This window comes from Acinetobacter sp. LT1, assembly GCF_059800965.1.
The window spans coordinates 57672-98196 of record NZ_JBBAXE010000015.1 but is presented as its reverse complement, the minus strand read 5'-3'; the positions used below and the strand labels follow the sequence as shown (position 1 = coordinate 98196).

Here is a 40525-nt window from a genome sequence, read left to right as displayed (position 1 = left end):
TGCCGGAAAAATTGAACACAGTGGCACAATCAGTTCGACCAGTAAAACCCAAGGTTTAGTGAACATACAAACAACGGGTACGGGTGCAGCTGCCGATATCAACTCATCAGGGAGTATTAACAGTAATAGCATGTTAAATATCGATTCAGGTAATAACCTGAATGTAAATGCTAAAGAAATTATTATTAATGTCGGTAGCCTGGCTTCCTCTCCTTTAATTGTTAATGCCAAAGGTAATATCAATCTGGCTGCTGATACCCGCATTATGGATGATGCACAAGGTGGAGATGTCTATATTGATGCAGCGAATATCAATCTGGCAGCGGGCTCGGAACTTAAAAGTAACCGTGGTACAGCAACCATACAGGTACAAAAAGACTTGGTGGCAGCAAAAGGCGCAAAACTGATTGCTGCCAAAGATTTAAATGTTTTAAGTAACGGTAAGTTATCACTTACAGAGAACCATATACAGGCGTCATTAGGTTCAATCAACCTACAAGCAAATTCGGCTAATATTCAAAACCTGATTGATCTTCAAGGTGGGACGATCTATGCGGGTAAAGATCTCAACCTGTATAGTTCAGGAGATCTAAACCTAAAGAATCTTGGTTTTTCACTTGAAAACGCTGCAACCAGAGTTAAAAACATTAAAGCCTACAGTGGACGTGATCTGGTCTGGAATAATGCTGACAAGGCACTTCCGCTTATTACAGGTCTGGTTCAGTTGGATGCAGCCAATAATTTAACTGTTACAGCAAAAGAAATTTCCAACAAAGACAGCATTCAACTACATGCCAATCAAATAGCACTCAATAGTGCACTGACTTCACAAAAAAATATTGATGTGAGTTCTGAAATTGCTGACCTTGTTTTAAGTCAGGCACTCAAGGCTCAAGGTGATATTAATCTAACCGCACTTGCTGGTGGAGTTACTGCAAATAGCTTAAAGGCCACATCTTCTGCTGGAAAGATTTCTATACTCGCGAATAAAAATATAAATTTAAACTCGACCCAGACAACCAAGGCGATGCCTTCAGCTGATAAAGATGAATTAACAACTGATCAATCCGTTATTAGTGGTTTAAAAGGTGTAACACTTGGCTCGATTGGTGATGGCACCGTTAACTTACAGTCAGTACAAGTTAATGCGAATCAGGGCGATATATTAGTTTCGAGTAATAATGGAATCAATCTAAAGGCTAATAGTGATGTAGTTGTTACTGGGGATACGGGCCGATTTAAAACGGTAAATAATGTTCTAAAGGGACAAACTGTTTCGATAGAAAATAGCAAATCTGATATTAAAATCCAAAATACAGACCTCAGCTCAACGGTTGGTAAACTTGCGATCAATAGTAGAGCAGGCATGAGTACAATTATCGACAGCGTATTAACGTCAAAAGGTAATACTGAACTCTATGCAAAAGATTTACTGACTTTACAGGGGGTGAATGCTACTTCAGACCAGCATCTGGCGGTAAGCTCTGGTCGTACGGTTTATAGCAATGCTGAGTATACGCCAGCGACCAAATGGATTGCGGATAAAGTAACAAACTTAACGTCTAAAGGGGTAACCTCTGTAACGGCTACAGGAAACCAAGTATTACAAAATACAAATTTAACCGGTGGAGCTGTTTTATTAGAGGCGGGTGGTTTTATTTTAGGTCAGACTGGATTGAACTTAAATGCAGTCGGAAGTGATTTACTCAAGAATGATACAAAGTTAAATAGTTTAAATGGTGACCTAACAATTCAAACCAATTCTAACTTAACGATTGATCCAAAAGTTTATAGTCTAAAGGCGGTAGGTGATATTGAACTCGTTTCTAAAAATGGCACTTTAACTTTAAAAGGCTATGGTGGAACTGCGGGGAATGGATCGGAACAAGTTGTTAAGTTGGATACAGCAAATGGTGGTATCAATTTAGAGGGTGCTAAAGTTGATATTCAAGGTTCACAGTTAATAGCACAAAAAGATATTAAGATCGTTTCAAGTAAAGATGATGCGCTAATTGATGGAGTTAAAAATAATTTTTCTAGTTTACAAAAATTAAATTTAGCAAAAGATTATACTTTAAAAATAGAAGAAATGAATAAGGAACGTTTAAAGCTACAGTCACAAGATTATTTTAATGATTACTCTAATTTGGTGAAAAAATATCGCAATTATAATGATATGTTTCTTAAATATTGGGATTATGAACTTTTAGATCAAACCAAAAATAAAAATTCAGAAATATGGGTTAATGCATATAAAGAATATGAAAGAGATTTTAATGTATTTAAAGATAAGTATCCAATAAAAATAAATTATCCAGTTCCTGGGCAGCTTCCGTTCTTGCTTGGTGGAAATAATACTCCACTTGCTGTAGATTATGTTTTTGGTTTTAAATATGATAATGATTATATTAATGATGTCGAAAAAAATGAACTATTCTATAAGGAGAGTCTAAACGGATCTGAGCATGCTGAAACTAAGTTAACTTCAAAATCAGGAAATATAAATATTACTTCTGCTAAAGGTTTATCTATAAGTGGAGGAAATATTTCTGCTCAATTAGGACAAGTTAATTTAGAAGCAAGTGGTGTTTTAGCCGAACAGTATAAATCTTCAATTAGTAGTGGGGTTAATCAACCACCAAAATCATTAAATGCAAGTATTATTGTTGATGGTCATACAGATTTTTATGAGAAAGGTACTGAAAGTGAAGGGAATTATAGCTTCAGAACACTAGTCAGCCCTACCATTATTAATGGTGATAAAGGGGTTAACATAAGAACGGTGGGTAAAACCAAAGATGATAACTTGGTTTTACAAGCTACTGGTATTACTTCAAAAAATGGTGACGTAAAAATAGAATCAAATAAAAGTATTTTATTTGATGCAGCTATTGAGCAAAGCTATGATCTGACTACGACTACTGAAAAGAAAAAATCATGGGGTGGTTTAAAGAAAAAGTACATTACGACTGTTTCTGAAAATAATGACACAAATGCAGCTTCAGTTGATATTTCTGCAAAGAATATTTCTATTGAGACAAAGAAATTAGATCCATCTGTAGATGCTAAGACACCAGATAATAATATTGATATTTACTCTGGGCGCTTTACTGCCGAGGGCGGAACAATTTCGATTAAATCTGGCGGGAATCTTAACTTTTACACTGTGGAAGAATCTTCTAGCAGTACAGTAGATGTTACAAAGAAAACCTCATATTCTAAACTTATCTCACTTTTGGGCTCATCAAAAACTACTACTAATACAACACGAACACAGATTAGCGAATTACCTGCAAATTTAAAAGCAGATTATATTAATACGCAAGCGGTTGATAAGACGAAGCTTGTTGGAACAGAGTTTGAATATTTAAAAGGTGCAACGATTGAAACTGGAGGAACACTTGAATTAATAGCCGCTAAGACATCTATTACAGAGCTCTTAAAAAAAGAAAAAAGCTCATTAGCTTGGCAAGCGATGCAGGATAAAGGCTCAATTACTGAAACTGCTCAATTACCGAGTTTTAATGGACCAGTTTTACCTACCTTTAAAGCTGCAGGTGGTTTGAGTGTACAAGTTCCAATAAGTGAAAAAGACGTTAATAAGGTGGAGCTACGTGATGCGATTCTTGATTTATCTAAAAAACCAGGAAATGAATATTTAAAAGAATTAGTGAATCGAAAAGATGTAGATTGGCAAAAAGTTTTACTAACTCAAAAAGACTGGGACTATAAACAGCAAGGTCTTACAGCTGCTGGCGCTGCAATTATTGTGATTATTATAACGATTGTAACCATGGGTACAGGAACTGCTGCAGCGGCAGGAGCGGCTGGAGGAACAGCAGCAAGTGGGACTACAGTTGGTTTGGGCGCAAGTATGATTGGTTCAGCAGGCGTTACAACAGCAACAGTGGGAGGTGTAACCACAATTACAGGTGTTTCAACACTTGGTGCTATGGCAAATGCTGCTATTACAAGTTTAGCAACTCAAGCAGGTGTTAGCTTAATTAATAATGGCGGAGATATCGGTAAGACGCTTAAAGATTTAGGAAGTAAAGATTCAATTAAGAGTTTAGCAACATCTGTTGTTACAGCAGGAGTTTTAAGTAAAATTGCATCAATTGATCAGATGAAAGCTTTGCAGGAAACTACTAAGTCTGGAGAATTCTTTACAAATTTATCAGGTAGAGTGGGACAAGCTTTAGTTAATTCTACTGTTAGTGCTAGTGTTGATACGGCAGTTAATGGAGGTAGTCTAAGTGAAAAATTAAGTGCAAGTCTTGTGGCAGGATTGAGTGTAGCATTACAAGGTTCTTTAGCTGGAGAAATTGGTGAAAATCTTGATCTTGGTAGTAAAGAACTTTCTGACCAAATTTTGCATAAACTAGCTCATGCTGCAGCTGGTTGTATTGCTAGTTCATTACAAGAAAAATGCGAAGCTGGAGCGATTGGGGCGGTAGTTGGGGAAATGGTTGCTGGATCGTTTGATATGGAACCTGAAAATGACGGAGATTATAGTCAAGCTCAGCTAAATAAAGTTAGAAATGTTGGCCAATTGATTTCGGGTGTAGTTGCTGCTTCAGCAGGATATGATGTAACTGTTGCTTCGCAATCCGCATCAACTGCTATAGAAAACAATTGGGGTAAAGTACTTTCATCTACTGGTAAAGCTGCCTATAAGATTTTTAAAAAAGCTACTGAATTACAAAAAGCTGGCAAGAACTTAAATGATACCAATGTTTGGAAGGATATTTTAAAAGATACTGCTACAGGTGAATATCAAGATATGTTGAATTCTTTTAAAACAGCATTTAGTGCTGGTTCAACTCCTCTTGAAAGAACTTGGGCATTAATTGATCTTGCAACTGGAATTGATAAAAAAGATGTCAAGATTGTTCAGGATCTTCTTAAAGATAGGAATACTATTGCGAAGCGTTTACCAAATATTAAAAACGGTCAATTTTTTGATGATAAAAAAATAGAGGAACTTGTAAATCGGGGGGATGTTAAAAAAATTCATCAAATAGATGTGGGAGCAAAAGGTGGCTGGGCTAAGCAAGCCAATGGGAAGCTTGAAGCAAATTCAGCTTATTTGTTACCTAATGGTGCTGCATACGTTACCGATAATAGCGGGAATGTTAAAGAGGTTACTGCCAATTTAAGAAATATTTTAATGGATCGAAATAATTATCAACAAAGTATTGCTGGTAAAAGTGGTATTTCAGGAGATCAAGGAGGGCATTTAATAGCTGCATCTCTTGGTGGTTCAGGGGATCGTATTAATTTAGTTCCTATGGCCAAAACATTAAATAACGGTAGTTGGAAAGCTATGGAAAGTGAGTTAGCAAATGCGGTTAAACTAGGCAAGGATGTAAATATGAAAGTTGCAGTAGGTTATCCCACTGGCAGTAGTAGACCTAATAAATTTATAGTAACTGCTACTATTAATGGAAAATCCACTAATTATCAATTTTCACAGTAATAGGGATTAAATGAATGTACAAATTATTAAGTTCCGATATAGAATTATTTAAAAAGCAATCTTTAATTTTTGTTAAAAATAGGCCATGGGATTCAATTGTTACAAAAATTGGCATGTTTATTCACTCTTCTAAGTTTGAGCAATTTATTGTTTTTGATGGAAATATAGATGAAACAGGGGATATATATGCAGATGGAGAAGATCCCTTTAATAGTATTTCTAGTAGTTTGTGTGATAGGGCTATTGAAATTCAGAAAGAGAATTATATAAGAACAAAAGAAATAATTTGGGGTATTACTTTTACTTTGCATTTTGATGGAGAAATAAAAGTTGAGTATAATCCAAGAATACCTGAATGGTATGAGGGTAATCCTACGATTGACCTTGAAGAAGAAATTAAAAAAGAAACCTTAACAGATAGTAATACTCAGTCGAATACATATCAAGATGGTGTCAAAAGCTTAAATATTCAATCTATTTATCTAGCATGTCGTAAAGAGTTAGAGCTAAAGACTTTAAAAGCATCAAATGATTGGGGTATGAATATTGTAGATGAGTGGGATATTGATCTTGTTATAGGGGGCATAACATTTAATATTGGTGATCGACAAGAGTTTTTTGAAATTAATGTGATAGGAACTTATGATGAGAGAAACCAAACATTTATGTGGGCATGGGAACATCCTTCTATTCCACAGGATCTGCAAGAAGTGGCTTTAATTGTTAAAAAGTACGGAGAACAATATGAAATTGCTGAGTTACAACAACAATTAGTTTATTGTAGTGAAGAAGAAGCATGGAACTTTACTGCTTTAGCAGCACATTTGGCAAAAGCTGATGGAGCATATCGAGGTAAAGTGAATGGTAATTGGATTTATATTGTTTTTAAAAATGACAGTCAATAAACTTTGATGATTAGTTGTAGACAATTATTTATTTAAATATAGATATTTTATTAGTATTAAAAAAAGCTTGGTAATCCAAGCTTTTTTTAATTATGTACCATTTTATTGACTACTGTAATAGGAACAGTATAGCTATTACTCATACTAGGTTTTGGTACTAAAAATTCTGAATTGGTCTATAAGTAATTGGGATATAACTCTATTGCATTAATCAATTCTATAATTAACCAAAAAGCCTCATTACGAGGCTTTCTTTTATATTCTTTATTTAATACTTGGATCGCCTTTTTTCAAGAAAAAGCGAATCGCTAATTTTTGAAGGAATGTTCCATAAGGAGGGTGGAAAAGCTGAGTCGGGAAAAACCGATGGCGAATAAATACAGTTTTTGCATGTGAAAGTTCGCGGAAACCTTCCTCCCCATGATATGACCCCATACCTGAGTTGCCGATACCACCGAAAGGAGCATCATGGTTAACTACATGCCAACCCCAATCATTGATGGTCACACCGCCCGAATGAGTTTCACGTAAAATACGATCACGCTCTACCGAGCTATGTGTAAAGAAATAGAGCGCTAAAGGTCGTTCGTCCGATTTCACATAGGTAATCGCATCATCTAAAGAATCATAAGCCACCACAGGTAAAATAGGGCCAAAGAGTTCTTCTTTCATAATGCGCATGTCTGGTGTGCAATTCAGCATGATCTGTACAGGCATTCTACGGCCTTGTTGGTCGAAGCTATACGTGTCGCAAGGAATAATACGGGCACCTTTTTCTTGTGCATCGGTTAAGATATCTTGAATACGTTTTAAATGGCGGTCGTTCACAATGGATGTGTAATTCTCATTGTTTGTGATGTTTTGACCAAACATTTTTATAAAGCTTGATTTTGCAGCATCTACAAACTCATCAATACTTTCTTTTGGAACCAACGCATAGTCAGGTGCTACGCAGATTTGACCACTGTTTGTTGCTTTACCATGCGTAATACGTTTTGCCGCATCGGCAAGCGGGTAGTTGCGGCTTACAATTGCAGGAGATTTACCACCTAACTCAAGTGTAACAGGTGTTAAGTTTTCAGCTGCTGCTCGCATGACGACTTTGCCAATTGCAGGAGAACCCGTAAAGACAATATGATTAAATGGCAAAGAGGTAAATCTTGCTGGGTCTGTAATTTCTTCACCAAACACGGCCACTTCATCTTCATTAAAGACTTCGGCAAGCATGCGTCTTAGCATGGCATTAGTATTCGGTGTAATTTCAGGGAGTTTAATCATGACTCGATTGCCCGCAGCCAAAGCGGCAATGAGGGGGCCAAGTGCTAAATAAACGGGGAAGTTCCAAGGCACAATCACACCAACCACACCTTTAGGTTGGTATTGCACACTTAAACGGTTTGATAAAAATAAAAGCTCGGTACGGCGTTTGCTTGGGCGCATCCAGCGGCGTAAATGATGAATCGCATGATCGGCTTCCAACACAGAGCCAAGCAAATCTAGTAGTTTAGATTCATCAAGTGATCTAGAACTAAAATCGGAATTAATCGCAGCAGCTAAAGCATCTTGATAACGGATAATTTGTTTTTTAAGTTGATGCAGTTTTGTGCGACGTGCTTCAAGACTTGGATAGGGATCTACCTCAAAATTGGCACGTTGTTTGGAAAAAATAAGTTCCATATGTTCAGTGGCAGAGCCGCTATATTTTTTTAAGGTGGAGCTTTCCATTATTGTTCCTTCCATACTTTTGCTTATCATACTTTATGCTTGAAGCGTCGTATGGTCGATGTTAAATTGAGACAGCAAGAGGTAGTTTAGTGCCATTATGCACGTCACTCTAGGGATGGTGTGAATTAAATGCCTAATAATGTTTATAAAAATGCGAATAGTGTTATCGAAGGAAATTATGATAATACATCTCTGGGTTCGAATACATATTTGCTAGGTTTGACCAGTTTATTTGATGAAATGGGTTTGCAAGGCCATTCAATATTAGATGTTCTATCTGGCACAAATATTTCGCCAGATGCGATGAATCAATCCTCTTTATATATTTCTCAAGTTCAAAAAATTCAGCTATTTCAAAATATTCAAAAGCTATCACATGATCCACTCATTGGTCTGCGCGCAGGGCAAAAGCAGCGGTTGTCTGATTTTGGGGTATATGGCTATGCGTTATATTCCTCACGTAATTTTAGACAAGCGGTAGAGCTTGGTATCCGACACATTAAGCTTGCAGGGCCTATTTTAAAGAAGTCATTTTATATTCGAGATGACGTTGCCATTTTTGAAGGGCAGGACATTATTGCACTTGGTAAGCTTCTGCCTTTGGTATGCGAGTTTTGGTTTAGCTCAATGCAAACTTTAATTGAACGGGTACTTGAAGGACCATTTCAAGCGAAGAAGCTTTTATTACCATACCCAGCGCCTGACTATGCAGAAGAATATGAAAAAGTGTTTCATTGTCCCGTTCAGTTTAATGCTGGGGTGATGCAATGGCACTTTGAATTAAAGTGGCTCGATGTACTTTGCCCAAATGCCAACCCGATTACTGCGGACATGTGTAAGTCCTTTTGTGAGCGGATGCTAGGTGCTGCTGAACTTGAAGAGCCTGAGTTGGTGAAAACAATCCGTTTAATATTATTGGATGGAACAGGGCTTTTTCCATCAGCTCAAGAAATGGCTGAACGGTTACATATGTCAAAGCGTACCTTACATCGGCGTTTGGCAAGTTTTGATTTAACTTATCAGGAGTTATTAGATGAGACTCGGCGCCGTCTTGCGGATGAATATTTGCGAGAAACAACTTTAACCGTAGATGAAATTGCTGAGAGAATTGGCTTTTCAGATACTTCTAATTTTAGAAAAGCCTATCGTCACTGGACAGGCATTTCACCAAATGAGTATCGAATACAGTACATAAATTAGATTAAGGTTTGTTTGTTATTTAAATCGAGAAAGTAACTTTTTCTGCAAAACTGGATTACAGAGCAAAATCGCAAATAAAATAATAAATATGCCGATAATGCTGAATAGATCAGGTAATTCATGCCAAAAAACAAATCCCCAAATTCCTGCAAAAATAATGGCAATGTAGTTCATTGGGCCAATTTGGCCAGCTGGGGCTAGGCTATAAGCATAAGACATAAAAAGTTGGCTTATATTTGCTAAAAGTCCTGCGGCAATGAGTAATGCTAGTTCATGCCAAGTGAAAATACGCCAATGCCAAAACATTGGAATAGAGGAAATTAAACTACCGAAAACACAGAAGTAAAAAACGATACGCTCAGGCGGCTCTGTATTGGTTAAAGCTCTTACGGTGACAAAGGCCATTGCTGATAAAAAGCATGCACCCAAGCCAATAAAAGATAATGCGTTAAATAGACCTTGATCGGGTTTAGCGACAAATAAAACTCCAATGAGCCCAATCACAGCGGCAAAAATCATCGATTTGGTAATTTTTTCTTTTAAGAAAAGCCATGCAATCAGTGGAATAAAGATAGGAGATGAATAACTAAAAACCATGGCATTTGAGAGTTTTAAGTTCGCAATGGCATAGAAAAAACCATACATGGCGGCTAGCCCGACAATACTTCGCCAAGTATGCATCCAGAGTTTATCGGTTTTAATAAAGTCTAAACCTTGTTTAAAGAGCATCGGAATGAAAATAAATAAACCTACTGCATTTCTAAAAAACACGACGGTCGCATTGTCTACCGTTTCTGAAGCAAAACGAATGCATACTCCCATAATGGAAAATAATAATGCCGATGTCATAAGACAAAGCAGCGCTTTTCCAAGTTGAGTTGAGGGGAGATTTGAAGCAGTCTGATTTTGCATAGAGAAATAGAGTTCTTAATTTTCGATGTTATTTTAGCAGCGATGTTAAGTTTTAGTGAAATGTGTCGTAATTAAGATGGGAAATGTGAAAAGATGAGGTGATATGCCTCATCTTTTAAACCTTATTAGGTCACGGGTGCAGGGTTAAATACAGCGAGTGAGTTATGAATACCCCAACGGTCCGACCACGTTTGTTTTTCGCCACTAGCCACTTGTAAAATCAGTTCAAAAAGTTCCCAGCCCACTTCTTCAATAGTTTTCTTTCCAATCGCAATATCGCCAGCACTGATATCAATCAGGTCATACCAACGGTTTGCAATATTGTTTCGGCTTGCCATTTTAATGACAGGTACGGCTGCCAGCCCGTAGGGTGTACCACGACCTGTGGTAAAGACTTGAACAGTAATACCAGATGCCATTTGCTGCGTACCACAGATAAAGTCACTCGAAGGGGTGGCCGCAAAAATTAACCCCTTTTTTGTCGGTCTTTGGCCCGGTGCGAGAACTTCTACAATCGGTGAGCGGCCTGATTTTGCAATTGATCCCATCGCTTTTTCTACAATGTTATTCAGTCCACCTTTTTTATTACCCGGTGTGGTATTGGCACTTCGGTCTACTTGGCCTGCTGCTAAATAGTCATCGTACCATTTCATTTCCCGAATTAGATCTTTGGCAACTTGTTCATTTGCTGCACGTGGAGTAAGTAGGTGAATACCATCGCGGACTTCCGTAACTTCAGAGAACATGACTGTACCGCCACATTGCACAATCAAGTCAGCTGCGAAACCAACGGCAGGGTTAGAGGTAACTCCCGAAAATGCATCACTCCCACCACATTGCATGCCTACAACTAAATTAGAAACTGGAACTTCTTCTCGAGTACGTTGATTAAGCTTTTCAAGGTGTTGTTCTGCCACGGTTAAAATATGATTCACCATACTTTCAAAACCGTTGTGGCGTTCATCTTGTAACTGAATAATATCTTCGTTTGCTAGGGGAATATATTTGTTTTCTTTAGGAATATTTAAAAGTCGTTCGGGTTGCATTTTTTCGCAGCCCAGACTCACCACCATAATTTCTCCACCAAAATTAGGGTTGAGTGCAAGGTTATGTATGGTACGAATAGGAACAATTGCAGCGGGTGCATCAATTGCCACACCACAGCCATATAAGTGATTTAATCCAACTACTCCATCTACATTTGAATATTTAGGAAGTAAATCACGTTCAATAATCTTAACGACATAATCGACAATACCCTCTACACAGTTAACACTGGTCGTGATACCTAAAATATTTTTTGTGCCGACGCTGCCATCCTTATTTTTATAACCTTTAAATGTATATCCGGTCAGTGGAGGAAGCTTGGGGGCGGGGCGAGTTGCTAACTCAAGATCATCTAGCTCAGGCGCCTCTGGCATTTGGGTAACAGCTTCATTCACCCAAGAACCTGCGGGTAAATCTTTGTTGGCATAGCCAATGATTTCGCCATAACGAACAATTGCTTCACCTTGCTTTAACGGCTCCAATAAAACCTTATGTCCTTGTGGTACTTCATCAACCAAGATGAGTTGGTATTCTTCAATATATGTCGAGGATGGTAAGCCACCGTCATTGACCACAATGGCTACATTATCGAGAGGACTGATTCTTATTAGGAGAGGCTTCAGCATGATCGTTCCTTGTATACATTTGAAGAGAGGCCATAACGCTTAATGTGTTTAAGCGTTATGGTGTAAAGGTTTAAGAAGTAGGTTTTAATTCGAAGCGCTGAATTTTACCGACAATAACGGTATAGCAAATGACAGCTGCGATGGCATGTATACCGACATAAGTTAATGCAAGGTTGAAAGAGCCTGTACTTGCCAAGATATAGCCGATCACAATTGGGGTCACGATTCCTGCCGTATTACCAAATGCATTCATCATTCCACCTGATAAACCAACCATTTCTTTTGGGGCAACGTCAGACATCACTGCCCAGCCTAAAGAGCCGATTCCTTTACCGAAGAATGATAAGGACATAAAGAATACAATTGCTGCTTGAGAATCTACGTAATTACATAAAATAATTGAAGTTGAAACCAAGAAGCCGACTACGATAGGGAGCTTTCTCGAAAAGCTTAAGCTGTAATTCATTCGAATTAATTTATCTGAAATTAAGCCACCTAAAATTCCGCCTACAAAGCCACAGAGTGCTGGTGCAACCGCCGCAAAACCCGCTTCTAAAATGCTGAGATGTCTTTCTTTGACAAGGTAAACAGGGAACCAAGTCAAGAAAAAATAGGTCAGTGTATTTACACAATATTGGCCAATAAAAATACCGAGCATCATACGTGAAGCAAGAAGTTGTTTAACTTTACTCCAAGTAATTTTCTCTTTTTTAGCGTTTTGGCTGTTTTCGCCCATATCGAGTAAAGCACCTTCTGAAGCAATGTATTTTACTTCTTCAGGATTGACTGTTGGATGATTGGTCGGGCTATAAATGACCTTGAGCCAGATAAAGGAAAGAATGATTCCTAAACCACCCATGACCCAGAAAATAGACTGCCAGTGGACGGTTGCAACAAGCCAGCCCATGAGGGGAGCGAAAAGTACGGTCGAGAAATAAGAGGATGAGTTAAAAATGGCAGCGGCAGTTCCACGTTCTTTGGTTGGAAACCATGCAGCAGCAATTTTACTGTTACCCGGAAAAGCAGGTGACTCAGACAGACCGACTAAAAATCTGAGTATAAAGAGTGAAGTAATGATGGTCGCAGTATCACCTAAAATGTCGGTAAAACCGATTAAAACAGTGAACAAAGACCATAAAAACAGGCTCCAGAAATATACACGGCGAGCACCAAACTTATCGAGTAGCCAGCCGCCTGGAATTTGACCAATCACATAGGCCCATGCAAAGGCCGAGAAAATATATCCCATAGTGACTGAGTCAATTCCCAGTTCATGAGACATTGGCGTTGCTGCCATTGAGAGAGTTGCACGATCACCGTAATTAAAAGCCGTGACCAAAAAAATCATCGCAAGAATGTAGTAGCGAGTTTTTGTATGTTTGGCTCTTTGCTGAGTCACTACAGCAATATTTGTTTGCAGATTATCCATATACAAACTCTTTTTAATAATCGACCTATTTGCATATCCGTGAAATAGGTGACGTCATGTCAAATTCATCGATAGAATAGATGATAAAACGGAATTTTGTATCTACTCTATAGTCCTAGTTCTAAAACCGCGTCTTTAGATGTATGACATCATATGATTAAAAATATTATTTTGGCAAGTAGGGTCAAAAAATAATTTTTATGCGGGTTTATATTGACAAGTTGTCTGATGTCTTATAAGTTTTGGTAATGAAAAAATAGTATCAGAATGCCAAGGAGTATTTTAATGGCGACCTCTACACCTATCGTTAAATCAATTCGAGCAATTCCTGTTGCTGGACATGACAGCATGCTGCTCAATTTGAGTGGTGCTCATGGACCTTATTTCACTCGTAATATACTTATTATCGAAGATAATTCTGGAAATATTGGTGTAGGTGAAATTCCGGGTGGAGAAAAAATTTTAGCGACGTTAAATGATGCTAAAGCCTTGGTAGAAGGGCAACCGATTGGCGAATATAAAAATCTACTTAAAAAAATTCAGCAAACTTTTGCTGATCGTGATAGTGGTGGCCGAGGCAATCAAACCTTTGATTTACGCATCACAATTCATGTTGTAACGGCTTATGAGTCAGCATTACTTGATTTGCTTGGCAAGCATTTAAATGTGAATGTCGCAAGCTTACTAGGTGAAGGCCAGCAACGTAGTGAAGTTGAAGTTTTAGGATATTTATTCTTTATCGGTGACCGAAAACAGACTTCATTAGACTATGCGACTACACCTCAGCATAACCATGACTGGTATAAAGTCCGTCATGAAAAAGCGTTAACACCCGAGGCAGTACAGCGTTTAGCAGAAGCATCTTATGACCGTTATGGTTTTAAAGACTTTAAATTAAAAGGTGGTGTATTACAGGGCGAGCAAGAAGCCGAAGCTGTTACAGCTATCGCGCGCCGTTTTCCAGAAGCGCGTGTAACGCTTGATCCAAACGGAGCATGGTTTTTAGATGAAGCAATTGCTTTGGGTAAACATTTAAAAGGTGTGCTGGCCTATGCGGAAGACCCGTGTGGTGCAGAACAAGGTTATTCAAGCCGTGAAATTATGGCCGAGTTTAAACGTGCAACAGGTTTACCCACTGCGACCAATATGATTGCTACGGACTGGCGTGAAATGTCGCATAGTATCCAATTGCAAGCTGTTGATATTCCTTTGGCTGATCCACATTTTTGGACATTGGAAGGTTCGGTTCGAGTTTCACAGCTCTGCAATATGTATAACTTAACGTGGGGTTCGCATTCTAATAATCACTTTGATATTTCACTTGCCATGTTTACCCATGTTGCTGCCGCTGCGGTAGGTAAGGTAACGGCAATTGATACGCACTGGATTTGGCAAGAAGGTACAGATCAGCTCACTAAAGCACCGCTTGAAATTAAAGACGGTAAAATTCAGGTGCCAACAGCACCGGGACTTGGGGTTGAGCTGGACTGGGATAGAATTAATCAAGCCCATGAACTGTATAAATTAAAAGGTTTAGGGGCTCGTAATGATGCCGATGCGATGCAATTTTTAATACCAAATTGGTCATTTAATAATAAAAAGCCGTGTTTGGTTCGTTAATGTTTTACCGATATCTTTGAAAAATTCGCTTTTTGAGTTTTCTTAATGCTTTGCTGTCCATATGGGCAGCTTTTTTTATGTCTAACGATTAGTCCTAATATTGAGAGTTTTTAAAGATGTTTTATAAAACAATAGGTTAAATTATTTTAGATAATGAACTTTGATCTTTTTAAAAAATTTAATTTTTCAGAGGAAAAATATATTGATTAAAATAAAATTTATGATGTAAGATGTCTGACAACATAAACATGTATGGATATTTTCTAATGGATGCTCTTGAGTTAAAAAACATTGTTTCTGATGGCCTTCTTTCTTTTCCGGTTACTGACTTTGACCAAAATGGGGACTTTAACAAATCTTCTTATGCAAAACGTCTTGAATGGTTAGCGCCTTATGGTGCAAGTGCATTATTTGCTGCGGGTGGTACAGGCGAGTTTTTCTCGTTAACTGGAAGTGAATACTCTGACGTGATTAAAACAGCTGTCGATACTTGTAAAGGTAGTGTACCGATTATTGCTGGGGCAGGTGGTCCGACACGTCAGGCGATTGAACAGGCAAAAGAAGCAGAGCGCTTAGGTGCACACGGTATTTTGTTAATGCCGCATTACCTAACTGAAGCAAGCCAAGAAGGTTTGATCGAACACGTTAAGCAAGTATGTAACTCAGTAGACTTTGGTGTAATTTTTTATAACCGTAGCGTTTCAAGATTAAATCTCGATTCAATCCAAAAGTTAGCCGAGATGTGCCCGAACTTAATCGGCTTTAAAGACAGCTCTGGTCAAATCGATATGATGACGGCAGTGACTCAGACTATGGGTGACCGTTTGTCGTATTTAGGTGGTTTACCAACAGCAGAAGTTTTTGCAGCGCCATATAAAGCCTTAGGTTGCCCAGTTTATTCATCAGCTGTATTTAACTTTATTCCAAAGACTGCAATGGAGTTTTATAACGCGCTTCGCAGTGATGACTTTGAAACAACCAATCGTTTGATTAAAGATTTCTTCTTGCCACTGATTAAAATTCGCGACCGTAAATCAGGTTATGCAGTAAGCATGATTAAAGCAGGTGCCAAAATTGTTGGGCATGATGCAGGTCCAGTGCGTCCGCCATTAAGTGATTTAACTCAAGCAGACTATGAAGATTTGGCTGCGCTCATTGCGACACTTGGTCCGCAATAATTCTAACTGTTTAGGTATTGGAGCTTTAAAATGAGTAAAAATAACGGTCGGCAGTTTATTAATGGTCAACGTGTTGCTGCAAATGCGCCAGCCCTAGAAAGTATAGCTGCAAAAGACTATCAGCCAACAGGTTATGTATTTAGTCAGGCGACCCTTGAAGAAGTGGATCAAGCTGCTCAAGCTGCACATAACGCTTTTTTAGTTTATAGCCAAACTTCTCAAGAGCAACGAGCCTCTTTTCTTGAAGAAATTGCTCGCCAAATTGAAGCATTAGGTGCGAACCTGCAAGAAGTCGCTTCACTTGAAACAGGCTTACCACTTGCTCGTCTTCAAGGAGAAACAGGCCGTGTTACTGGTCAGCTTCGACTGTTTGCTGAACTTTTACGCCGTGGCGATTTTTATGGTGCTCGTATTGATGTGGCATTACCAGAACGTAAGCCCTTGCCGCGTGTCGATTTGCGTCAATATAAAGTTGGGGTAGGACCGGTTGCTGTGTTTGGCGCGAGTAATTTCCCACTTGCATTTTCAACAGCTGGCGGTGATACCGTAGCTGCTTTAGCAGCAGGGTGTCCGGTTGTCTTTAAAGCACACTCTGGTCATATGGCAACTGCTGAGCTTGTTGCAGAAGCCATTGAACAAGCAATCGAAGTTTGCGATATGCCTAAAGGCACATTCAATATGATTTTTGGTGGCCGTATTGGCGCAAACTTGGTAGAACATCCACTGATTCAGGCAGCTGGTTTTACGGGTTCTCTTGAAGGCGGAATGGCACTTTATAACCTTGCGCAGAGCCGTCCTCAGCCAATTCCATTCTTTGCTGAAATGTCGAGTGTGAACCCTGTAGTGGTTTTATCTCAAGCGCTGAATTCTCGTGGTGAACAAATCGCACAAGATACGGTTGCCTCATTTAATATGGGATGTGGCCAGTTCTGTACAAAACCAGGGTTAATTTTAGGCGTACAAGGTCCTGAATTTGACAGTTTCGTAGCAGCTTTAGCTGAAAGCACGCAAAAAGCTGTGCCTCAGGTCATGTTGAATGAAGGAACTTTAAAAAGCTACCGTCAAGGTATTGATGCTCTAAACAGCGAAGCTGGTTTTGAAGTTATTGCGACAGGACAAGAGGCCGAGCTAGTTTCTCAAGCAAAAGCACATCTGTTTAAAGCGGATCAATCTGTTTTATTGTCAGGCAACCCAAAACTACAACATGAAGTTTTCGGGCCAATGTCGATTGTGATTGGCGTAGAGGATGAAGCGACTTTGTTAAAAGGGATCGGGGCTTTAGGTGGACAGCTTACGGCAACGATTATTGGTGATGAAAATGAGTTGTCCAAAGCAGGCGAACTTCTTCATTTGCTAACCGGTAAAGCTGGCCGTGTATTGTTTAACGGTTTCCCGACAGGAGTTGAAGTGTCTGATGCAATGGTGCATGGTGGTCCTTTCCCTGCAACGAGTGATGCACGCGGAACTTCGGTGGGTACGGGAGCGATTGAGCGTTTCTTGCGTCCGGTATGTTTCCAAAATACACCACAAGTTTTATTACCCGATGCATTAAAAGATAGTAATCCACTACAGATTACTCGTCTGGTCAATGGGCAATTAACTCAGGCTCAAATTTAAAAGTTGTGCAGCTCAATCAACGCTATTGAGCTGCATATTTTTTAACTTATTCAACGCATTATTAAATATCAACAGAAGCATAAGTTGCTTACTTTTTAAATATGTGTGAGGGTTTGATAACAGAGATAAAATATTTTGATTTTAATAACTTAGAGGTATAAAAACCGAATATGACTATCGTCTAAGTTTATAGTAAAATGAATTTTCTAATTTTTTCAACATTTCATGAGTTCTTCAGATTATGTCTAGCGCAATTAAACCTAGATCAACAAAAAAACTAAGCCAGATTATTGTGGAACAACTGATCGAAAAAATTCAGTCTGGAGACTTCCAAGTCGGAGAGAAAATTCCGACCGAACTTGAATTAATTGAAACTTTTGAAGTAAGCCGTTCTGTTATTCGTGAAGCCATCACTGAGTTGCGTTCTTTAGGGTTTGTCGAGACTCGTCACGGGATTGGTACTTTTGTAAAAGAGCAGACGGTTGAACAGAATTTTTTGCTGTCTAATGCCAGTTTAGAAACCATTAACGATATTGTTTCTTTACTTGAGCTCCGAATTAGCCTTGAGTCAGAAGCTGTTTTTTTAGCCTCTGAGCGCCGTAAGCAAATCCACATCGATAAAATGAAAGCTGCGCTTGAAGACTTTGAACGTCATATTTCATCAGATGCAAATGATGGCACAGTAAAAGCTGATTATGATTTCCATATTGCCATTGCTGAAGCTTCTGAAAACCAATATTTCGTTGATTTTTTGAAGTATCTGGGTGAAAAAATTATTCCACGTGCACGTGTTAAATCTATTGAGCAAAGTCCTGAAAATCGCGAAGAATATTTAAAAGCGGTTCACCATGATCATGTCAATATTTATAACGCAATTGTCGATCAGGATGGTTTGTTGGCTAGACAAATGATGCGAGCTCATTTGTCTAAAAGTATTAAAAAGTTTAAGCAGTAAAGCTTGAGCTAAGATTAAGAAAAAAATAAAAAAGAGAGCCTGTTTAGCTCTCTTTTTTATTTTATAGGGTGTTATTTACAGCTAAAGTTTTCAGCTTTCTCACTATCACCTTGACCATTGTAACGGGCGATCAGTGGGTAAGGGCAAAGTGGACGGGTGCGGTCTGGTGCCCAGTCTTGTGGAAGCTCAGTATTTACTTGACCACTTGGGTTACCTGCGCCGCGTGCGGTCGCAATGATTTTGTCAGGTGCTTGTCCATATTCCACCCAGTTGACTAAAGCAGTCAGCGCATCAAATTGGTCGGTCGCAATACCATCACGGGTATGGTTCATACCCGGAACTCTAAAGAAACGTGCGAAGTCAGGTGCTGTACCTTTTGCATCATTTTTATAGTGTTGCAGCAGTTGATCGTACCAATTTTGAGTGTCATCTACAGAGAAAACGCCGTCTGCTGTGCCTTGTACCACAATCATTTTTCCACCGTGATTACGGAGTTTATCTAGATTGAGTTCATCAGGTGGCATCATGAATGACATCGAACTTTCTGTGTACACATCATTGGTTGCTGAGAGTTTTGGATAGTCGGTATCGAAGTTAAAATTAAAGGCAAATTGTCTAGAATTTTGAGTCACAGTTGGGTCTGGTGGAACCTGAAAAAGAATGCCGACTGCAACGGGGTCACGTGTTGTTCCCACCGAAGATTCGAATTTCCAGCTTGCCCAGTTACTGCCGACTAAACCGGGGTCGAAAGGCTGGGTTGCATAGAGCGCTTGTCCAGCCGAATTTATAGGACCACGGTAAATGTTGGCTAATACATCAATTTGTTCGGTACTTAAACAAGTACCATCTCTTGTGCTTGAGCAAACAGGTACATCTTTGTGAATATCAAAAGCCGTACGGCAAGCCTCAACATCTTGGACCAAGCCATCTGCAACACCGTCTAAAGCATCGCATCGATCTAAAATCGCTTTTGCTAAAACTTTACGCTCTGAAAGAGTTAGAGCAGTACTTAGATCATTTTCATCTGTTGCGACACGACGAAGCTGCTGTGCCGTGTAGAGTTGAGCTGCGGCTGCACGAGGTAGGTGAAAACCTGGTGTGCTTGCTAAAATTCCATCATATTGGTCGCCCAAACGGGTTGCGGCAATCATGGCATGACGCCCGCCGTTCGATGTACCGCCTGCATAGGAGCGGTCTGGTAATTTACCATAGGCGGCTTTAATTAGGTTTTTTGCCATAGGCGTGAGTTTGGTAATTGCACCATATCCATAGTTAATTCTGGCTTGAGGGTCTAAACCGAACATTGGATTTTGTGAGGCATTATGTCCGGCATCGGAAGAAATAACAGCAAAACCATCATGTAGAGCATTGGTGAGTGGTCCACCGCTACCAACCTGACCCGTTGCAGGAACTAAATTACCATCGGTTCCACCATTGCCTTGATAGAGAAAACGACCATTCCAGTCTATTGGTAAGCGCATTTCAAAACCAATTTGATAGGTTTGTCCATCGACTGGGCTTACCCGTTGATCCATATAACCTTTGACTAAACAATGAGCGCCAATCGGTTTGTTGGCTACAGTCAATGTGCCTGCTTCTTGAAGGGTAGCTGAGCTAATGACCGTATTGTTGTATTGAAATCCAAGTAAGTTCGTACAGCTTCCTGTCATTTTTACGCCCACAGCAGGAGACAGCTGCGGTGGTTTGGTTGTTGAGGGAACCGTTGTGTCATCATTATCACTTCCACAGCCTGTCAAAGCACCAAGCATGGCAAGTACTAAAGCGGAGTGGGTCAAAATTCGTTTATTGTTGGTGTAATTCATTTATTCATATCCTTATTGAATGAATGGTTGTAATTAATCTAAAACCAAAAAATTAGCTGTGCTTCGTGCGAGCATTTTGTTGTTTTGCCAAGCTTCACTTTCGAGATTCAGTACAGTTTTACCTTGTTTAATGAATCGGCATTTTGTAATGACTTCACCCACAGCACAGGGCCTTAAAAAATCCATCGTTAAGTTAATGGTGGTGGCTGGTTTATGGTCATTGGCGAGATATGCAAAAAGGCCCATTACATCATCAAGCATCGCGCAGATCATGCCGCCTTCAACAGTGCCGCGTGGATTGGTAAAGCTTTCTAGCGCTGTGTAGTGGATGGTGAGTTCAGTGTTTTTGTCATTCCAATGAATATTGTGTCCACCCAAATGATGATGGATAGGCGGTAAGTGTTCTAAAGTTTTTTGATCCATAATGAAGGGTCCATCCTTTTTGTAGGTGTTATAAAAATTATTATTTCAGCGTATAGGCATCATAAATAACCGCTTTGCCCAAACGCATTGCACTACCTACCGCAACGGTCTGGTTAAGCCATGAGTATTTAGGTGAGCTGGTTTCAAACTGCATGGTAATTTTGAAATAGTAATTTTTCGGGTCGACATCTTTGCCTTGAGCAAGCTGTTTTAGTGTTTCTGCCGAGCCATGTCGGTAACCTTTGGTTTGAAGATAAATGAGAGCACCGTCATCGGTTTCTAACAAATATCGCGTATCAATAATGGCCAGCCCTTTACTGTCGACAATTTGCCAATCTGCACCATTATTTAAAATGCGGCCCTTAAGTGATTTCCCTTCAAATATCCCACCTGTAATGGGAATAATTCGGCGTTTACCTGCGTCACTGGTTGTGCCTAATTCCCAAACAGGCGCATTTAAATCAACACTGAATTTTGCTAAAGGCTCAAGCTGAATGGATGGTGGGCTATATTGAGTTTCGGCATGAGACAGGGCAATCAGAATCATTCCACAGAGTAGTGTTACAACTTTCTTCATGATGAATTTCCCGAAATAAAAAGAGGTTCTATGTGCGACAGAACCTCTCGTTTTGAATTATTTAAATTTCCATGTGTAGTCGATGTTGAGACGGGTTTCGTTTACAGGTTTGATATTGGCTGTAGAGAGCATGTTGTTGTCATAAATGGCGTAGCGTGCGCGTAACCCTAGATTTTTTAACCAGCCACTTTGAACGGTGTAGCCTAAATCAAAGTCTGTTTCGCGTTCTTTTAGATTGGTTCCACCTAAGTTGGATGCATAAATATTGTGACCTGTGGTGTAACGAGTCATAAAACGTAAACCCGGTACATAATCTTTAAAGTCATATTCATAACGGAAGCTATAGGCTTTTTCTTTTGGGTTTAAAAACTCGCCCGGCCATGTATCAATAAGAAGTCCAGTTTCACCGCCAGTCAAATATGGAAAGGCGGTGTCACCATGATGTTGGAAGGTTCCAAAAATAAATTTATGGTTTTGATGTTTGAGTTCGAAATGCGCATGATAGAGGTCATTATCTACTAAGCCTGCTTTTGCTTGTCCATCATCGCGGCTGCGGTAGTAACGTAATTGAGAGCTAAAATTAGTGGTGTCATTAATTTTGTGTTGGTGTAAAGCACCGACCATGGTTTGGTTATAAAGATCATCAACATCCATGTAGAAAGCGGTGAGTTTGAGTGCAGGATTAAACTGATAGTTTCCACCTAAATAATAAAGCCCATCAGTTTCGGCACTTTTAAATCGTCCATTCACCCCAGAAATTTTAATTTTTTCATAGTTGGTCGAATCCCGATGATTCACTTTGTCGAGATAGGCTGCCTGTAAATCAAAATCTTTAATATCTTTGCTGGTTAGTGAAATTCCTCGATAAGTTTGAGGAAGTAGACGCGCGGGTGAAGCTACTAAAACAGGATTCATTGGCATGAGCGTACCGATGCGTAGCTCGGTCTGGCTCATTTTCGCTTTTGCTGTGATCCCAATCTCGCCATAAGAGTCAGCAGGTTCATTGGTACGCGTGTCTCTAGGTAAGTTTCCTGTACCTCCGTGTTTGGCATCGGCATCGAGTTTAAAACCTGCCGTTGCAAGCACATCCAGCCCGAAACCGACAGTCCCTTCGGTATAACCTGAATTGGCTTTAAGAATAAACCCTTGTGTCCAGTCCTTGGCAGCAGGGTACGCGGATTGCTTTTGGTAGTCGCGGTCAAAATAGAAATTTCGTGTGGTGAGTTCTACTGAACTATTATCAATAAAACTGCCAGCCCACACTGAACCAGAGAGCATAAGGGTAGAGTACATCCATAATTTCGACATAGCATTTCTTCCTGAAATATCATTTTTTGTTTTCAACAAGGCATAGTTGTTGTGTGCCTTATTCGGTTTTTAAATCGAATTATTTTCCGAGCAGTTCTCGGGCCACGATTTCTTTCATAATTTCATTGGTTCCCCCATAAATTTTTTGTACTCGTGCATCCACAAAAAAACGTGAAATCGGATATTCCTGCATGTAACCGTAGCCACCAAAAAGCTGAAGTAATTGATCAATCACTTCACATTGAACATCGGTAATAAAGCATTTCAATGCGGCAACTTGAGTGACGCTTAACTGGTGTTGTTGATACAGCGCTGCACATTGATCTACAAAAGCTTGAGCGGCTTTTGCTTTGATTTGAGCGTTTGCCAGCACAAAGCGTGTGTTTTGCATTTGGCTTAAAGGTTGTCCGAAAGCTTTACGCTCCAGCACATAGTCTTTAGTAATTTCAATGGCGCCTAAAATTGACCCCAACGCCATCATGGAAATACTCAAACGTTCACGCGGTAACTCTTGCATTAAATAAGCAAAGCCTTGTCCTTCTTCACCTAAACGCTGAGTTGCAGGCACACAGACATCATCAAAAAATAGTTCGGCTGTATCTTGAGCATGTAGCCCGATTTTTTGTAATGAACGACCTTTTTTAACGCCGTCTAACGCAGCGTCGACTAAAAAAATCGAAATGCCTTTTGCTTTGGCTTGCGGATCGGTTTTTGCTACCAGAATGACCAGATCGGCATGCAAACCATTTGAGATAAACGTTTTTGAACCATTCACACGATAATGATCATTTTCTAAAATGGCTTGAGTGCGTATGGCCTGTAAGTCTGAACCAGCATTCGCTTCGGTCATGGCAATTGCAGTGACGACTTCACCTGTCACCATTTTCGGTAACCAATAACGTTTTTGCGCTTCAGTTCCAATATTTTGCAGGTAAGGAGAGACCAACTCATTTTGCCCACCAATGGCAACCGCCAAAGATGCAAAACCAGCTTGAGCAGTTTCTTGAACCAGCATGAGTGAGTAATGAACAGGAGCACCATAGCCGCCATATTCCTCGGGCACATCAACACACAAAAAGCCATTTTCCCCAAGACGAAGCCATAGATCACGTGGGATAAGGCCATCGTGTTCCCACTGTTCGTAATACGGGGCAACCTGTTCTTTTAAGAACCTGCGATAGCTGTCCCGGAATAGTTCAAATTCTGTATCGTGTGGCATGTTGAACCTTTTTTTAGGCAAAAGTGAGGCTAAGGCCCAAACCGAAGTTTGAGCTTCCTTTTTTATTTCAATTGCTTATTGCTTTAAGGTGGGTACCCGAATAATCAGTGGGTTTTCGGCCTGTTTTTGATAAAGCTCATCAATTAAAGCGGCACGACGTTTCGTAATACTGCTTTGATTGAGATTGCCTTTATCGGTTACTTCACCGGCATCTAACTGAGGTGGTTCGGTCATTAAATAAAGCATTGAGACTGTATTTGAACTGCCAGTCGCATCTTTATTAAAGGTCGTTAAAAATTGGCGGAACCATTGCTGGACTTTAGGATGCTGTAATATCTCTGTTGCAGAATGATCACCAAGCTTAAGACCTGCATATTGAGCACAAGCTTCTAATTTTGGAAAAATCAGAAAACCAACAGCATTCAGGTTTGAACCAGTAATACAAACATCTTGAATCAGTAAATTACCTTGAATGAGCACTTTGTTGCGTAATGTGCCGACATTCACAAAAGTACCTGTGTTGAGTTTAAAGTCTTCGGCAATTCGTCCGTCGTACATCAGACCTTTAGTTGGATCATTGATGTCGACTAAACGCACAGCATCACCCGTATGGAAAAAGCCTTCATCGTCAAAAACAGTGCTTTGCTGGTCTGCCTTTAGACGCCAATAGCCTTTCATGACGTGTTTGCCACGAACGCAAAACTCAAGTTTGTCACCACATGGAACTAGCTTAATTTCGCATCCCGGAGCAGGGTAACCAATAAAACCAGCCATCACGCGTGGACCAGTGGTAAAAGCACAAGAGGGAGCAGTTTCGGTCATGCCCAATCCGCTCATGATGCGGATTTTTTCTCCGCAATGTTGCTGAGCAATTTTATCGAGTCTGTTCCAGCCCGCTTCTGAGAGCGCAGCACCTGCAAAGAATAAAATTTTAACTTTGGCAAAAAAGCGGTCTCTTAATTCTTCATCTTTTTCTAAAGCTTCGGTGAGTTCTTCCCAACCTTTTGGCACATTTAAATAAACGGTTGGAGAAATTTCTTTGAGATTACGAATGGTTTCATCAAATTTTCCTGCAATGGGTTTGCCATCATCAATGTAAATGGTACCGCCGTTATAGAGTGCGATGCCGACATTGTGACTGCCGCCAAATGTGTGGTGCCAAGACAGCCAGTCGAGTAGGACAGGCGGCGTTTCTTCAAACTCAGGGAAAGTCTGCAATAACATTTGCTGATTAACACACAACATTAAATGTGTGGTCGGTACAGCTTTAGGTAATTTGGTTGAACCTGACGTAAATAAGAACTTGGCAATTTGGTTTTCATCAAGGGTTTGATAAAACTCTTGGACATTTGAAACAGGCGTATCTAAAAGCGATTGAAAAGATGTGCAGATCTGATCGCCCACAATGCCTTTATTGGTCACCACTTCAATATCAGGCGTAATACATGCCTGAATCGCTTTGGCAAAAGCTTGTCCATCGCTGGCATAGACCATACCAGGTGTAAGCACTTCAAACACATGTTTGAGTTTGCCAAAGTCTTGAGAAATCAGAGAGTAGGCAGGGGAAATAGCTGAGAAAGGTACACCCGCCAACATGGCAGCCATAGACAGTGTTAAATGTTCGAGATCATTACCACTTAAAATGACCAGAGGTCTTTCTTGGCTTAAATTACGATCATGCAAAGCTTGAGCAATGTGCCATGCACGTTGTAAAACTTCTGCATAACTCAGTTTGACCCATTCACCTTGAGCATTGCGTTTTGCTGCAAAAATATGGTCTGGTTTAGTTTGTGCAAAATGAATTAAACGATCTGTCAGTTTTTGTGGATACGGTTTTAATTGCTCTTTTGGGCTGATATAGAGCGTGTCATCTTTATGGTGATAATGAATATCATGTTGCCCTAATTTTACGAACCGTTCGCGGTCTTGTGATTGAGTGGCATTCATTTGCATTTCTTTCACTCCATGGAAAGCGCATCACTGCGCTTTATTTTTTTGCATCATGCAATTTTTATTTAATATGTCGGTATTCGCATTAGCCTGACTAAATCGGGTAATGACGTGATTGGGTTTGAATGGTAATCCAGCGTAGTTCGGTAAATTCGGCAACAGAGACTTTACTACCAAAACGTCCGTAACCACTCGATTTTGTTCCGCCAAATGGCATTTGAGCTTCGTCATGTACGGTTGCGCCGTTAATATGACAAATACCCGAATCAATCTGTTTAGCGACTTCTAATGCCTGCGAAATATTCTGGCTAAACACTGCCGAAGACAGACCAAACTCGCTGTCATTTGCCAGTGCTACGCCTTCTTCAATGCTTGAAAAACGTTGAACTGTGCATACAGGTCCAAATGATTCTTCGCGGTAAAGCAGCATGTCAGGTTTAATATTGAGCACCAGTGTCGGTTGCATGGTGGTATCTTCAATATGAATACCTAAAGGTAAGTCAGCACCTTTGTTTTGGGCATCTTCCAGCAAATGCTGAATACGGTTTGCAGCACGGCGACTTTCTAAAACACCGAGTACATTATCTTTTGAGGTTGGATTACCTGCCTGAATAGAGCGAGTTTTCTCAATCAGCTTTTCAATAAACTGGTCGGCAATTTTGTCTTGAACCAAAACACGTTCGGTCGACATACATATTTGCCCTTGATTAAAGAATGCTCCAAAAGCAACTGCATTTACGGCTTCATTAATGTCAGCTTCATTTAAAACCACAACAGGGGCTTTACCACCGAGTTCGAGTAAAACAGGTTTTAAATATTTGGCAGCAGTCTCGGCAATAATTTTTCCGACTTTGGTTGAACCCGTAAAATTAATACGCTTCACGGCTGGGTGAGACACTAAACGCTCCACGATTTGTGGTGCATCTTCAGCGGCATGCGTAATTACATTCACCACACCTTCGCCAAGACCTGCTTCATGTAACACTTCACCAATTAAACGATGTGTTGCTGGGCAGGCTTCCGATGCTTTTAATACAACGGTGTTGCCACAAGCCAAAGGCATAGCAAGCGCACGTGTTGCCAAAATGACAGGGGCGTTCCAAGGTGCAATGCCTACAATCACACCACAAGGAACCCGCACACCCATTGCAAGATTGCCCGGCACATCTGACGGAATCAGACTTCCGTCAATTTGTGTGGTCATGGCTGCGGCTTCACGTAACATGTTGGCAGCAAGATGAACGTTAAACCCATACCATGTTGCAGTTGAACCTGTTTCTTGCATTCCAGTTTCAATGAATTGCTCGGTTTTTTGGTCCATTAAATCGGCTGCTTTTAATAAGCGTAAGCGACGTTCGGTAGGCGAGAGTTTCGACCATACTTTAAAAGCTTGTTGTGCCGATTCGATTGCACGGTCAACATCTTCCAGTGTTGCGGCAGCAGCTTTACTGGCCACTGATCCATCAATTGGGCTAATACGCTCAAAAGTTGCCTGATTTGATGCATCAACAGATCGACCGTGAATAAGTAACTGTACATTTTGCATGGGTTGTGTCCTTACATTGCCATTAAAGTATCAAAAGTTAACCAGTGCGTTTATAACTCTGTAAACCCGGTTTAATTGATTTTTCATCTAAAAATTGTTTCAAACCTTCTTGGCGGCCATTTTCTGTATCGCGGTGGATACATTGATCAAGTTTGGCATATAAGTAGTCTTCGTTTTGGTCCCATGTCAGTTCACGGCAACGCTTAAAGCCATTTTTAGCGGTACGAAGAACTACAGGGTTTTTCTCAAGTAGGCAATTTGCAAGTTCAGTCACTTCTGCTTTTAATTGGGCAAGCGGTACGCTTTTATTCACAAGGCCCATGGTTTCAGCTTCTTTACCACTAAAGGTTTTACCCGTCATGATGTAATACAAAGATGCACGGTGACCTACGGTATCTGCCATTGCTTTGCTTACAAGGTTGCCCGGTGGGATGCCCCAGTTAATCTCAGATAAACCGAAAGTTGCTTCATCTGCTGCAATTGCTAGGTCACAAGCCACTAAAGGTGAGAAACCGCCTCCAAAGCACCAGCCGTTGACCATAGCAATGGTTGGTTTTGAATACATACGAAGAAGTTGCCACTGCCAGCGACAAGAGTCACGGCGAATACGTTCTTGGAAAATTTCAGGCTGAGTGTCGACTTCACGGAAATATTCCTTCAAATCCATGCCTGCTGTCCAAGAGTCACCAGCACCCGTCAAAACTAAAACACGCGCATCTTGATCAAGCTCAAGAGTTTCGAGCACATCAATCATTTCACGATTGAGTGTTGGGCTCATGGCATTTTTCTTTTCTGGGCGGTTTAGTGTTACCCATGCAATTCCATCTTCAACTTTGACATCTACTGTTTCCCAGCGGTTTTCATAACTCATCTTCATACTCCTTGAATGATTTTTAGCTGTTCTGGGATTTAATCTAATATCAGTTAAACTTACATTCAAGTCTTTTTCATAAAATTTCATAAATATTTTTTAATTCATTGTATTTTAAATGTTAATTATTTTTTAAATTAATTTAATATAAAAATATGTTGATTTTTTAGTAAGTTTAACTGATATTTTTTGGTGTGTTTAAACAACAATACACAAAGGGCTAAATGGAACGACTAGTCAATAAAGGACAACACAATGGAAAAAATATCAGGACAGCCTTCAAGGGCAAAAATCACGTTGCTACTGTGCTTTGCCATAGCAATTTTTGAAGGGTTTGATCTTCAATCAATGGGGGTAGCCGCTCCACGCATGCGGGCTGAGTTCATGTTAGACAATGCCCAGATGGCGTGGGCGTTTAGTGCTGCAATTTTAGGGACGTTACCAGGTGCAATATTAGGCGGTCGGTTTGCTGATATTGTCGGGCGTAAGAAAATTCTGATTTTTAGTATTTTACTTTTTGGAATTATGTCTTTGCTAACGGCTTATGCTGCTAACTTCAGTTTGCTATTACTCATTCGTTTTTGTACAGGTTTAGGAATGGGTGGAGCACTTCCGATGATGATTACACTTGCCTCTGAAGCTGTACCTGACCAGCACAAAGGCACCGCAGTGAGTATTATGTATAGCGGCATTCCTTTTGGCGGATTACTCACTTCTGTGGTTGCGATGTCGTTGGCAGGCGATGCAGAGTGGCGTCATATTTTCTATATTGGTGGGATTGCACCTATTTTACTCATTCCACTGATTATGCGCTTTTTACCTGAGTCAAATGATTACCTGCAACGTAAAGTTCAAGCGCAAAAAACGACACCATTCTTGGAAGTTTTATTTGCCAAAGAACGTCGTATGTCAACCATTCAGCTTTGGGTCAGTTTTTTCTGTACGCTAGTCGTACTGTATTTCTTGTTGAACTGGTTACCGTTGCTGATGGGTGCGCAAGGCCTATCAAAACTACAGGCAAACTATGTACAGATGGGCTACAACGTTGGCGGAATTTTAGGTTCAATCCTCATGGGCGTATTGCTTGATAAATTACGCATGAGCTTTGTGATTAAGCTGATTTATCTCGGCATTTTATTTTCGCTTTGTTGTTTAGCAATTTCTCCGACCGTTGCTTTACTTGCACTTTCGGCAGTGGGCTGTGGCTTATTTATTGTAGGTGGACAATCCGCTTTGTATGGTCTGGCAGCAATGTATTATCCAACTGAAATGCGGGGAACTGGTGTAGGTTCAGCAGTTGCAATTGGCCGTATAGGTTCTTTTGCTGGGCCTTTAATGGCTGGCTTTTTACTCTCACTTGGACAAAGCTCGACCATCGTGATTGGTTCAAGCATTCCAGTGATTTTAATTGCAGCGATCTCTGCATTACTTCTTGTCAAAAAACCTAAACAGCCTGTACATTTAGTACAAAGCTCAGGTGCTCGCTAAGTTTTAACGAAAGTATGGGGGTTAGAACCTCATACTTTCACTACAGATTTTCTTATGATGATTGAAAGGTTATGGTACGTTCGAATTTAGTTCCAAAAAAAGTAGAAGATGAGCCTAAGTTAAGTTATATGATTGCTCGTGTTGACCGAATTATTAGTAAACATTTAACAGAACATTTAAAAGAGCTTGAAATTACCTTGCCGCAATTTACTGCACTTTCTGTTTTAGCTTCAAAAAGTAATTTATCCAATGCCAAGCTTGCTGAGCGCTCTTTCATTAAGCCGCAATCAGCCAACAAAATTTTGCAAGATTTACTGGTGAATGGCTGGATTGAGAAAAAACCGGACCCAACACATGGCCGCCGTATTTTAATTACGCTGACTGAAAGCGGTATTGAAAAGTTAAACAAATGCAATGAAGTGGTTTTAAAAGTTGAAGAAAAAATGCTTGAAGGCATTGATATTAACCTGGCTTATTTAATCCGTAATAATCTCGATATTATGGTCAATAATCTTAAAAATCTTTGATTGAATGTAGTTTGCGATTTAATTTATTAAACGTAGTACACATGCTTAAGCACTGATTCACACAGAAAATTTATTTCATTTTACAAATGAACTTGCTAGCATCGAAGTGACGTTTTTGGTGATGTGTGGCAGCGAATGTCTTCAGGACAACAAGTTTTACTTAAACTAAGAAAAATGATTATTTCAGGGGAACTTGAAGGCGGTGCCAGAATTGCCGAAATTCCGACTGCCGAGTTACTTGGTGTTTCAAGGCAGCCTGTTCGTATTGCCTTTCGGTTGCTCGAGCAAGAAGGCCTCCTCATTAAAAACCCAACTCGTGGTTACACGGTTCGTGAAATTTCAGAGCAACTTGTTCATGATGCGCTCGAAGTACGCGGTGTGTTGGAAGGGTTGGCTGCGAAAACTTTGGCAGAACAAGGCTTAAGCGAAGAGCAGAAAAAGACGCTGCAACATTGCATTCAAGAAACTGAAAAACTATTTAATGAAACAGACGAGTTTGGTGATGCTGAACTGGAACGTTATCACCATTTCAACGTCATTTTTCATGACACGATTATTGAAGGCGCGCAAAACGTCGCACTCATCCAAGCCTTAGCGAAAAACAATCAATTGCCGATGGCGTCTGCTCAAGCCATTACCTATGACCAGAATCAAGCTTTGTCTGAATATCGTCGTTTGCACTATGCGCATTTACAGCATTGTTCGATTTTCGATGCATTGGTACATCGTCAGGCAGGGCGTGCTGAAACTTTAATGCGTGAGCACAGTAGTGTGGTGATTTTGGGTGAAACGCTAAGAAATGTTCTCAGCGCTTAAGGTGAAAGAAGTTCCTTTATTTCTGAATAAAGGAACTTGGGTATTAAAGCTCAATCACAAGATGTTTAGTTTTTGCACGAGAACAGCAGGGCGTAAACTGGTCATTCAATGCATGTTCCTCATCGGTCATAAACATATCTCGATGATCTGGAGTGCCTTCTACTACACGGGTAATGCACGTACCACAAATACCTTGTTCACACGAAACAGGAATATCAAAACCATTTGCAATTAATGCTTCTGTTGCTGTCTGCTCTGGTAATACTTCAATTCGGCGGCCCGTACCTTTCACTTCAATGGTAAAAGCTTCATCGTTGGACGTATCTATCTTTTGAGCAACAAAATGCTCTTGATGTAACTGTTCGCTATGCCAATCTGCTTGTTCGGCCGAGCTCATGACAAACTGCATAAACCCTGTAGGTCCACATACATATAAGTGTTTATCAGGTGAAGATTGGCCCAAAGCCTCTGCCATATTACATTCGGTGTCTGGTTGGTCTTGAATGTGAAAATGAACTTGCTCACCAAAGTGCTCGGTTAAATTGCCATAGAAGGCAATCATTTCATGACTACGAACAAAGTAGTGTAATTCAAAAGGAATATTGGCCGACTTAAGCCGATATGCCATCGACAAAATAGGGGTAATACCGATACCACCCGCAAATAAAACCGCTTGTTTGGTTTGAGGATGAATTTCAAATAAATTACGCGGCTCACCAATTTTTAAATGATCGCCTTCACGATATTCGGTGTGGATGCAACGTGAGCCACCGCGTGAATTGGCATCATGTAAAACGCCAATCACATAACGATGCTTTTCAGTGCAGCAGTTTGAAAGTGAATATTGACGGGTGAGGCCGTTTTTTAGGTGCACATCAATATGCGCACCTGCTTCAAAACTCGGTAGCTCTGTACCATTTGCTGCAACCAATTCAAACGCACGAATGGTCGGGGTAAGCTGGTGAATTTTTTGAATGATAACGTCCATGTTCATGCTCCTTTAAATAATCCGAATGTTTGGAAACTTCTGTGCGGACGTTTCAGGAGGTGTTTTATTTTCTTCGGCAAGTAGTCGGTCAATGACCTTACGGGACTGGACACCGCCTGCGTCGATGTTGAGCATTAGTAACTTGCGATGTGGGTTGTTTAAAATATTTTGTTGTTGTTGCTCCAGCATTTCTAAATCTTCAGTAAAGATTTTGCCTTGACCTTCACGAATTTGATCGGTGAGTTCAGCATTGTCTGGCTGGAAGTTACGTGCCATTCCCCAGAAATACCAGTGAGAGGTTTCAGTTTCTGGTGTAATAAAATCAACCACAATTGAGGAAACTTTTTTGTCACTTGGTGCGTGATAACCACCATGTCCGGCATGCGCTACACCCACTTCAATATGAACATTACTTGGTGCAAAGAAGTGACAACGTTGCCAACGGTCAACTGGTACATCGTCTGCCAAGTGATTACCGCGAAGGGCCATTTGCCAAAATGGAGGTGCGATCACATTTTCCATATAGCGTTCGGTAATCACATGATCACCGTCAACTTTAGTGACTGGCAGGGCTTCATCAATTTCTTTTTGTCCAATACTGCTGGAGTGAACATAGGTTTCGTGTGTTAAATCCATCAGATTATCGACCATCAAGCGATAGTCACACTGAATGTGAAACAGGCCTCCGCCATAGCTCCATTCAGGATGATCTGCCCATTCTAAAGTTGGCAGTTTTGCTTCATCTGCTAAAGCTTTCTCGCCTGGCCATATCCAAATAAAACCGAACTTTTCGACAACTGCATATGATTTGTTGCAAGGGAAACCGTTTACACGTTGGGCTGGCATTGAAACGGTCTTTCCGTCACAGCCCATTACTAAGCCATGATATCCACACACAAGGTTTCCATCTTCTACATAGCCAAGTGAAAGTGGGGCACCGCGATGGGGACAAAAATCTTCAACGGCTGCAACTTGATTTTCTTTGCCACGGTAAAAAACAATTTTTTCACCACAGATGGTGCGACCTAATGGTTTGTCTTGGATTTCTTCTGGACGGCAGGCAACATACCAAGCATTTTTAATAAACATTGTGACGACTCCTTATCACTTATTGGATCCAATTTATAACAAACAAAAATATTGGTCAATTGATAAGCAGTATATTTTTTAAAAAATATTGATCTTTTTATTTGATTGTTTTGTAGATTTTTAATTGCTATTAAAGACTTTTGTATTTACTTTGAATTTTAGAGGCTAAATTTTATTCATCTTAATTTGGATCCATAATGACTGTGGTTAAGCCATTATGGGAGTGTGGAAATTTAGAAATTAACCGTGTAGTGAAGCATCATGCGCTGTTCATCCAGACTTTTGCCATGTTTGGTGTCGTAGTTAATATTTAAGAAAAGAAACTTAAGATTTTTAATCCAAGCATTGAGATCATACTGAATCAACACATCACTTTCTTGTTCAAAGTCATTTTGATTCATTGTTTGAAATGAATCGCCATAAATATATTTGTAGGTCACTTTTAGACCCTTGATATAGTCTTTAAAGTCATACGAGGCAACGAAATGATAAGATTTTTCATCTGCTTTGGTAAACGCGCCTAAGGTCCAGTTCACCATGTGCGGGATGGGCATATTGTCGAGTTTTGGAATACCATCTTTGCCAAAGTTTTCTTGATAGCCAATTCCAGTTGTAAAGTTTCCATGTTTAATGAAATGCATGGCCCCTACAGATGTATTGTCATATTCGCCAAGCTTTGATTTGCCGACATCGTCGTGGCGAAACACACGTAATTTTGTGGTGTGCTGCTTCGTCCATTGATAATCAAAAGCAAAGTAACTTTGATTGATGAGATCTGTTAAGTAACCATTATAAAATTTCCAATGATATCTAGGTGTTTTGCCGTCCCATTGAAAGAAATAGAGCCCGTCAGATTCATGTTTTGATATGGCGAGTTTGTGGTAGTCCTCCTCATTTTTTGGTGAATAACGGTTAATCAAACCCAGCTCGAAATTTTGTTGCGGTGTCTTATATTTTAATTCTAAGCCTTTATAGTTCACGCGTAATTGATGTGTATCCACTTGTGGCGTAAGTGGTGAATCGGGAGTGATTTCACCTACATTCATGCGAAAGTTTTGATATTCAACTCCAGCACCTAAGCCATATTTAACTTGGTCTTGTGCTTGTTTCTTGGTGTTAGGGTCAAAGGGTATGACCATATCATTGGTGTGTTGGTCGCTACTTAGACGATAAGCATATTGAATGCTTGGATTGAGGTGTAGTTGAACCTCATTCAGTTTGGTTGACCAGTTGCCACGATAGATCAGACCTTGGCTCAAGCTATGAGTATCGGGGCTGGTCCCATTTTCATATTGTCTGTCGAAGTTGAATGTTTTTAGTGTGAGTGTATTTTGAAAATTAACATCGACTGCACTATGAGCTAAACAGCAGGCAAGGGTCGTCCCTGAGAAGAAAATCCCATAAATAAAAATATGCTTCATTTTTAAATCCGTTTAAAAGCGTTTTACTGTTCTAAATCCGACATGGCTGGTGGCAAGGTCGAGTTCTTGTGGATGCCTCGCGGCAGCACGATAACGCGCGCAATAGTTGGTTGCACATAAATAAGACCCACCTTTAATCGTGTATTGCAAAATCTGTTCGTGACTTTGCCGATATTTCGATGGATCTCCCATATGATGATCTCTTGGACCTGTATAGGGTGTTTGCGTCCATTCCCATACATTGCCAATCAAGTCGTATAAGCCAAATGGGTTTTTGCTAAAACAACCAACAGGAGCTACATCCTTAAAACCATCTTCCTGAACATTTTTATAAGGAAATTCACCTTGCCAGAAGTTGGCTGCAATATGACCTTCATGAGTAGGGCCAATATCGGAGTTTTGCTGAAAACCTTTGGCTGCATATTCCCACTCAAGTTCGGTCGGTAAGTCATGACCCAGCCAGTTTGCATAAGCGTAGGCATCATTCCATGTCACCATGCGAACAGGCTCGTGAGGTGCTGGTTGTTTAGGGTTGTTTGGGCCCCATGGGTGTTTCCAATTGGCCCCTTTTTCAAATTTCCACCACTGTAATTCTTCAACTGGATGATCTGGCTGTACAAACATAGCTGCGCCGCCTTGCTTCTCTGCATCGGTGACATAACCCGTTTGTTTAACAAACTCTTGAAATTGAGCATTGGTGACTTCAGTCGCATCAATTAAAAAAGCGGGAACTGAAGTTGCCTGTAAATTTAATGGGCGTTCATCTTCATAACCTTGTGTGGTGCCTAAAACAATTTTTCCTTGAGGAAGTTTGACCATGCCGGCTTCTTTATTATTGGGCCAACCCGAAGGAAGGCCCGAATAAGAAGAACATTTAGCTTGAGTGCCTAAATCGGGTAAGGTGGTTTGTTCTAGTTGAGGTGTGGTTTTTTGGCATGCACAAAGTAAGAGGAACGATGAAAGCATCATGATCTGTTTCATCTGGTTTTCCCTACTTTTTATTGTATTGCTCAAAATCCACGACACCATTTTCGTCTGCATATCTTAAATATTTGTCATTTAAGACTTTGACGATTTCAGGATGGGCTGCATAAACATTATGTTGCTCATTAAAATCTGTTTTTAAATTGTAGAGCTCCCAGCCATGGCTCTTAAATTTAGAAGGTGAGTTTTCAATAAGTTTCCATTGGTCAGTTTTGGCGTAGCGGCTGCCATGCAATTCTTTAAAGTCATAATAATTAACAGGTCGAATACGGGCAGTATTATCTTTAAACGCAGGGATCAGACTAAAACCAGATGGTTTAATTCTGGTGCTTGAAGTTGGATAAACCTGATTATTTTGAATACCCGCTAGTTCCATTACAGTTGGGAATATATCTCTGACTGTCGCAAAGTTATTGTTAATTCCACGTTGTTTGGAAATCTGCACAGGCGATTTAACAATAAATGGAACTCGTACTCCGCCTTCTGAAGCAGCTGACTTCCAGTGGGTAAATGGTGTGCTGCTCACTTCGGCCCAGCGTGGACCCATATAAACATATGAACTGGCGTTGCCTATATTTTCATAGCGATTGTCGGCATCACCCATTGGGAAATTGTGATCACCACCTTCAGCGCCGTTATCTGACATAAACACTATCAAAGTGTTGTCATATAAATGATGCTTTTTAAGATATTGAATGACATCACCCACGCGGTCGTCTAACTGGGTAACCATGCCCGCATAAACTTCCATTTTACGCGCTTCATATTTGCGCTCTTGTGGGGTGAGTTCATTCCAGCTTTTGGTGCCTAAAGCTTGGTTACCACGCTCGACTGGGTATTCTGCATTTGCAGGAATTAATCCTAATTGCTTTTGTCTAAGAAAGCGTTGTTTACGAATTGCATCGTAGCCTTGATCGTATTTACCTTTATATAAGTCTCTATAATGAGAAGGTGCTTGTAGCGGCCAGTGTGGAGCGGTATAGGCTAGGTAGGCAAAAAATGGTTTTTGCGCTTTATTTTTGTCTAAGTATTCAAAAGCTTTTTGTGTAAAAAAGTCGGTTGAGTAGTAGTTGTCAGGCAAAGTGGTCTTTTGACCATTTTCAGTGTATTGAGTATTGCGCGGATAGTTTTTAGGTTGGTCTTTAAAGTGTAAATCGAAGCCATCGAGCAGAGCAAAAGATTGATCAAAACCACGGGCTTTAGGGTTTTGTTCGGGAGCATAGCCTAAGTGCCATTTACCGACCATGAAGGTGTAATAATCTTTTGTCTTTAAAATCTCTGCGAGTGTGTAAGCATTTTGCGTTAAGTGTCCTGAATAGCCATCAATTTTGAGTAGTGCAAGCGGGCTATCGGCGCCAACCAATTTTTCTTGTCGTTTTGAAGTTTCATACATCGCACCTAAACCTACCAAGTGGTTATCGGCACCTGTCATAAGCTGTGCACGAGTAGGTGAGCACATTGATGAAGCATGAAAATTAAAAAGCATTTTTCCTTGCTTTAACAGGCTATCAATATGAGGGGTTTTAATTTCGCCGCCATAAGCGCTAATGTCTGAGAATCCAAGATCATCGGCCAAAATAATCATGATGTTAGGTGGTTGTTGATTTTTTGGAGGTGCTGCTTGCGTTGTGTAAAACAATTGGCTGGCAAAAAAAAGTCCTAATGTAAGCTGACTTACTCTTTTGAGTTTCATAACAACAATCCTTTGATGTTTTATAAATGCATCTTGCATTTCTTGGAGATAAATAAAGTATTTTTTGGCTAAAAAATGCTCTGGAATCGATCATAATGGATTTTTTAATATGGATCCATAAAAATATTCAAGCATTCTAATTTTATGTTTTTAATAATTTTATACTTATATAATTTATGTGTTTATATACTTTTTAATAATCCATTTATAATTTTAGTTGATTTTTTGGATCCAAATATTCAGTATAGAAAAAGAGCAGGATGCTCAAGAAATAAATATTCCTCTAGGTCATTATGGATACGGATATGCATAACCACCCAATCGCTCATATCAGCAATGTCGTGTGTATGTCTTATCCAAGGGAGATACACAAATGGAAAGAGACGTTCTAAGTGAGATCAATCAAAACAACATGAGCCGTTACCAATGGTTCGTCATTTTGATCTGTATTTGTCTCAATATTATTGATGGCTTTGACGTGATGGTAATGGCATTTACCGCTCCATCCGTGTCAGCAGAATGGTCACTTTCAGGCGCACAAATTGGCTTATTGCTGAGTTCAGGTCTTTTTGGAATGGCTGCTGGTTCCATTTTTCTCGCGCCTTTAGCCGATAAAATCGGTCGCCGTTTACTCATCTTAGTTTGTCTTGTCATTGCAGGTCTGAGCATGCTGGGCTGTGCTTTTGTACAAAGCCATGGCATGTTAGCTGCACTTCGGTTTATTACAGGAATTGGGGTGGGCGGCATCCTTGCTAGCAGTAATGTGTTGGCAAGTGAATATGCCAATGCTCGCTGGCGCAGTCTTGCAGTGAGTTTAATGTCTACTGGTTATGGAATTGGCGCGACACTGGGCGGAGTACTATCACTGGCATTGATTGAGCATTTAGGTTGGCGCTCAATCTTTTTAGCAGGTGGCATTACTACCATTGCAATGCTGGTAATCAGCGCATGGTTATTACCAGAATCTTTAGATTACTTACTCGCGAAACGACCAAAACAGGCACTAGAACGAATTAATGCCACTGTAAATCGTATGGGGCTAAACGAATTACCAGTTATGCCGCATTATGAAAAAATCAGCACGCAAAATGGTAGTGAACTGGGCAAGTTATTTACTGGACAACTTGGATTTCAAACACTTTGTTTGTGGTTTGCATTCTTTTTAGTGATGTTTGGCTTTTACTTTGTGATGAGCTGGACACCAAAAATTCTTATTTCAATGGGGATGTCTCCACACCAAGGCGTAAGTACCGGTATTTTAATTAGTATTGGCGGTATTTTCGGGGCAGCTATTATTGGTTTATTGGCATCACGCATGAAAATTTTCTATGCCTTAAGTCTATTTTTAGGGCTAACCTCGGCATGTGTTTTCCTATTTGTCGCAGTCTCATCTCAAGTCAGTATTGCACTCATGGTGGGGTTATTACTTGGCACTCTCATCAATGGCTGTGTAGCAGGTTTATATTCGATTTCTCCAACAATTTATGATGCCGAAATTCGTAGTCGCGGTGTGGGCTATGCCATTGGTTTTGGACGAATTGGGGCAATTTTATCGCCAACGGTCGCAGGCATTTTTCTGGATAAAGGTATAGCACCCGCAACGCTGTATGCCTATTACGGTGTGGTGTTTATTTTGGCTATTTTCCTGATTTTAAGTTTGGGTAATGCTTTTTACCGCAGTCAAAAAGAGCAAAACTACTCTCTTAAAACAGCACCTTAATCCATTAAAAATTAAATAGTTGAGATAAAAAATGAAAAAGACACCATTGTGGGTGGGGGTATGCTTGTGCCCATTATTTAGTCAAGTTGTGCATGCCGAATTTCTTGCAGACAGTAAAGCTGAGCTAACACTACGTAATTTTTACTTTGACCGAGACTATAAAAAGGATCCATATCCCTATACAGCAGGTAGAGATTGGGCGCAGGGTATAATTTTTAAAGGACAGTCTGGTTATACCGAAGGAACAGTTGGGTTTGGTGTTGATGTACTGGCAATGGCAGGTTTTAACCTAATGGGAAGCCGAGCTGATGACTATGCACGTAGTGGTTTATTACCAGTGAATACCGATAACTCGCGTGATGATTATTATGGAAAAATAGGTATTACAGGAAAGGCTAAATTTAGAAAAAATGAGCTTTTTGTGGGGGATTTAGTTCCACAATTACCAACCATTTTTTCATCGCCAGCGCGTTTGTTCCCTCAGACTTATCGTGGTATCCGCTTTGTTTCAAATGAAATTCCAAATCTTCAACTCGAAGGCTTTTATGTCGACGAAGTACGGCAACGTGATTCGATTCGCTATACCGATGTTGGAACAGACAATATCAACCATCGTTTTGACAAAGCGGCAACCACCGATTCTTTTTATACGTTGGGAGGAAGTTATCAGTTAAAGGATTATCGTCTACGGGCTTACCATGCTGAACTCAAAGACATTTACCTGCAACAATTTTTAGGTTTTAACGGCAAACAACCTTTAAATGATCAACTTAATTTTTTAAGCGACGTGCGTTTTTTTAATAGTGAGGAAACTGGAAGCAAAAAAATAGGAGAGGTCAATAACCGCCATATTAGTGGCTTATTTGGTTTGAACTATCAAAATCATACGATTTCTTTGGGCTACATGCAGTCGTTTGGCTCGACTGGTTTACCATTTTTGTCGGGAACCGAAAGTCCGGTTGCGCTTGATTTTATGAGTTCGGACTATTCAAATAAAGACGAAAAAGTCTATTCGATTCGTTATGAATATGACTTTAAAAATGCGCGGGTAGGTGATGTTTCATTAAACGGACTGCGCTTTATGACTCGCTATGCAAAAGGTGAAGACATTGATTTACTGCAATATGGCGATCAGCGTTTTAAAGAGGAGTCGATGGAATTTGATTTAGGCTATAAAATTCCTGAAGGTAAGCTAAAAGGTTTGGGAATGCGAGCTCGTTTTTCTCACTATCGCAACGATATGCCTACCAATATGACCTTTCACTCGACAAATGAAACGCGGTTGAATGTTGACTATACCTTTAAATTTTAACGTTCAATATTTAACTAAATTCAAGACCAGTTAAAACATTGTGAGCAGCAATGTTTTAACTTTAGTTATCAACTTCA

At 40.1% G+C, this 40525-nt stretch carries 29 protein-coding genes; 12 read left to right on the top strand and 17 right to left on the bottom strand.

Annotated elements, in window-relative coordinates; translation table 11 throughout:
* Both WBW42_RS14655 and WBW42_RS14650 read left to right on the top strand, forming a co-directional pair.
* On the top strand, nt 1-5479 hold a 5479-nt coding region (locus WBW42_RS14655; protein ID WP_336735241.1), incomplete at its 5' end, for a DUF637 domain-containing protein.
* A gap of 14 nt (nt 5480-5493) precedes the next feature.
* Nucleotides 5494-6384 carry a DUF6882 domain-containing protein gene (locus WBW42_RS14650; RefSeq protein ID WP_005077084.1) on the top strand — a complete coding sequence of 297 codons (891 nt, stop codon included), beginning with the start codon at nt 5494-5496 and terminating at the stop codon, nt 6382-6384.
* Nucleotides 6385-6648: 264 nt separating this feature from the next.
* Here WBW42_RS14650 and WBW42_RS14645 read toward each other — a convergent pair whose 3' ends face one another.
* Nucleotides 6649-8109: a coniferyl aldehyde dehydrogenase gene (locus WBW42_RS14645; RefSeq protein ID WP_032056783.1), complete on the bottom strand. Its 1461-nt coding sequence runs from the start codon at nt 8107-8109 to the stop codon at nt 6649-6651.
* 129 nt (nt 8110-8238) lie between these two features.
* Between WBW42_RS14645 and WBW42_RS14640 the strand changes: the two genes are divergently transcribed.
* A complete protein-coding gene (locus WBW42_RS14640; protein ID WP_032056782.1) occupies nt 8239-9309 on the top strand; it encodes an AraC family transcriptional regulator in 1071 nt (356 codons plus the stop codon).
* 15 nt (nt 9310-9324) lie between these two features.
* Here the strand turns inward: WBW42_RS14640 and WBW42_RS14635 are convergent, their stop codons facing one another.
* The 3 genes from WBW42_RS14635 to WBW42_RS14625 all read right to left on the bottom strand — a co-directional run bounded on the left by WBW42_RS14635 (nt 9325) and on the right by WBW42_RS14625 (nt 13323).
* Nucleotides 9325-10221 carry a DMT family transporter gene (locus WBW42_RS14635; RefSeq protein WP_032056781.1) on the bottom strand — a complete coding sequence of 299 codons (897 nt, stop codon included), beginning with the start codon at nt 10219-10221 and terminating at the stop codon, nt 9325-9327.
* A 125-nt stretch (nt 10222-10346) separates the two neighbouring features.
* On the bottom strand, nt 10347-11894 hold the full coding sequence (gene garD / locus WBW42_RS14630; RefSeq protein WP_032056780.1) for a galactarate dehydratase: 1548 nt from the start codon (nt 11892-11894) through the stop codon (nt 10347-10349).
* Nucleotides 11895-11964: 70 nt separating this feature from the next.
* Nucleotides 11965-13323, bottom strand: a complete 1359-nt coding sequence (locus WBW42_RS14625) for an MFS transporter (RefSeq protein ID WP_000369460.1) — start codon at nt 13321-13323, stop codon at nt 11965-11967.
* 285 nt (nt 13324-13608) lie between these two features.
* Between WBW42_RS14625 and gudD the strand changes: the two genes are divergently transcribed.
* The 4 genes from gudD to WBW42_RS14605 all read left to right on the top strand — a co-directional run bounded on the left by gudD (nt 13609) and on the right by WBW42_RS14605 (nt 18693).
* On the top strand, nt 13609-14943 hold the full coding sequence (gene gudD / locus WBW42_RS14620; RefSeq protein ID WP_045126603.1) for a glucarate dehydratase: 1335 nt from the start codon (nt 13609-13611) through the stop codon (nt 14941-14943).
* A 266-nt stretch (nt 14944-15209) separates the two neighbouring features.
* Nucleotides 15210-16121: a 5-dehydro-4-deoxyglucarate dehydratase gene (gene kdgD, locus WBW42_RS14615; RefSeq protein WP_009387806.1), complete on the top strand. Its 912-nt coding sequence runs from the start codon at nt 15210-15212 to the stop codon at nt 16119-16121.
* Nucleotides 16122-16151: 30 nt separating this feature from the next.
* Nucleotides 16152-17738 carry an aldehyde dehydrogenase (NADP(+)) gene (locus tag WBW42_RS14610; protein ID WP_032056777.1) on the top strand — a complete coding sequence of 529 codons (1587 nt, stop codon included), beginning with the start codon at nt 16152-16154 and terminating at the stop codon, nt 17736-17738.
* A gap of 241 nt (nt 17739-17979) precedes the next feature.
* Nucleotides 17980-18693, top strand: coding sequence for a FadR/GntR family transcriptional regulator (locus WBW42_RS14605; RefSeq protein WP_000092887.1), 714 nt, complete (start codon nt 17980-17982; stop codon nt 18691-18693).
* Nucleotides 18694-18764: 71 nt separating this feature from the next.
* On the opposite strand, the gene WBW42_RS14600 is transcribed toward WBW42_RS14605, so the two are convergent.
* The 8 genes from WBW42_RS14600 to WBW42_RS14565 form a co-directional block, all read right to left on the bottom strand.
* Entirely contained in the window at nt 18765-20516 is a 1752-nt protein-coding gene (locus tag WBW42_RS14600) for a tannase/feruloyl esterase family alpha/beta hydrolase (protein ID WP_032056776.1), read from the bottom strand.
* A gap of 33 nt (nt 20517-20549) precedes the next feature.
* Nucleotides 20550-20939 carry a PaaI family thioesterase gene (locus tag WBW42_RS14595; protein WP_032056775.1) on the bottom strand — a complete coding sequence of 130 codons (390 nt, stop codon included), beginning with the start codon at nt 20937-20939 and terminating at the stop codon, nt 20550-20552.
* A gap of 40 nt (nt 20940-20979) precedes the next feature.
* A complete protein-coding gene (locus WBW42_RS14590) occupies nt 20980-21516 on the bottom strand; it encodes a DUF3237 domain-containing protein (protein ID WP_032056774.1) in 537 nt (178 codons plus the stop codon).
* A 57-nt stretch (nt 21517-21573) separates the two neighbouring features.
* The gene (locus WBW42_RS14585) at nt 21574-22824 is read right to left on the bottom strand and encodes an OprD family porin (protein ID WP_032056773.1); all 1251 of its coding nucleotides are present in this window, start codon (nt 22822-22824) and stop codon (nt 21574-21576) included.
* A gap of 79 nt (nt 22825-22903) precedes the next feature.
* On the bottom strand, nt 22904-24043 hold the full coding sequence (locus WBW42_RS14580) for an acyl-CoA dehydrogenase family protein (protein ID WP_032056772.1): 1140 nt from the start codon (nt 24041-24043) through the stop codon (nt 22904-22906).
* A gap of 75 nt (nt 24044-24118) precedes the next feature.
* Nucleotides 24119-26005, bottom strand: a complete 1887-nt coding sequence (locus tag WBW42_RS14575) for a feruloyl-CoA synthase (protein ID WP_171072108.1) — start codon at nt 26003-26005, stop codon at nt 24119-24121.
* Between the two features lie 82 nt (nt 26006-26087).
* A complete protein-coding gene (locus WBW42_RS14570) occupies nt 26088-27539 on the bottom strand; it encodes an aldehyde dehydrogenase (RefSeq protein ID WP_032056770.1) in 1452 nt (483 codons plus the stop codon).
* 37 nt (nt 27540-27576) lie between these two features.
* Nucleotides 27577-28416 (bottom strand): p-hydroxycinnamoyl CoA hydratase/lyase, encoded by an 840-nt coding sequence (locus WBW42_RS14565; protein ID WP_169538806.1) that lies wholly within the window; start codon nt 28414-28416, stop codon nt 27577-27579.
* A 249-nt stretch (nt 28417-28665) separates the two neighbouring features.
* On the opposite strand from WBW42_RS14565, the gene mhpT reads away from it, so the two are divergent.
* From mhpT to WBW42_RS14550, 3 genes are all read left to right on the top strand, one after another.
* Nucleotides 28666-29898, top strand: coding sequence for a 3-(3-hydroxy-phenyl)propionate transporter MhpT (gene mhpT, locus WBW42_RS14560; protein ID WP_017400394.1), 1233 nt, complete (start codon nt 28666-28668; stop codon nt 29896-29898).
* Nucleotides 29899-29969: 71 nt separating this feature from the next.
* Nucleotides 29970-30425, top strand: coding sequence for a MarR family winged helix-turn-helix transcriptional regulator (locus WBW42_RS14555; protein ID WP_032025797.1), 456 nt, complete (start codon nt 29970-29972; stop codon nt 30423-30425).
* Nucleotides 30426-30548: 123 nt separating this feature from the next.
* On the top strand, nt 30549-31241 hold the full coding sequence (locus WBW42_RS14550) for a GntR family transcriptional regulator (RefSeq protein WP_005802836.1): 693 nt from the start codon (nt 30549-30551) through the stop codon (nt 31239-31241).
* A 43-nt stretch (nt 31242-31284) separates the two neighbouring features.
* Here the strand turns inward: WBW42_RS14550 and WBW42_RS14545 are convergent, their stop codons facing one another.
* From WBW42_RS14545 to WBW42_RS14525, 5 genes are all read right to left on the bottom strand, one after another.
* Complete coding sequence (locus WBW42_RS14545; protein WP_032056769.1) at nt 31285-32229, bottom strand: PDR/VanB family oxidoreductase; 945 nt, start codon at nt 32227-32229, stop codon at nt 31285-31287.
* A gap of 12 nt (nt 32230-32241) precedes the next feature.
* On the bottom strand, nt 32242-33318 hold the full coding sequence (locus WBW42_RS14540) for an aromatic ring-hydroxylating dioxygenase subunit alpha (RefSeq protein WP_032056768.1): 1077 nt from the start codon (nt 33316-33318) through the stop codon (nt 32242-32244).
* A gap of 233 nt (nt 33319-33551) precedes the next feature.
* Nucleotides 33552-34739 (bottom strand): OprD family outer membrane porin, encoded by a 1188-nt coding sequence (locus WBW42_RS14535; RefSeq protein ID WP_032056767.1) that lies wholly within the window; start codon nt 34737-34739, stop codon nt 33552-33554.
* Between the two features lie 12 nt (nt 34740-34751).
* The gene (locus WBW42_RS14530) at nt 34752-35705 is read right to left on the bottom strand and encodes a formylglycine-generating enzyme family protein (protein WP_080777042.1); all 954 of its coding nucleotides are present in this window, start codon (nt 35703-35705) and stop codon (nt 34752-34754) included.
* Nucleotides 35706-35730: 25 nt separating this feature from the next.
* The gene (locus tag WBW42_RS14525) at nt 35731-37416 is read right to left on the bottom strand and encodes an arylsulfatase (protein WP_032056765.1); all 1686 of its coding nucleotides are present in this window, start codon (nt 37414-37416) and stop codon (nt 35731-35733) included.
* 373 nt (nt 37417-37789) lie between these two features.
* Between WBW42_RS14525 and WBW42_RS14520 the strand changes: the two genes are divergently transcribed.
* Together WBW42_RS14520 and WBW42_RS14515 are read left to right on the top strand one after the other, a co-directional pair.
* On the top strand, nt 37790-39136 hold the full coding sequence (locus tag WBW42_RS14520; RefSeq protein WP_032056764.1) for an MFS transporter: 1347 nt from the start codon (nt 37790-37792) through the stop codon (nt 39134-39136).
* Between the two features lie 31 nt (nt 39137-39167).
* A complete protein-coding gene (locus tag WBW42_RS14515) occupies nt 39168-40448 on the top strand; it encodes an OprD family outer membrane porin (protein ID WP_032056763.1) in 1281 nt (426 codons plus the stop codon).
* Nucleotides 40449-40525: the final 77 nt, after the last annotated feature.

What these genes read in the sequence shown, in the direction of transcription:
- WBW42_RS14600 (WP_032056776.1), bottom strand. Translation starts at nt 20,516, where the DNA reads ATGAATTACACCAACAATAAACGAATTTTGACCCACTCCGCTTTAGTA.
- gudD (WP_045126603.1), top strand. Translation starts at nt 13,609, where the DNA reads ATGGCGACCTCTACACCTATCGTTAAATCAATTCGAGCAATTCCTGTT.
- garD (WP_032056780.1), bottom strand. Translation starts at nt 11,894, where the DNA reads ATGCTGAAGCCTCTCCTAATAAGAATCAGTCCTCTCGATAATGTAGCC.
- WBW42_RS14540 (WP_032056768.1), bottom strand. Translation starts at nt 33,318, where the DNA reads ATGTTTATTAAAAATGCTTGGTATGTTGCCTGCCGTCCAGAAGAAATC.
- WBW42_RS14570 (WP_032056770.1), bottom strand. Translation starts at nt 27,539, where the DNA reads ATGCAAAATGTACAGTTACTTATTCACGGTCGATCTGTTGATGCATCA.
- WBW42_RS14635 (WP_032056781.1), bottom strand. Translation starts at nt 10,221, where the DNA reads ATGCAAAATCAGACTGCTTCAAATCTCCCCTCAACTCAACTTGGAAAA.
- WBW42_RS14525 (WP_032056765.1), bottom strand. Translation starts at nt 37,416, where the DNA reads ATGAAACTCAAAAGAGTAAGTCAGCTTACATTAGGACTTTTTTTTGCC.
- WBW42_RS14625 (WP_000369460.1), bottom strand. Translation starts at nt 13,323, where the DNA reads ATGGATAATCTGCAAACAAATATTGCTGTAGTGACTCAGCAAAGAGCC.
- WBW42_RS14580 (WP_032056772.1), bottom strand. Translation starts at nt 24,043, where the DNA reads ATGCCACACGATACAGAATTTGAACTATTCCGGGACAGCTATCGCAGG.
- WBW42_RS14565 (WP_169538806.1), bottom strand. Translation starts at nt 28,416, where the DNA reads ATGAAGATGAGTTATGAAAACCGCTGGGAAACAGTAGATGTCAAAGTT.
- WBW42_RS14605 (WP_000092887.1), top strand. Translation starts at nt 17,980, where the DNA reads ATGTCTAGCGCAATTAAACCTAGATCAACAAAAAAACTAAGCCAGATT.
- WBW42_RS14530 (WP_080777042.1), bottom strand. Translation starts at nt 35,705, where the DNA reads ATGCTTTCATCGTTCCTCTTACTTTGTGCATGCCAAAAAACCACACCT.
- WBW42_RS14515 (WP_032056763.1), top strand. Translation starts at nt 39,168, where the DNA reads ATGAAAAAGACACCATTGTGGGTGGGGGTATGCTTGTGCCCATTATTT.
- WBW42_RS14520 (WP_032056764.1), top strand. Translation starts at nt 37,790, where the DNA reads ATGGAAAGAGACGTTCTAAGTGAGATCAATCAAAACAACATGAGCCGT.
- mhpT (WP_017400394.1), top strand. Translation starts at nt 28,666, where the DNA reads ATGGAAAAAATATCAGGACAGCCTTCAAGGGCAAAAATCACGTTGCTA.
- WBW42_RS14585 (WP_032056773.1), bottom strand. Translation starts at nt 22,824, where the DNA reads ATGTCGAAATTATGGATGTACTCTACCCTTATGCTCTCTGGTTCAGTG.
- WBW42_RS14650 (WP_005077084.1), top strand. Translation starts at nt 5,494, where the DNA reads ATGTACAAATTATTAAGTTCCGATATAGAATTATTTAAAAAGCAATCT.
- WBW42_RS14590 (WP_032056774.1), bottom strand. Translation starts at nt 21,516, where the DNA reads ATGAAGAAAGTTGTAACACTACTCTGTGGAATGATTCTGATTGCCCTG.
- WBW42_RS14595 (WP_032056775.1), bottom strand. Translation starts at nt 20,939, where the DNA reads ATGGATCAAAAAACTTTAGAACACTTACCGCCTATCCATCATCATTTG.
- WBW42_RS14640 (WP_032056782.1), top strand. Translation starts at nt 8,239, where the DNA reads ATGCCTAATAATGTTTATAAAAATGCGAATAGTGTTATCGAAGGAAAT.
- WBW42_RS14610 (WP_032056777.1), top strand. Translation starts at nt 16,152, where the DNA reads ATGAGTAAAAATAACGGTCGGCAGTTTATTAATGGTCAACGTGTTGCT.
- WBW42_RS14545 (WP_032056769.1), bottom strand. Translation starts at nt 32,229, where the DNA reads ATGGACGTTATCATTCAAAAAATTCACCAGCTTACCCCGACCATTCGT.
- WBW42_RS14535 (WP_032056767.1), bottom strand. Translation starts at nt 34,739, where the DNA reads ATGAAGCATATTTTTATTTATGGGATTTTCTTCTCAGGGACGACCCTT.
- WBW42_RS14645 (WP_032056783.1), bottom strand. Translation starts at nt 8,109, where the DNA reads ATGGAAAGCTCCACCTTAAAAAAATATAGCGGCTCTGCCACTGAACAT.
- kdgD (WP_009387806.1), top strand. Translation starts at nt 15,210, where the DNA reads ATGGATGCTCTTGAGTTAAAAAACATTGTTTCTGATGGCCTTCTTTCT.
- WBW42_RS14555 (WP_032025797.1), top strand. Translation starts at nt 29,970, where the DNA reads ATGGTACGTTCGAATTTAGTTCCAAAAAAAGTAGAAGATGAGCCTAAG.